53 protein-coding genes and 1 tRNA gene (2 of these 54 cut by a window edge) are annotated in these 57077 nt (G+C 71.4%); 15 read left to right on the top strand and 39 right to left on the bottom strand.

Going from position 1 to position 57077, the window contains the following annotated elements:
- From QJ852_10850 to QJ852_10840, 3 genes are all read right to left on the bottom strand, one after another.
- Positions 1–819, bottom strand: the 5' portion of a protein-coding gene (locus QJ852_10850; GenBank protein WGX98926.1) for an AMP-binding protein. It extends 1005 nt beyond the left edge of the window; 819 of the gene's 1824 nt are visible here — the first part of the coding sequence; the start codon lies at positions 817–819; the stop codon falls past the left edge of the window.
- 81 nt (positions 820–900) lie between these two features.
- Entirely contained in the window at positions 901–1590 is a 690-nt protein-coding gene (locus QJ852_10845; GenBank protein ID WGX98925.1) for an MOSC domain-containing protein, read from the bottom strand.
- A gap of 31 nt (positions 1591–1621) precedes the next feature.
- Positions 1622–2563 carry an aminoglycoside phosphotransferase family protein gene (locus tag QJ852_10840; protein ID WGX98924.1) on the bottom strand — a complete coding sequence of 314 codons (942 nt, stop codon included), beginning with the start codon at positions 2561–2563 and terminating at the stop codon, positions 1622–1624.
- 57 nt (positions 2564–2620) lie between these two features.
- Here QJ852_10840 and QJ852_10835 point away from each other — a divergent pair, with 57 nt between their 5' ends.
- Complete coding sequence (locus QJ852_10835) at positions 2621–3316, top strand: MBL fold metallo-hydrolase (GenBank protein WGX98923.1); 696 nt, start codon at positions 2621–2623, stop codon at positions 3314–3316.
- A gap of 5 nt (positions 3317–3321) precedes the next feature.
- Here the strand turns inward: QJ852_10835 and lepA are convergent, their stop codons facing one another.
- Positions 3322–5193, bottom strand: coding sequence for a translation elongation factor 4 (gene lepA / locus QJ852_10830; GenBank protein WGX98922.1), 1872 nt, complete (start codon positions 5191–5193; stop codon positions 3322–3324).
- Between the two features lie 92 nt (positions 5194–5285).
- On the opposite strand from lepA, the gene QJ852_10825 reads away from it, so the two are divergent.
- Both QJ852_10825 and rpsT read left to right on the top strand, forming a co-directional pair.
- Positions 5286–6218: a phosphotransferase gene (locus QJ852_10825; protein WGX98921.1), complete on the top strand. Its 933-nt coding sequence runs from the start codon at positions 5286–5288 to the stop codon at positions 6216–6218.
- A gap of 163 nt (positions 6219–6381) precedes the next feature.
- Entirely contained in the window at positions 6382–6642 is a 261-nt protein-coding gene (gene rpsT, locus QJ852_10820) for a 30S ribosomal protein S20 (protein ID WGX98920.1), read from the top strand.
- Positions 6643–6763: 121 nt separating this feature from the next.
- Here rpsT and holA read toward each other — a convergent pair whose 3' ends face one another.
- The 7 genes from holA to QJ852_10785 form a co-directional block, all read right to left on the bottom strand.
- Positions 6764–7735, bottom strand: a complete 972-nt coding sequence (holA, locus tag QJ852_10815) for a DNA polymerase III subunit delta (protein ID WGX98919.1) — start codon at positions 7733–7735, stop codon at positions 6764–6766.
- A gap of 59 nt (positions 7736–7794) precedes the next feature.
- Complete coding sequence (locus QJ852_10810) at positions 7795–10179, bottom strand: ComEC/Rec2 family competence protein (protein WGX98918.1); 2385 nt, start codon at positions 10177–10179, stop codon at positions 7795–7797.
- A 5-nt stretch (positions 10180–10184) separates the two neighbouring features.
- Positions 10185–11240 (bottom strand): helix-hairpin-helix domain-containing protein, encoded by a 1056-nt coding sequence (locus tag QJ852_10805; protein WGX98917.1) that lies wholly within the window; start codon positions 11238–11240, stop codon positions 10185–10187.
- 225 nt (positions 11241–11465) lie between these two features.
- Entirely contained in the window at positions 11466–12335 is an 870-nt protein-coding gene (locus QJ852_10800; GenBank protein WGX98916.1) for a DegV family protein, read from the bottom strand.
- Positions 12336–12361: 26 nt separating this feature from the next.
- The gene (gene leuS, locus QJ852_10795; protein WGX98915.1) at positions 12362–14866 is read right to left on the bottom strand and encodes a leucine--tRNA ligase; all 2505 of its coding nucleotides are present in this window, start codon (positions 14864–14866) and stop codon (positions 12362–12364) included.
- Positions 14867–15017: 151 nt separating this feature from the next.
- A complete protein-coding gene (locus QJ852_10790) occupies positions 15018–16799 on the bottom strand; it encodes an ABC transporter ATP-binding protein (GenBank protein ID WGX98914.1) in 1782 nt (593 codons plus the stop codon).
- Complete coding sequence (locus tag QJ852_10785) at positions 16796–18484, bottom strand: ABC transporter ATP-binding protein (protein WGX98913.1); 1689 nt, start codon at positions 18482–18484, stop codon at positions 16796–16798. Before QJ852_10785 ends, QJ852_10790 begins: the two co-directional genes overlap by 4 nt.
- Before the next feature lie 142 nt (positions 18485–18626).
- On the opposite strand from QJ852_10785, the gene QJ852_10780 reads away from it, so the two are divergent.
- On the top strand, positions 18627–19388 hold the full coding sequence (locus QJ852_10780) for a 3-oxoacyl-ACP reductase family protein (GenBank protein WGX98912.1): 762 nt from the start codon (positions 18627–18629) through the stop codon (positions 19386–19388).
- Positions 19389–19480: 92 nt separating this feature from the next.
- Here the strand turns inward: QJ852_10780 and QJ852_10775 are convergent, their stop codons facing one another.
- Positions 19481–21559 carry a PhoX family phosphatase gene (locus QJ852_10775; protein ID WGX98911.1) on the bottom strand — a complete coding sequence of 693 codons (2079 nt, stop codon included), beginning with the start codon at positions 21557–21559 and terminating at the stop codon, positions 19481–19483.
- A 110-nt stretch (positions 21560–21669) separates the two neighbouring features.
- Between QJ852_10775 and chrA the strand changes: the two genes are divergently transcribed.
- Positions 21670–22803, top strand: coding sequence for a chromate efflux transporter (gene chrA, locus QJ852_10770; protein WGX98910.1), 1134 nt, complete (start codon positions 21670–21672; stop codon positions 22801–22803).
- Here the strand turns inward: chrA and QJ852_10765 are convergent.
- The 4 genes from QJ852_10765 to QJ852_10750 form a co-directional block, all read right to left on the bottom strand.
- The gene (locus QJ852_10765) at positions 22788–23249 is read right to left on the bottom strand and encodes a carboxymuconolactone decarboxylase family protein (GenBank protein WGX98909.1); all 462 of its coding nucleotides are present in this window, start codon (positions 23247–23249) and stop codon (positions 22788–22790) included. The two genes, chrA and QJ852_10765, sit on opposite strands and share 16 nt — an antisense overlap.
- Positions 23246–23557, bottom strand: coding sequence for a GNAT family N-acetyltransferase (locus QJ852_10760; protein ID WGX98908.1), 312 nt, complete (start codon positions 23555–23557; stop codon positions 23246–23248). The genes QJ852_10765 and QJ852_10760 overlap by 4 nt, the downstream gene beginning before the upstream one ends.
- 89 nt (positions 23558–23646) lie before the next feature.
- A complete protein-coding gene (katG, locus tag QJ852_10755) occupies positions 23647–25854 on the bottom strand; it encodes a catalase/peroxidase HPI (protein ID WGX98907.1) in 2208 nt (735 codons plus the stop codon).
- 29 nt (positions 25855–25883) lie between these two features.
- Positions 25884–26309, bottom strand: coding sequence for a Fur family transcriptional regulator (locus QJ852_10750; GenBank protein ID WGX98906.1), 426 nt, complete (start codon positions 26307–26309; stop codon positions 25884–25886).
- Positions 26310–26442: 133 nt separating this feature from the next.
- On the opposite strand from QJ852_10750, the gene QJ852_10745 reads away from it, so the two are divergent.
- Positions 26443–26679 carry a hypothetical protein gene (locus QJ852_10745; protein ID WGX98905.1) on the top strand — a complete coding sequence of 79 codons (237 nt, stop codon included), beginning with the start codon at positions 26443–26445 and terminating at the stop codon, positions 26677–26679.
- Between the two features lie 74 nt (positions 26680–26753).
- Here QJ852_10745 and sodN read toward each other — a convergent pair whose 3' ends face one another.
- From sodN to QJ852_10675, 14 genes are all read right to left on the bottom strand, one after another.
- Positions 26754–27149 (bottom strand): superoxide dismutase, Ni, encoded by a 396-nt coding sequence (sodN, locus tag QJ852_10740; protein WGX98904.1) that lies wholly within the window; start codon positions 27147–27149, stop codon positions 26754–26756.
- A gap of 65 nt (positions 27150–27214) precedes the next feature.
- Entirely contained in the window at positions 27215–27745 is a 531-nt protein-coding gene (locus QJ852_10735) for a flavin reductase family protein (GenBank protein ID WGX98903.1), read from the bottom strand.
- 85 nt (positions 27746–27830) lie between these two features.
- Positions 27831–29213 (bottom strand): FAD-dependent oxidoreductase, encoded by a 1383-nt coding sequence (locus QJ852_10730; protein WGX98902.1) that lies wholly within the window; start codon positions 29211–29213, stop codon positions 27831–27833.
- A gap of 39 nt (positions 29214–29252) precedes the next feature.
- Positions 29253–29738 (bottom strand): DUF1877 family protein, encoded by a 486-nt coding sequence (locus QJ852_10725; protein WGX99446.1) that lies wholly within the window; start codon positions 29736–29738, stop codon positions 29253–29255.
- Between the two features lie 79 nt (positions 29739–29817).
- The gene (locus QJ852_10720) at positions 29818–30330 is read right to left on the bottom strand and encodes an Lrp/AsnC family transcriptional regulator (GenBank protein ID WGX98901.1); all 513 of its coding nucleotides are present in this window, start codon (positions 30328–30330) and stop codon (positions 29818–29820) included.
- Between the two features lie 123 nt (positions 30331–30453).
- Positions 30454–31428: a dipeptide ABC transporter ATP-binding protein gene (locus tag QJ852_10715; GenBank protein WGX98900.1), complete on the bottom strand. Its 975-nt coding sequence runs from the start codon at positions 31426–31428 to the stop codon at positions 30454–30456.
- Positions 31425–32435 carry an ABC transporter ATP-binding protein gene (locus QJ852_10710; protein WGX98899.1) on the bottom strand — a complete coding sequence of 337 codons (1011 nt, stop codon included), beginning with the start codon at positions 32433–32435 and terminating at the stop codon, positions 31425–31427. The genes QJ852_10715 and QJ852_10710 overlap by 4 nt, the downstream gene beginning before the upstream one ends.
- A complete protein-coding gene (locus QJ852_10705) occupies positions 32428–33723 on the bottom strand; it encodes an amidohydrolase family protein (protein ID WGX98898.1) in 1296 nt (431 codons plus the stop codon). Before QJ852_10705 ends, QJ852_10710 begins: the two co-directional genes overlap by 8 nt.
- Positions 33723–35300, bottom strand: coding sequence for an ABC transporter substrate-binding protein (locus QJ852_10700; GenBank protein ID WGX98897.1), 1578 nt, complete (start codon positions 35298–35300; stop codon positions 33723–33725). Before QJ852_10700 ends, QJ852_10705 begins: the two co-directional genes overlap by 1 nt.
- 69 nt (positions 35301–35369) lie before the next feature.
- The gene (locus QJ852_10695; GenBank protein WGX98896.1) at positions 35370–36254 is read right to left on the bottom strand and encodes an ABC transporter permease; all 885 of its coding nucleotides are present in this window, start codon (positions 36252–36254) and stop codon (positions 35370–35372) included.
- A gap of 8 nt (positions 36255–36262) precedes the next feature.
- Entirely contained in the window at positions 36263–37192 is a 930-nt protein-coding gene (locus QJ852_10690; GenBank protein ID WGX98895.1) for an ABC transporter permease, read from the bottom strand.
- Complete coding sequence (locus tag QJ852_10685) at positions 37189–38082, bottom strand: carbon-nitrogen hydrolase family protein (protein ID WGX98894.1); 894 nt, start codon at positions 38080–38082, stop codon at positions 37189–37191. Before QJ852_10685 ends, QJ852_10690 begins: the two co-directional genes overlap by 4 nt.
- Positions 38083–38166: 84 nt before the next feature.
- Entirely contained in the window at positions 38167–38952 is a 786-nt protein-coding gene (locus QJ852_10680) for an SDR family oxidoreductase (GenBank protein WGX98893.1), read from the bottom strand.
- Entirely contained in the window at positions 38943–39368 is a 426-nt protein-coding gene (locus QJ852_10675) for a cupin domain-containing protein (GenBank protein WGX98892.1), read from the bottom strand. Before QJ852_10675 ends, QJ852_10680 begins: the two co-directional genes overlap by 10 nt.
- 214 nt (positions 39369–39582) lie before the next feature.
- Here QJ852_10675 and QJ852_10670 point away from each other — a divergent pair, with 214 nt between their 5' ends.
- Positions 39583–40611, top strand: a complete 1029-nt coding sequence (locus QJ852_10670) for a Glu/Leu/Phe/Val dehydrogenase dimerization domain-containing protein (GenBank protein ID WGX98891.1) — start codon at positions 39583–39585, stop codon at positions 40609–40611.
- A 72-nt stretch (positions 40612–40683) separates the two neighbouring features.
- Positions 40684–43032: a DPP IV N-terminal domain-containing protein gene (locus QJ852_10665; protein ID WGX98890.1), complete on the top strand. Its 2349-nt coding sequence runs from the start codon at positions 40684–40686 to the stop codon at positions 43030–43032.
- Between the two features lie 68 nt (positions 43033–43100).
- Here QJ852_10665 and QJ852_10660 read toward each other — a convergent pair whose 3' ends face one another.
- The 6 genes from QJ852_10660 to QJ852_10635 form a co-directional block, all read right to left on the bottom strand.
- Positions 43101–44348, bottom strand: a complete 1248-nt coding sequence (locus QJ852_10660; protein ID WGX98889.1) for an amidohydrolase family protein — start codon at positions 44346–44348, stop codon at positions 43101–43103.
- A 141-nt stretch (positions 44349–44489) separates the two neighbouring features.
- Entirely contained in the window at positions 44490–46052 is a 1563-nt protein-coding gene (ahpF, locus tag QJ852_10655) for an alkyl hydroperoxide reductase subunit F (protein WGX98888.1), read from the bottom strand.
- A complete protein-coding gene (ahpC, locus tag QJ852_10650) occupies positions 46052–46615 on the bottom strand; it encodes an alkyl hydroperoxide reductase subunit C (protein ID WGX98887.1) in 564 nt (187 codons plus the stop codon). Before ahpC ends, ahpF begins: the two co-directional genes overlap by 1 nt.
- 35 nt (positions 46616–46650) lie before the next feature.
- Complete coding sequence (gene glyA / locus QJ852_10645) at positions 46651–47934, bottom strand: serine hydroxymethyltransferase (GenBank protein ID WGX98886.1); 1284 nt, start codon at positions 47932–47934, stop codon at positions 46651–46653.
- 28 nt (positions 47935–47962) lie between these two features.
- A tRNA-Cys gene (locus QJ852_10640) sits at positions 47963–48033 on the bottom strand.
- Between the two features lie 10 nt (positions 48034–48043).
- A complete protein-coding gene (locus QJ852_10635; protein WGX98885.1) occupies positions 48044–49405 on the bottom strand; it encodes an aminotransferase class I/II-fold pyridoxal phosphate-dependent enzyme in 1362 nt (453 codons plus the stop codon).
- A 23-nt stretch (positions 49406–49428) separates the two neighbouring features.
- Between QJ852_10635 and QJ852_10630 the strand changes: the two genes are divergently transcribed.
- Positions 49429–50220, top strand: a complete 792-nt coding sequence (locus QJ852_10630) for a YggS family pyridoxal phosphate-dependent enzyme (protein WGX98884.1) — start codon at positions 49429–49431, stop codon at positions 50218–50220.
- Positions 50221–50404: 184 nt separating this feature from the next.
- A complete protein-coding gene (locus QJ852_10625; GenBank protein ID WGX98883.1) occupies positions 50405–50767 on the top strand; it encodes a hypothetical protein in 363 nt (120 codons plus the stop codon).
- Positions 50768–50778: 11 nt separating this feature from the next.
- Here QJ852_10625 and QJ852_10620 read toward each other — a convergent pair whose 3' ends face one another.
- From QJ852_10620 to QJ852_10610, 3 genes are all read right to left on the bottom strand, one after another.
- Complete coding sequence (locus tag QJ852_10620) at positions 50779–51168, bottom strand: sulfate permease (protein WGX98882.1); 390 nt, start codon at positions 51166–51168, stop codon at positions 50779–50781.
- A 193-nt stretch (positions 51169–51361) separates the two neighbouring features.
- Positions 51362–51934, bottom strand: coding sequence for an ImmA/IrrE family metallo-endopeptidase (locus QJ852_10615; GenBank protein ID WGX98881.1), 573 nt, complete (start codon positions 51932–51934; stop codon positions 51362–51364).
- 3 nt (positions 51935–51937) lie between these two features.
- Entirely contained in the window at positions 51938–52306 is a 369-nt protein-coding gene (locus QJ852_10610; protein WGX98880.1) for a helix-turn-helix domain-containing protein, read from the bottom strand.
- Between the two features lie 307 nt (positions 52307–52613).
- Here QJ852_10610 and QJ852_10605 point away from each other — a divergent pair, with 307 nt between their 5' ends.
- The 5 genes in view from QJ852_10605 to QJ852_10585 are tightly spaced (at most 23 nt apart) and all read left to right on the top strand, a layout consistent with a single transcriptional unit that may run on beyond the window.
- Positions 52614–53579 carry a nucleotidyltransferase domain-containing protein gene (locus QJ852_10605; protein ID WGX98879.1) on the top strand — a complete coding sequence of 322 codons (966 nt, stop codon included), beginning with the start codon at positions 52614–52616 and terminating at the stop codon, positions 53577–53579.
- The gene (locus tag QJ852_10600; protein ID WGX98878.1) at positions 53576–54190 is read left to right on the top strand and encodes a hypothetical protein; all 615 of its coding nucleotides are present in this window, start codon (positions 53576–53578) and stop codon (positions 54188–54190) included. Before QJ852_10605 ends, QJ852_10600 begins: the two co-directional genes overlap by 4 nt.
- Positions 54177–55475, top strand: coding sequence for a ThiF family adenylyltransferase (locus QJ852_10595; GenBank protein WGX98877.1), 1299 nt, complete (start codon positions 54177–54179; stop codon positions 55473–55475). The genes QJ852_10600 and QJ852_10595 overlap by 14 nt, the downstream gene beginning before the upstream one ends.
- Positions 55476–55498: 23 nt before the next feature.
- Positions 55499–56029: a Mov34/MPN/PAD-1 family protein gene (locus tag QJ852_10590; GenBank protein ID WGX98876.1), complete on the top strand. Its 531-nt coding sequence runs from the start codon at positions 55499–55501 to the stop codon at positions 56027–56029.
- Positions 56026–57077, top strand: the 5' portion of a protein-coding gene (locus QJ852_10585; GenBank protein ID WGX98875.1) for an SAVED domain-containing protein. It continues 253 nt past the right edge of the window; 1052 of the gene's 1305 nt are visible here — the first part of the coding sequence; its start codon is at positions 56026–56028; its stop codon lies beyond the right edge, outside the window. The genes QJ852_10590 and QJ852_10585 overlap by 4 nt, the downstream gene beginning before the upstream one ends.

Genomic DNA, 57077 nt, shown 5'->3' with positions numbered 1-57077 from the left:
CACCACGCCCAGGTTGTCGACGATCTTGTCGACCCGGCCGTCGATGGCCGTCGCGAAGCCGCAGGCGAGCTGGGTGGAGAGCAGCACCTTGCCGAAGGAGTGGGCCATCGGCAGCCACAGGAACTGCAGGTCGTCCTCGTGGAGGATGTCCTGGGCCTTGATCGCCTCGCCCTCGAAGACCCAGGTGCGGTGCAGCAGGCGCACGCCCTTGGGCTTGCCGGTCGTGCCCGAGGTGTAGATCAACGTCGCGAGCTGCTCGGGATCGATGGCCTGCACCACGGTGTCGACGGCGTCCGGCTGCTCGGCCAGGTGCGCGTCGCCGAGCTCGGCGAGCTGGTCGAGGGAGATCACCCAGTCGCCGTCGGCCAGGGTGTCGTCGATGCTGATGACCTTCGCGAGCGCGGGCAGCTCGGCGCGGTGGTCGCGCAGCTTGACCAGCTGGGTCTCGTCCTCCGCGAAGACGAACCGGCACTCGGCGTCGCCGACGATGTACGCCGTGTCCTCGCCGCCGGTCGACGGGTACACCGTCGTGGTCGCGCCGCCGGCGCACATCACGGCCAGGTCCGCGAGGATCCACTCGTAGCGGGTGGCCGAGGCGATCCCGACCCGCTGCTCCGGCACGAGGCCGAGGGCGAGCAGGCCGGCGGCCAGCCGGCGCACCCGGTCGCCGGCCTGGCGCCACGTCACCGACTCCCAGGCGTCGCCGCGCGGGAAGCGGAAGGCCTCCCGGTCCGCGCTCTTCTCCACCCGGTCGAGGAACTGCACCGCGCAGTTCTTCGGCATGTGCTCCAGGAAATTGGTGTCGTGGTTGATGGGCATGGCGCTCCCTGCGTCTGCTCGTCCGAGACCGACGTGCCCACGATCCGTGGACCGGTGGATCGTGGACAACTGGGCAGTAACCTAAGCCACAGGCTCCGCGGGGGGTAGGGAACCGGCCGTCCGCTGGACGAATTCTTCGGCTTTCGCACGGACCTTCGGCAGCAGGCCGTCGACCTCGAGCAGGTCGGGCAGCCGGCTCCGGTCGGTGGTGAGGGCGACGAACATGTCCCGGATCGTCCGGCCGTGGCCGGGGCGGTGCGCCACGCCGACCGGGTCGCCCGGTGCGATCACGCCGGTCTCCAGGACCCGCAGATAGGGTCCCGGCCGGGCCACCGCGGCGAACCTCCTGACCCAGGCGCGCGCGTCGTAGCCGCTCTCCCCCATCCAGCCCTTGAAGTCGTTGCACGGGATCCGGACGTAGACCGCCTCGACGAGGATGCCGACGCCCGGCTCGCCGATCTGCAGGCGGGTGCCGATCTCGAGGGCGTTGACGTCGATGCCCTCGGTGGTGAGGTTCTCCCCGAAGTGACCGTCGCGGATCGGCAGTCCGAGCTCCCGCTCCCAGAAGTCGAGGTCCTCGCGGGCGTAGGCGTACACCGCCTGGTCGGGCCCGCCGTGGTGGCGGGTGTCGGAGACCTGGTCGCCCTCGATGCCGAGCGGGTGCACCGCCACCGGGCCGGGGACCGGGCGCTTGTCGATCGAGGTGCGCCCGATACCGGCCCACGCACGCGCGCGCGGCAGGCCGACGCTGATGGTCCGGACGAACGCCATGGCGCGAGATTACCCGCGGCGAGCAGCGGCCTCAGTCCTGGACGGCCTTGGCGACGGTGATGCAGGCCGTGACGTGCTCCCGCTCCTCGGCGTCGAGCGGACGGTGCGCGCGGACGGCGTCCTCGTGCGCCCAGTGCGCGTTGAGCACCGAGCGGACCACCGCCCAGTCACGGGCCCGGGCCTCGTCGAGTCCGGCGGCATCGACCAGGGCGTGGAAGCGCCGGCGGATGCCGTCGCGGACCGATCCGGCCGTCCCCGGTGCGGCGTACTCGTCGAACCGGTCGCGCAGCATCGGCTCCAGCTCGTAGTGCGGGTCGCCGTTGGTCGGCTTCGGGTCGATGACCAGCCAGGCCTCCTCGCCGCCGCGCCGGCCGCGCAGCACATTGCCGTAGTGCAGGTCGCCGTGGATCACCGCCGTCGCCGGCTCCGCGACCAGGTCCCGCCCGAGGGCGAGCGTCTGCTCGACCAGCCGCCGCGGGATCGGCACGTCCTGGGCGTCGCGGGCGAGCCCGTCCAGCCACCGCTCGACGTACGACGCCTGGGATCGCAGCTGCGGCATCGGGGCCACGTGGAGGTCGGCGTACCGGCTCGCGACCACCGCGCAGGCGTCCAGGTCCCAGCTCTCGGTGAGGTCCTCGCGCTCCAGCCGCTCGAGGAGCAGCGCCCGGCGGCCCGGGTCGGCGCGGAGCAGCCGGACCACGCCGTGCCCGCCCCAGCGCTGCAGGGCGAGGTGCTCGTGCTCGGACTCCTCGTCGGGCAGCCCGACCTTGAGGGCCGCGGGTACGCCGTCGGCGGTCGTCACCGGCAGGACGAGGGAGCAGAAGCCATGCCAGCTCGCGCCCTCCGGCGTCAGCTCCCAGTCGTCGAGGACGGACCGGGTGATGGCCGGGAGGCGGTCGAGCCAGGCGGCCCACTCCGGCCCGAGCGCACGCCGGCCGTCGAGGTCGGCGGGGACGGTGACGACGGGAGGCACCCGGACATCCCACCAGAGCGGGACAAGCGGGTCGGTGGGAGCGCTACCGTGCAGGACATGCGGATCGAGGACGTGCGGCGCATCGAGTTCGGCTCCTTCGTTCGCCCCGCCGCGGAGACGGGCACCGGCCGGCCGCGCGTCGAGGCCGTCCACGGGTACGTCGTCCGCACCCCCGTCGGCCCGCTCCTGCTCGACACGGGACTCGGCGACGCCGGCCCGGAGGCCGAGGCGTGGTACCGGCCGCGCCGGCTCCCCCTCGAGGAGGCCCTGGGCGCGGTCGGGCTGGCCACCGGCGACATCGCGGTGGTCGTGAACTGTCATCTGCACTTCGACCACGTGGGCAACAACCCCCGGTTCCCGCGGGTCCCCATCGTGACGCAGCGCGCGGAGCTGGCGACGGCCCGCGAGGTCGTCGACTACACGGTGCCGGAGCTCGTCGACTTCGCGGGTGCCCACTACGACCTGCTCGACGGCGAGGCCGAGATCGCGGCGGGCGTGCACGTCGTACCGACACCGGGGCACGTCGACGGCCACCAGTCGGTCGTGGTCGTGTGCGAGGACGGCAGCGTGGTGCTGGCCGGCCAGGCCCACGACACGGCCTCGGCGTTCTCCGCCGACGTGCTGGCCGCGCGGGCCCGGGCGCTCGGGCACGAGCCCCCGCTGCCCGAGCCGAGCCCGTGGCTGGAGCGGATCCTGGCCTTCGATCCGCGGCGCGTCGTGTTCGCCCACGACGCCGCGGTCTGGGAGCCCTGAGCCGACTACTTCTTGGGCTTGTCGCCCGCCGGGCCGGTGGTGGAGAGCGCGGCGACGAAGGCCTCCTGGGGCACCTCGACCCGGCCGACCATCTTCATCCGCTTCTTGCCCTCCTTCTGCTTCTCGAGCAGCTTGCGCTTGCGGGTGATGTCACCGCCGTAGCACTTGGCGAGGACGTCCTTGCGGATGGCGCGGATGTTCTCCCGCGCGATCACCCGGGCGCCGATGGCAGCCTGGATCGGCACCTCGAACTGCTGCCGGGGGATGAGCTCCTTGAGCTTGCCGGCCATCATCACGCCGTAGGAGTAGGCGGCGTCCTTGTGGACGATCGCGGAGAACGCGTCGACCGGCTCACCCTGGAGCAGGATGTCGACCTTGACCAGATCGGCGGCCTGATCGCCGGAGAACTCGTAGTTGAGCGAGGCGTAGCCCTTGGTCTTGGACTTCAGCTGGTCGAAGAAGTCGAAGGCGATCTCACCCATCGGCAGCACGTAGCGCATCTCGACCCGGTCCTCGGACAGGTAGTCCATGCCCTGCAGGGTGCCTCGCTTCTGCTGGCACAACTCCATGATCGTGCCGATGTAGTCGGCCGGCGCGAGCACCGTGGCGTCGACGATGGGCTCGCGGACCTCGGCGATCTTGCCGTCGGGGTACTCGCTCGGGTTGGTGACCGTGAACTGGGTGCCGTCCTCCATGACGACCTCGTAGACCACGTTGGGCGCGGTCGAGATGAGGTCGAGGTTGAACTCGCGCTCCAGCCGCTCGCGGGTGATCTCCATATGCAGCAGGCCGAGGAAGCCGCAGCGGAAGCCGAAGCCCAGCGCGCCGGAGGTCTCCGGCTCGAAGGTGAGCGCGGCATCGTTGAGCTGGAGCTTCTCCAGCGCATCGCGCAGCGTCGGGTAGTCGTCGCCGTCGATCGGATAGAGCCCCGCGAAGACCATCGGGTTGGGGTGCTCGTAGCCGCCCAGCGGCTCGGCCGCCTGGCGTCCGTTGACGGTGACCGTGTCGCCGACCCGGGACTGGCGCACGTCCTTCACGCCGGTGATCAGGTAGCCGGTCTCGCCGACGCCGAGCTTGGCCGCCTTCATCGGCTCGGGGCTGATCACGCCGACCTCGAGCATCTCGTGCAGCGCGCCGGTCGACATCATCTTGATCTTGTCGCGGTGCGAGAGCTCGCCGTCGACGACCCGGACGTAGGTGACCACGCCGCGGTAGGTGTCGTAGACCGAGTCGAAGATCAGCGCGCGGGCCGGGGCGTCGGCGTCGCCGACCGGGGCCGGAACCGACTTCACGATCTCGTTGAGCAGCGCCTCGACGCCCACGCCGGTCTTGGCCGAGGTGAGCAGCACGTCCTCGGGCTCGCAGCCGACGAGGTTGGCCAGCTCTGCGGCGTACTTCTCGACGTTGGCGCTGGGCAGGTCGATCTTGTTGAGCACCGGGATGATGTGCAGGTCGGCACCCATCGCGAGGTACAGGTTCGCCAGGGTCTGCGCCTCGATGCCCTGCGCGGCGTCGACGAGCAGGATCGCGGCCTCGCACGCCTGCAGCGACCGCGACACCTCGTAGGTGAAGTCGACGTGGCCGGGCGTGTCGATCATGTTGAGGACGTAGGTGCCCGGCTCGGCGCCCGCCGCGTTGTCAGCCGTGACCGTCCACGGCATCCGCACGGCCTGGGACTTGATGGTGATGCCGCGCTCGCGCTCGATGTCCATCCGGTCGAGGTACTGCGCCTTCGCCTCACGCTCGCCCACGACGCCGGTCAGCTGCAGCATCCGGTCGGCGAGCGTCGACTTGCCGTGGTCGATGTGCGCGATGATGCAGAAGTTGCGGATGATCGCGGGGTCGGTGTGACCCGGCTGCGGGGCGGAGGCTGGCATGGTCCCGCCATTGTCCCGGATGCCGCTCCGGTTCGCTAAACCCGGAGCGCACCGTTGGGGGCGCCTCGGGACCGGTCGGCCATGATGGGCGCGTGTTCCCCACCGTCATCCCCCACGGCCGGACCGCCCGCCGCCTGGGCTGGGCGCACCTGCCGCCGCTCGCGCGGCGTGCCGTGGAGCGGCGGCTCGGCTCCCCCGTGGTCGACGCGGTGTCGCAGGACGGCGGGTTCACCCCAGGGTTCGCGTCCGTGCTGACCTGCGCGGACGGAAGCCGGGCGTTCGTGAAGGCGGCGTCGGTCAAGGCGCAGCGGGTGTTCGCCGACGCCTACCGCGAGGAGGCGCGCAAGCTCGCCGCCCTGCCGCCCGGCGTACCGGCCCCGGCGCTGCTGTGGACCGACGAAGTCGCTGACTGGCTGCTGCTCGCCACCGAGTACGTCGACGCCCGGGCGCCGCACCGGCCCTGGCGGGCCGACGACCTCGCCGCCGCCTCCACGATGGCGCTCACGATGGCGGACACCCTGACCCCGGCTCCCGGGGTGGGTCTCGACAGCGCGGTCGCCGAGTTCGCCTCCTGGCCGGCGCTGTGGGACCGGATCGCGCACCCGCGCGCGGGCCAGATCCGCGCGCTCGCCGCGCGGTACGCCGAGGTCGTCGCCGGTGACACGCTCGTCCACACCGACATCCGCGACGACAACATCCTGCTCCGTCCCGACGGCACCGCCCTGCTGTGCGACTGGAACTGGCCGATCGTCGGCGCCGCCTGGCTCGACTCCCTGCTCCTGCTCATCGGGCCGCGGGGCGACGGCCTGGACGTCGAGGCCCACATCGCCGCGCACCCGCTGCTGGCGTCGGTCCCCGCCGAGCATGTCGACGTCTTCCTGGCGCTGATCCTCGGCTACTTCGCCGCGAGCGCCGATCAGCCGGTCCCGCCCACCTCGCCACACCTGCGCGCCGCGCAGGCCTGGCAGCGCGACGTGATCGACCACTGGCTGGCCGAGCGGCGCGGCTGGTCGGACGGACCCTGATTTGGGCGGGATGTCGACCCGCTGTTAGCCTTGCTGGTCGCGTCTCCGCGTTCCCGCCTGCCCGCCCTCCGCTGACGAAGCCGGGGTGGTCAGGAGCACGGCGACCGAGGCGCGCTCCGGACCAGAACCAGCATCCCCCACCTGACACAGAGGCGAGTAGAACGTGGCGAACATCAAGAGCCAGATCAAGCGCAACAAGCAGAACGAGAAGCGTCACGAGCGCAACAAGGCCGTCAAGTCCGGCCTGAAGACCGCGATCCGCAAGTTCCGTGAGGCCGCCGAGGCCGGCGACAAGGACAACGCCGTCGCCCTGGCCCGCGAGGCCGGCAAGAAGCTCGACAAGGCCGCCTCCAAGGGCGTCATCCACAAGAACCAGGCCGCGAACCGCAAGTCGTCGATCGCGAAGCAGGCCGCCTCTCTCTGAGACCACCCTGCTGGCTCCGGTCCGGAGCCGCGTTGAGTTGCCACTTTCTCACCGTTGAGATACGAGAGCGGCGGTCATTGACCGCCGCTCTTTGGCATCTCAACGGTGAGAAAGTGGCAACTCAACGCTGGCGCAGGCCGGTCACGGTGAGCACCAGCCGCTCCAGGGCGTAGGACGCGTCGCTCGCGGCGCCCTTGATGTCGGCGTCGGCCTGGGCGACCGCGCGGATCGCCCGGGCCAGCCCGGCGTCGGTCCAGCCGCGGGCCTGGTCACGCAGCGAGCGGAGCTTCCACGGCGGGACGCCGACCTCGCGGGCCAGGTCGGCGTCGCGCATCCCGCGCGGAGCACTCACCAGCCGGGCCAGACCGCGGGCGCTGCCCGCGAAGGCGGAGGTGATCAGCACGGCCGCGGTCCCGGAGTCGAGCGCCCAGCGCAGCTCCTCCAGGGCTGCCCGGTCGCGCCCGGCGAAGGCGGCGTCGGCCACCGCGAAGGACTTGGCCTCGGCCCGGCCGCCGAAGTAGCGTCGGACCTGCGCCTCGCTGATCCGCTCCCCCGGGAAGTCGTTGGTGAGCTGATGGGCGGCCCCGGCCAGGGAGCGCAGGTCGCGCCCGATCGACTCGATCAGCGCGTCCGCGGCCTCGCGGTCGATCCCGGCACCGAGCCGGCGCACCTCCCCCGCCACGAACCCGGGGTAGTCGGACGCCTTGAGCTCCTCGGACTTGTGCTCGGTGACGGCCGGCAGCTTGCGCAGCTTGGTCAACACGCCGGAGCCCTTCTGGCCGCCCCCGTGGACGAGGACCAGCGCGACGTCCTCGACCGGCGCGGCGGCGTACCCGAGCAGGCCGTCGACCGACTCGTCGGGCAGGTTCTCCAGGCCGCGGACCACGACGCAGCGCACCGCCGAGAACAACGACGGCGCCGCCAGCTCGCCGAGCGTGGCGAGGGTCAGGTCGGCCGCAGCGGTGTCGCCGAACTCGGCCTCGGCGTCGTGCCCCCGGACCGCAGCCTTGACGTCGTCGACGGTGCGCGCGCCGAGGAACTCCTCCTTGCCGGTGACCAGGGTGATCCGACCCAGCACGTCCTCGGCCCGCATGCGCCCACCTTCCCACACCGCTCCGACACGATCCGCGCCACCCGCCCGCGCCGGCGGGCTCAGCGCCGGGTGCGCGTGCGCAGGCCGCCCGCCCCGTCGGCGACCACCGCGAGATCTCCGTCCCGGTCGGTCCGCAGCACCCGAGAACCGGCGTCCTCCAGCGCACGCACCACCGCGGACGCCGGGTGGCCGTAGTCGTTGTCGGCACCGACCGATATCAGCGCCACCTCGCTCCCCAGCCCTACCAGCCAATCGAGGTCCTGGTGCGCGCTGCCATGGTGCGGGACCTTGAGCACGTCGACCTCCAGCCGGCCGGCGAGGGCGGCGACCTCCGCCTGCCCCGGCGGCTCGAGGTCACCGGTGAGCAGCAGCCGCAGACTGGACACCTCGAGGAGGAGGACCACGCTCGCGTCGTTGGCGGTGCTGCCGTCGCCGGGTCCTGCCGCCGCCGGCAGGTCCGGGTGGAGCACCTGCACGAGCGCGGCACCGATGCGCCGGGTGGTGCCGTAGGGCGCCGTCGCCACCGGGACGCCCGCCTCTGCCGCCGCGCGCCGCACCAGTCCGACACCGCCCGGCGGGTCAGCCAGCCCGGTGGTCTCGACACCGTCGACCCGGCGCCCGTCGAGGACACCGGTCAGCCCGTCGACGTGGTCGGCATGGAAGTGGGTCAGCACGACCAGCGGCACCCGCTCGACGCCCAACGTGTCGAGGCAGTCGTCGACCGCCCGCGGATCGGGCCCGGCATCGACCACGATCGCCGCACGCGGGCCGACCGAGACGGCCAGGGCGTCGCCCTGGCCGACATCGCACGCGACGAGCACCCAACCGGGTGGCGGCCAGCCGCCCCGCATGCTCGACCAGAGCCGGCCCGGCACGCCGAGCACGACCAGCAGCAGGAGCACGGCGAGGAGCACGCCCGCCGTGCGGGACCGGAGCAGTCGGGGCAGTCCGACGGCGACCGCCACGCAGATCAGCGCCAGTCCGCCGATCGCGAGCCCACCGCTCCCCCAGCCGACCGCCGCGCCGGGCAGGTCGGCCCCCTGCTCGGCGACGGCGATGATCCAGCCGACGCTCCAGCCGGCCAGGGTGCCGCACAGGCGTGCGGCCCACGGCCAGACGAGACCGACCAGGCCGCCGGCCAGGCCCAGCACCGTGGCCGGCGCCACCGCCGGGCCGGCCAGCAGGTTGGCGCCGATCGCCACCAGGCTCACCTCGCCGGACAGGCCCGCGATCACCGGGGTGCAGGCCAACTGGGCGGCGGTCGGCACCGCAACCGCCTCGGCCAGGCCGCGCGGCAGCCAGCGCGCGAGCGCCTGCGCCAGTGGCGGACCGAGCAGCACGATGCCCGCGGTGGCGAGCACCGACAGCGCGAAACCCGCTGCGACCGCGAGCCCGGGCTGGACCAGCACCAGCCCGGCCACGGCGACCCCGAGGGCGCGCAGCCCGCGCCGACGCCCGTCGGGGCCGAACGCGAACAGCCCCACCGTCCCCATCACCGCTGCCCGGAGCACGCTCGGCTCGGTGCGGGCCAACAGCACGAACCCGACGATCCCCGCGAGACCGACCAGGGTGAGCCAGCGCCGGCGTACGCCGACCGCTCGGGCGAGCAGCAGCAGCGAGCCGACGACGAGGGTCAGGTTGGTGCCGCTCACGGCCGTCAGGTGGGTGAGGCCGGTGGTCCGGAAGTCCTGCTCCACCTCCGCCGGGAGGCCCGCGTCGTCGCCGTCGACGAGGGCGGGCACCAGCCCGGCCTGGTCAGGTGGCCGGTGCGCGACGGAGCGCCGGATCGAAGCCCGGACCGCCGCCGAGGCGCGCCACCAGGGATCGGGTCCGCGGATCCGGACCGGCGCGCGGGCGCCGACCAGGAGCGCCGCCGTCGCGGGGTCCTCGGCGACCGCGAGGCGGCCCTCGGCGAGCACCCGCTCGCCGAGGGCGATCCGACCCCAGGCGGGGTCGCCGATGACGACGACCACCCCGCCGGTACGCAGGTGATGACCGCGCGCGGTCAGCTCGCGCACCCGGAACCGGACCACGACCTGCGGTCCGGAACGGCCCTCGATCAGGCGGGGGTCGGACACGGCCGTGCCGACGAGGTCGACCGTGGCCCGCTCGGACGCGAGATCGCGCAGCGGCGACCCGCGGACCGCGTCGTGCCGCAGCACCGTGCCGGTGACGGCCGCGCCGGCGATGAGCAGGGCGGCCCCCGCCAGGCGCAGGGCACCGCCGGCGCTCGGGGCGCTCGGGCCGGGCCGGGACCTCACGGCGACGGCGAGGACGGCCAGGGCACCGGCGAGGACGAGCAGACCGAGGTAGGCACCCGCATCGAAGCGCTGGGCGGCGATGCCGCCCAGCCACGCCGCGGTGCCGAGGACGGGCATCCGCAGGTCCGGGGCGGTGCGACCGGTCCGCCGGGTCTCCGCGGAGGTGGTCGACGTCGGGGGCACCGCTTTCACACCGTCACGTGCGGAGCGATCTGGGCGAGAGTCTTGTCACCGATGCCATCGATCTCGAGCAGCTCGTCGACGCTGGTGAACCCGCCGCGGGACGCGCGCCAGTCGATGATCGCCTGCGCGGTGACCGGTCCGACCCGGGGCAGGGTCTCGAGCTCGGCCTGGCCGGCGGTGTTGAGGTTGACGAGAGGGCCCGAAGACGCACCGCCCGCCGCCCCGGTGCTCCCCGCGGTCCCGGCGCTTCCGGTGGACGCGGCCGCCGACGCGCCGACCACGACCTGCTCACCGTCGACCAGGACCCGGGCGAGGTTGAGCGGAGTGAGGTCGACGCCCTTGCGGGCGCCACCGGCGGCCGCGACCGCGTCGGTGACCCGCGCCCCGACGCCGAGGACGACGATGCCGGGGCGGCGCACCTTGCCGGCCACGTCGACGGTGACGGTCGCCGCGGGCCCGGCGGCTCCCGCCGCGCCGGCCCCCGCTCCACCAGCCCGCTCCGCACCGGCGGAAGGCGTGGCGGAGGGGACCGCGGAGGGAGCGCCGGCCGGGCCGGTGACAAGCGGTGCGGCCGGCTCGGCGGAGACCGGCGCGAGTGGGCCCGGCCGGTCGCGGAGCACCCACCACGTGGTGAGGGCGAGCCCGAGGGCGACCGCGATGGCGACAACGGCCACCTGGTGCGGACCGAGGCCGGGCAGGCGGGCCGCGACGCGCACCAGCGCGCCCCCTGGCCCCGGCCGTCGGCGGCGGGCCGCGTGCCGCCCGGGCACCGGCAGGGCGGGCGCGCCCCCGGCGCCTCGCTCCGGAGCGACCCCCGCACCCTGCCCGTCACCCGAGACCCGGACCGCCACCCGGGTGTGGTCGGCCCACCACGGCTCGACGGCCTCCGCCCTCGCCGCGCCCGACCCAGCACCCGGCACCGCCGACTCCGGCTCCGCGTCCGTCGCGGAGGCGACAGCCGGACGGGCGACACCCAGGTCGGCCGCGATCAGCGCCAGTCGGCGCGCGGCGGCATCGGCACCGGGTGGATCGGGGCGGGCGGCGGGGCGGCGGACGGGCATGGAGGCACGCTAGGTTCGCGGCCGCCCGCCGGGCCGGACGAAGCCGGCAGCCTGTGGACAGGCACCCGGCGGATTCCGGCCTGGGGAGGAACGAGGTCACCCGGCGTGACGGCTGGGGCTCCTGGGCTCCGAGTGCCCTCAGCGCGGCCGGTAGCGCAGCACATCGGAGGCGAGCACGGGCCCGGGCCTGTGCGCCGCCCTCGATCCGCGACGCGCTCGGCCCCGTCAGGACAACACGGGAGCGACGCAGATCGCGAGCATGCCGGGACCGACATGAGCACCCAGCACCCCACCGAGCTCGACGCAGCGCACCGGCTCTCCGGAGCGGGCGGGGACCAGCCGCTCGCCGACCTGCTCGACCAGCCGCGCCGCCATCGCCTCGGCGCGCTCGGCCGCCGCGAGGTGGGCGACGCAGACCTCGACCTGCTGCTCGCCCGCGGCCTCGACCGCGAGCGCCTCGAGCCGGGCGATCGCCTTGGCCGCGGTCCGTACCTTCGCCTGGGGCGAGATCACGCCGTCGACGATGCCGAGCAGGGGCTTGACCGCGAGCGCACCGCCGAAGACCGCGGCCGCCGCACCGACCCGGCCGCCGCGGCGGAGGTACTCGAGGGTGTCGACGTAGAACAGCGACGTCGCCGCCGCGGCCCGCTGTCGGGCGGCCGCGGCCGCGTCCGCCGCCGTGCCGCCCCCCTCGATCACGTCGAGGGCGGACTCGACGGCGTACCCCGTCGCGACCCCGACCTGCCGGGTGTCGACACAGGTCACCGGGACCGGAGCCTCGCGGGAGGCGACGAGGGCCGACTCGAAGGTGCCGCTGACCTCGGCCGACAGGTGCACCGAGACGATCGCGCTCGCCCCCTCGGCCGCGAGTCGCGCGTAGAGCTCGGCGAACACCGCCGGCGAGGCCCGGGAGGTGCTGACCGCGCGCTTCTCCTTCAGCGCGACGGCGAGCCGCTCCGGGGTGACCTCCTCGGCGCCCTCGTCGTAGACGTCGTCGTCGATGACCACCTGCAGCGGCACCACATGCACCCCGCTGGCCGCGGCCACCTCCGCCGGGACGGTCGAGGTGGAGTCGGTGACCACGACGATCGACATGTCACTGAGGCTATCGCCGGACGGGCTCAGACGACGATGTTGACCAGCTTCGGCGCGCGGACGATCACCTTGCGGACCGCGCGGCCGTCGATGGCCTTGACCACGGCCGGGTCGGCGAGCGCGGCGGCCTCGAGGTCGGCCTCGCTGATGTCGGGCGCGACCTCCAGCCGGCCGCGCACCTTGCCCTGGATCTGGACGACGGCCGTGACGGCGTCGTCGACCAGCAGCTCGGGCTCGACCACGGGCCACGACGCCTGCGCGACCGAGGGCCGGTGGCCCAGCCGCTCCCACATCTCCTCGGCGGTGAACGGCGCCACCATCGACAGCAGGATCGCGACCGTCTCCGTGGCCTCGCGGACCGCGGCGTCCTCGGGGCCGCAGCCGGAGTCGATGGCCTTGCGGGTGGCGTTGACCAGCTCCATGACGCGTGCGACCACGACGTTGAAGCGGTACGACTCGAGCAGCTGCTGCGCCTCGTTGATCGTCTTGTGGGTGACCTTGCGCAGCGCGACGTCACCCCCGGTGACGTCCGCGCCGGGCGCGGAGGTGACGTCGCCCGCCAGCCGCCACGCCCGCTGCAGGAACTTCGCCGAGCCGGTCGGCGAGACGTCGGCCCAGTCGACGTTGTCCTCGGGCGGGCTCGCGAAGACCAGCGTCAGCCGGACGGCGTCGACACCGAACTCCTCGAGTTGTCCCCCCAGACTGACGCCGTTGCCCAGCGACTTGCTCATCTTGCGGCCGTTGTTGATGACCTTGCCCTGCGACAGGTACGCCGAGAAGGGCTCGTCCCAGTCGATCAGCCCCATGTCGCGCAACACCTTCGTGAAGAACCGCGCGTAGAGCAGGTGCAGGACGGCGTGCTCGTCGCCGCCGATGTAGAGGTCGATCGGCCCCCACGCCTTGGCCAGCGCGGGGTCGAACGCCTGCGTGTCGTCATGGGCGGAGAGATAGCGGAAGAAGTACCACGACGAGTCGACGAAGGTGTCCATCGTGTCGGTGTCGCGAGTCGCCGGGCCGCCGCACTGCGGGCAGGAGACGTCGACCCACTCGGTGGCCGCGCCCAGCGGGGAGGTGCCCTTGGGCTTGAGGTCGGCGCCGCGCAGCTCGGGCAGCTCGACGGGCAGCTGGTCGTCGGGGACGGCCACCTCGCCGCAGCTGGGGCAGTGGATGATCGGGATGGGCGCGCCCCAGTAGCGCTGGCGCGACAGCAGCCAGTCGCGCAGGCGGAAGTTGACCGTACCGTCGCCGGCCCCGATCTCGGTCAGGTGCGCGATGGTGGCGCTCTTGGCCTCGGCGACCGACAGGCCGTTGATGTCGAGCGCGCAGGTGACGCCGGGCGCGGGCGAGTTGATCGCCGGACCCTCGCCGTTGAACGCCTCGCCCTCCCAGTCGGCCGGCGGCTGCGTGGTGCGCACGATCGGCAGGCCGAACGTGGTGGCGAACTCCCAGTCGCGCTGGTCGCCGCCGGGCACGCCCATGACCGCGCCGGTGCCGTAGTCGGCCAGGACGTAGTCGGTCGCCCAGATCGGCAGCTTCTCGCCGGTCAGCGGGTTGGTCGCGTGGACGCCCAGGAAGACGCCGGTCTTGGGCCGGTCGGTGGCCAGCCGGTCGATGTCGCTGGCCTTGCGGATCTCGTCGCGGTAGGCCTCGAAGTCGGCGCGGTGCTCGTCGGTGACCAGTTCCTCGGCCAGCTTGGCGTCGACCGCGACCACCATGAACGTCGTACCGAACAGGGTGTCGGGCCGGGTCGTGAAGACGGTGACCGGGTCGTGGGCCTTCGCCCCGTCATCGGACACCGCGAAGGTGACGTGGGCGCCCTCGGAGCGGCCGATCCAATTCCGCTGGGCGTTGACGACCTTGCCGATCCACGAGCCCTGCAGCTCGTCCAGGCAGTCGTACAGCTCCTGGGCGTACTGCGTGGTCTTGAAGTACCACTGGGTCAGCTCGCGCTTGGTCACCACCGCGCCGCAGCGCTCGCAGGTGCCGTCGGCCAGCACCTGCTCGTTGGCCAGGACGGTCTGGTCGTTGGGGCACCAGTTGACCGGCGAGTTCTTGCGGTAAGCCAGGCCACGCTCCCGGAACTTCAGGAACAGCCACTGGGTCCACCGGTAGTACTCGGGGTCCGAGGTGTGCAGCCGACGCGACCAGTCGAAGCTGACGCCGTAGCGCTTCATCGAGGAGTACTGCGTCTCGATGTTGGCATAGGTGTACGTCGCCGGGTGCTCGTCGTTCTTGATGGCGGCGTTCTCGGCGGGCAGCCCGAAGGAGTCCCAGCCCATCGGGTTGAGGACCTCGTAGCCGCGCAGCCGCCAATAGCGGGCGATCACGTCGTGGATGGCGAAGACCTCGGCGTGGCCCATGTGCAGGTCGCCGCTCGGGTAGGGGAACATCGTCAGCGCGTAGCGCTTCTCCCGCTCACCCGAGACGACCGCCGCGTCGTCGGCCCGGAACGGGTCGAGCTCCTCCCAGACAGGGAGCCACTTGTCCTCGACGGCGTGGACGTCGTAGTGGACCTCGTTCTCGCTGCTCATCTCAACTCTCTCGTCTCGGTCCCGCATCCCTTGTCGCGCAGACCACGCTCCGGACATGGAAAAGCCCCTCGACAGGGAGGGGCCGCCGCGTCGACCGGTCTGGTCGCCGACGCGGCTAGGTAAGGAGCAGGATCATCCGCACGCCCTCATGCTACTCCTCCGCCGACCCCCTCGCCCACGCCGCCCACAGCCGCGCGTAGACGCCCCCGGCGGCCGCCAGCTCCTGCGGCGTGCCGAGCTCGACCAGCCTGCCGTCCTCCATGACGGCGATCCGGTCGCACCGCGCCGCCTGGCTGAGCCGGTGCGCGACGACGATCGTCGTGCGCCCGGCGGTGGCCCGCTCGATCGCCTCCTCCAGCTGGCGCGCACCGGCGCTCCCGGCCTCGGCCGTCGCCTCGTCGAGGACGACCACCGGCGGGTCGGCCAGCACCAGCCGGGCGAGGGCGACCTCCTGGGCCTGCAGCGCGGTGAGCGGGTGTCCGCCGGCGCCGATCGGGGTGGCCATGCCCTCGGGCAGTGCGTCGACCCAGCTCCGCGCACCGACCAGGTCGAGCGCTGCAGTGAGCTCGTCGTCGCCCGCCGCGGGGGCGGCCAGGAGCAGGTCGTCGCGCAGGCTGCCCCGGAAGAGGTGGACGTCCTGGGTCACCAGCGCGGCCGTGTGCCGCAGCACCTCGGGCGCCAGCTCGGCGGTGGTCGCGCCGCCCAGCCAGACCGTCCCGTCGGTCGGCAGCCGCAGCCCGGTCACGAGTGCGCCGAGCGTGCTCTTGCCGGCACCGCTCGCGCCCACGACCGCCAGCCGCTCCCCCGGCGCGATCACCAGGGAGAGGTCATGAAGGACCGGATGGTCGGGGTGGTAGCCGAACCCGACGCCCTTGAAGGTCACCGACCGGTCGGCGACCGCGACGTCGCCGGGTGGCACGGTCCGCCGCGGCACCTCCAGGACACCGACGAGGCGGCCCAGCCCCGCCGCGGCGGACTGCACGTCCTCCAGCAGCGCCAGCACGATGTTGATCGGGTTGAAGAGCCGGATGAACATGAGCGCCGCCGCGGTCGCCGCACCCGCCGTGACCGCGTCGCGCGCCACCAGCCAGCCGCCCACGGCGAGGATGGCGCCGGTGCCGACGTACTCGGCGAGGTTGAGGCGCTGGAAGAAGACCGTCCGCATCCGCACCGCCTCCAGGCGCAGCCCCCGGGTGGTCAGCGCCCGGCTCCGGACGGTGGCCCGGTGTCGCTCGCCGAGTCCGAGCGCGCGCACCGTCCCGCTGGCCTGGACCGACTCAAGGAGCTGCTGCACCTCGGCCCCCTCGGCACGGGACAGCGAGCGGTAGGTGGGGCCCGCGAGGCGCAGGTAGCCCCGCGTGGCCCAGACCTGGATCGGTACGGCGAGCAGCGCGGCCAGCGCGAAGCGGTAGTCGACCACGGCCAGGCCGACCAGGCTCAAGACGAGCGTGATCGCGGCGCCGCCGAAGCGGCTGAGGACCGCTCGGACGACCTCGGCGAGCGCCCGCACGTCCTGGCTGACCCGGGCGAGCAGGTCGCCGGTGCCGGAGTCCTCCACGACGCCGTACTCCAGGTGCAGGGCGTGGTCGAGCACCTCCTCCCGCAGCTCGGCGACCGCGGGCTCGCCGACGCGGGCGATGAGCAGCTCGGCCACGAGGCCCGCCACGCCCGCGAGCGCGGCCAGGGCCACCAGGACGACGACGGGCCCGGCGACGGAGCCGCCGTCGGCCCCCGGCGCGAGCACCTCGTCGACGACTCGGCCGATCACGACCGGCACGGCGATGCCGGCGGCCGCGGCGACGACCATCATCAGGAGGGCGCCTGCCGCGAGCCCGGCGCGTGGGCGCAGGATCCGGCGCAGCGTGCGGAGGGTGGCGCGGCCGGAGGCGACTCCGATCAGGGCGGTCGCAGGCTGGCTCGTCGGCGTCGTCATCGCAGCACCGCCGTCGCGTAGCCGGTGTCGGCGAGGAGTGCGTGGTGGGTGTCCGCGGGCAGGCCGTCGGTGAGCCACACCACCTCGTCGCAGGCGTCGAGGAGCACCGGGCTGGTGGTGAGGACGACGGTCGTCAGTCCCTCCCGCAGGCCGGTCAGGCGCTCGGCGACGAGCGCCTCGGTGACCGAGTCGACCGCACTGGTCGGCTCGTGCAGGACCAGGGTCGGGGCCTGGAGGGCGAGCGCGCGGGCGAGGCCGACGCGTTGGCGCTGGCCGCCGGAGAGCAGGTGGCCGCCCTCCCCCACCTCGGCGTCGAGGCCGCCCGGCAGTACGGCGACGACGTCGGTGACCGCGGCGGCGTCGAGTGCCGCCGCCACCAGCACCGGGTCCCGTCCGGCGCCGTCGACGTTGGCGGCGAGGGTGCCGGTGAACAGCCGCACGTCGTGCGGGGCGACGACCAGCGCGGCCCGCAGGGCGGCGGGATCGGCCGCACTCAACGGCAGGTCCCCCAGCCGGGCCAGGTCGCCGTCGGGGCGGGGCTCGCCGGTCAGCGCGGCGGCGAGGCGCTCGAGCTGCTCCGGGCTGCCGACGACGCCGGTGGCGGCACCGGCCCGCAGCCGCAGCTGCTGGCCGGGCAGGCCGACCACGGCACCGTCCACGGTGACCGTCTGCGGGTCGGACGGCACCTCCGCGTCGCCGTACGCCGGCGGGGTGCTCTGCAGCACCCCCGCGACTCGGGCCGCGGCGGCGCGTACGGTCGCCAGCTCGGCGAAGGTGTAGGCCACCATCTGCAGCGGCCCCGCGAGGAACTGGGCCAGGCCCAGCGCCGCGACGAGGGCACCGAGACTCAGTTGCCCGTCGAGGGCCAGCGCGCCGGCGACGGCGACAGTGGCCGCGACGAGGAGGGCCGGGGCGAGGGCGGCGAGCGACTCGAAGCCCGCGTTCGCGCGGGCACTGCGCAGGGAGGCGACGAGGGCGCGACCGCTCACCAGCCGGAAGCGCCGGCTCGCGGCGTCCTCGGCGGAGAGGCCCTTGAGCACCCGCAGACCGGTGAGCAGGTCGGACGCCGCGTCGGCGGCCTCAGCGCCGGCGCGGCGGTCCGCGATGATCCGGCGCTCCAGGACCGCGGAGACCCGGTGCAGCAGCAGCGCGACCAGGATCACCCCCACCACGACGACGGCACCGACGACGAGGTGGATCCGGAGCAGGGCGACGACGGCGACGACCATGCCGGCCAGCCCGGCCGCGAACATCTGCAGCACTCCCGAGGTCTCGGCGACCGCCCGGACGTCGGACGAGGCCACCTCGGCGAGCCCGCCGGAGCCGGCCTCGTGGGCCCCGACGCCACGTACGTCGAGCAGGTGGGCCGCGACCCGGCCGCGCAGGGCCACCTCGGCATCGGCGACCACCCGGGTCGCGGTGCGGTCGAAGCAGAGGTAGGAGAAGGACAGCAGCGCGAAGGTCGCCGCGAGTACGACCAGCCACAGCACGAGGGCCTGGTCGTCCCGGGCGCTGACGCCGCGGTCGAGGGCCAGGCCCACGACGACCGGGACGAGGGCCTCGCCCGTCTGGTGCCCGATCGCGCAGACGGTGGCGAGCGTGACCCGCCACGGCTGGGCGGTGACCGCGTCACGCAGCAGCCCGCGAGAGCCGTCGGGTGCCGGTTGCTGCGCGTGCCGTGTCATCGGATCTCCTTGCGGTCCTGGCCACCGGGGCCACGCCGGCGACGCCGGGTGCTCAGGTGAGGCACACCTTAGTAACCCGGCTCGCGGCCGCCCGCGCGGGTCCACATCCCGGCCCGCCGCCATGACCCACTACCGTGCGGACATGACCGTTACCGACCTCTTCCGCCTCGACGGCAAGGTCGCCGTCGTGACCGGCGCCAGCTCCGGCCTGGGCGTCGACTTCGCCAAGGCGCTCGCCGAGGCCGGCGCCGACGTCGCCCTCGGCGCCCGGCGCGTCGACCGTCTCGCCGACACCGCAGCCCTCGTCGAGGCCGCCGGCCGCCGCGCCGTCAGTGTGGCGACCGACGTCGCCGACCCCGCGTCCTGTCAGGCCCTCGTCGACGCAGCCGTCGCCGAGCTCGGCCGGGTGGACATCCTGGTCAACAACGCAGGGGTCGGCACCGCCGTACCCGCGACGCGCGAGACGCCGGACGAGTTCCGGCAGGTCATCGACATCAACCTCAACGGCAGCTACTGGATGGCCCAGGCCTGCGGTCGGGTGATGGCACCGGGCTCGAGCATCATCAACATCTCCTCGGTCCTCGGCATCACCACGGCCGGCCTCCCCCAGGCCGCGTACGCCGCGTCCAAGGCCGGTGTCATCGGCCTGACCCGCGACCTCGCGCAGCAGTGGACGGGACGCAAAGGCATCCGGGTCAACGCGATCGCGCCGGGCTTCTTCGCCTCCGAGATGACCGACAGCTATCCGCCGGGCTATCTCGACGCGCAGAAGCAGCGGATCCCCGCCGGCCGCAAGGGCGACGCCCGCGAGCTGGCCGCGACCGTGGTCTTCCTCGCCTCCGACGCGGCCGGCTACGTCACCGGCCAGACCCTCGCCGTCGACGGCGGGCTCACCATCACCTGATCGACCCGTCGCATCTGAACGCGCTGGAGGCGCCGACCCGGCGCGTTTGAACGCGCCGGGTCGGCGCCTCTGAGACGTTCAGATGCGACGGGTCAGCGGGCCTTGAAGGCGACGACCACCGACGGACGCGGGAAGGCGTCGGTGTGCGGCCAGGTGCTGGCCTGGTTTTCGAAGGTGGCACCGTCGATCTCGCCCGGGTGCTGCACCGCCACGAAGAGCGAGCGGTCGTCGTCGGCGATCAGCGGGCCACAGGCCTCGGCTCCCTTGGGCACCGTGCAGAACTGCTGCACCTGGCCGCGGTTCGGCCCCGCGACCGGCACCCGGAAGACACCGTCGTTGCTGCCCAGCACGTTGCCGTCGGTGGAGATCCACAGGTTGCCGGCACTGTCGAAGGCGACATTGTCCGGGCAGCTGATGGGACTGACCTTCGACTTGTCGAAGCCGCCGAACCAGGTCTCGGGCGCCGCCGGGTCCCCGCACACGAGGAACAGGTCCCAGGTGAAGGTGGTCGCCGCGTGGTCGCCGCCGTCGGGGGTCATCTCGAGGACGTAGCCGTTGCGGTTGCCGCTGGCGTCGGTCAGCGGTGCGCCGATGCTGGCCCGGACCTGCGAGGCGGCCAGCGGGTTCGCCTCGTCGACCGGCATCGCGGCGTTGCCGCGGTTGGAGTTGTTGGTGAGGGCCGCGTAGACCTTGCCGTTGACCGGGTTCGGCTCGACGTCCTCGGGACGGTCCATCTTGGTCGGGGCGACCTTGTCCGCGGCGAGGCGGGTGAAGAGCAGGACGTCGGCGACCGACATGCCGGGCACGAACGACCGGGTGTCGCTGGCCAGCGGGATCCAGGTTCCGGTGCCGTCGAACCGGCCGTCCTCGGTGCCGTCGCCGACCAGCCGGGCGACGTACAGGGTGCCGGTCGTGAGCAGGGCGAGGTTGTTCGCCCGTGCCGCCCGGGTGCCCCGGCCGTCGTACCTGCCGGCGGAGACGAACTTGTAGAGGTAGTCACCGCGCTCGTCGTCGCCCAGGTAGGCCACGGCCCGGCCGTCGGCGGCGAGGGCGATGTTCGCGCCCTCGTGCTTGAAGCGGCCCAGCATCGTGTGCTTGCGCGGCGTGGAGGTCGGGTCGTACGGGTCGACCTCCACGATCCAGCCGAAGCGGTGGGGCTCGTGCGGCTCCTTGGAGAGGTCGAAGCGCGGGTCCACGCTCGCCCAGCCCTTGCCGGAGCCGTTGATGCCGTACCGCGCGTACGAGGCGGCGTAGCGGGAGTCGAGCCCGGCGCCCTTGTCGAAGTACTGGTTGAAGTTCTCCTCACCGGAGAGGACCGTGCCCCACGGCGTGGTGCCGCCGGCACAGTTGTTGAGCGTGCCGAGCACCTTCCTGCCGGTCGGGTCGGCGCTGGTGCGCACCCGCGGGTCGCCGGCGACGGGGCCGGTGAGCTCGAAGACCGTGGCGTCGTGGAGGCGCCGGTTCTGCCGGGAGTGCCCGAGCCCGGCGCGCTTCCAGGAGCCGGCCGGCTTGTGCCGGCGCAGCTTGACGACCGACATGCCGTGGCTGGCGATCGCGATCCGCTTGATGTCGTCGGCGGAGTAGGCGCCGGTCGGGAACATCAGGTTCTCGTCGGTGTACTCGTGGTTGACCACCAGCAGCGCCTCGTCGTCGTCCAGCGGCAGGAGCCCGACGTAGTCGCAGTTGTAGCCGAACTGACGGCGCGCGGCGGTGACGGACTGGGCGTGCGGGTCGAACTCGGGTGCACCCTTGACCACCGGGTCGCCCCACCGGATGACGACGTCGTGGTCGAAGCCCTTCGCGGTGACGAAGGCGTCGCGCTTGTTGGGCTCGACGGGCGCGAAGGCGGCCTGGCCGAGTGAACCGTGCCCGGTCGGCGCCCCGGGCCGCCGCGGAGCCTGCGTGGCGGCGGCGGCGAGGCCGCCCGACTGGACGACCCCACCGACGACGAGGGCACCGGCGGTGATGCTGCCGCCGCGCAGGAAGCTGCGACGGCCGACGGCCTTCGCGATCTCGTCCCTGACGTGGACGTGGTCGGTCGGGTTGGGCTCCGGGCGGTCGCAGGCGTTGCCGCAGCGGAAGAAGCAGGTCATGTGGGAGCGCGAACCGTGCCGGGTGCCCTCGGGCGCGATGGCGATCAACGGTCGGTTCTCGGGACGCACAGAGGTCATGGCGGTAGGCGACCAGAGCCCGGTGAACACCGCCCGACCCGTCGGTGACGCACCAGTGAAGGCCGCGCGCCCCGTGCGTCGGGGTGGATCGGAACCGGCATCATGACGCCATGGCCCCTCTCCGGGCGGGATCGACCTCCGAGGTGGCGACCGTCTTCCTGCGACTCGGACTGATCGCCTTCGGCGGTCCGGCCGCCCACATCGCGCTGATGCGCGAGGAGCTGGTCCGCCGGCGCGGCTGGGTGAGCGACCAGCGCTTCGCCGACCTGATGGGCGCCACGAACCTGATCCCCGGGCCCAACTCGACCGAGCTCGCGATCCACCTCGGCCACGACCGGGCCCGCTGGCGCGGACTCGTGGCCGCAGGAGTGTGCTTCATCCTGCCGGCGGCGCTCATCGTCGGCGTGCTGGCCTGGGCCTACGTGGAGTACGGCGAGACGCCCGCCGTCGAGTCCGTGCTGTACGGCGTGGTGCCGGTGGTCGTCGCGATCGTGGCCTGGGCGCTGGTCGGCCTGGCCCGGACGGTCCTCGCCTCCCGCTGGCTGGCGCTGCTCGCCGGCGCCGCGCTGGCGGCGTACCTGCTGGGCGCGCCGGAGCTCGCCGTCCTCTTCGGGGGCGCCGCCATCGCCGCCGTGGCGCACGCCGCCCGCGCCCTCGCGCGCCGCGGCGACCACGCACTGCTCGGGCTCCCCCTGCTCGCGGTGGCGGTGACCCCGGACGGACGGCTTCCCGAGCTGTTCTGGACGATGCTCAAGATCGGAGCGGTGCTCTACGGCAGCGGGTACGTGCTGATCGCGTTCCTGGAGGGCGACTTCGTCGACCGCCTCGGCTGGGTCACCCAGCAGCAGCTCCTCGACGCGGTGTCCATCGGCCAGGTCACGCCGGGGCCGGTGTTCACCACCGCGACCTTCCTCGGGTACGTCGTCGCGGGCCTGCCGGGCGCCGTCGTCGCGACCGTCGCGATCTTCCTGCCGTCGTTCGTGTTCGTCGGCCTGCTCACCCGGCTGACCGACTGGCTGCGCTCCCGGGCCTGGACGGCGGCGCTCCTCGACGGCCTCAACGCCACCGCCCTCGCACTGATGGCGGGCGTGTCCCTGCAGCTGGGCCGCACCGGCCTGGTCGACGTGCTCACCGTCGCCCTGGCGCTCGGCACGCTGGTGCTGCTGTGGCGCACCCGGCTCAACAGCGCCTGGTTCATCGCGGCCGGGGCGGCCGTGGGGGTGCTCCGCTATCTCACCGGGTGATGGCTGGTCATCGAGATCCTGTTGAAGGTGTTCATCGTGAGCGCCACCCACGCGACCGCGGCGAAGGCGTCGTCGCCGAGGACCGTACGGCTCTCCTCCTCGGTACGACGGCGCTGCTCCGCGTCGGGCAGCAGGGTGACCGACTCCGCGAGGGCGAGCGCCGCCCGCTCCTGCACGGTGAACAGGCCGGTCTCCGACCACGCCGGCAGCAGGGCGAGACGTCGTTCCGACTCCCCCGCCCGCACCGCCCGGCGCTGGTGCAGGTCGAGGCAGAAGGCGCAGCCGTTGAGCTGGGAGACCCGCATGTTGACCAGCTCGACGAGGAGCCGGTCGAGGCCGGCCGCCTCCGCAGCGACGCCGGCCTCGCGGGCGAGGTCGGTCGCGGCGGCGTACGCCGCGGGGACGGCCTTGTCGAGGTAGAGCGGGGCGGTCTCGGGTCGGCTCATGCCACCGGGTCGTTGATGTCGTCGTACTCGGGGTGCTTGGTGAGCCACTTCGCGACATAGGGGCAGTGCGCGATGATCCGCTTGCCCTGGGCCCGCACGTCGGCCAGCGCCGCGGCCACGAGCTCGCCGGCGAGCCCCCGGCCGCCGTACGCGTCGTCGACCTCGGTGTGCACGAAGTCGACGTGCACGTCGTCGGGCAGGCGGTACCGCGTGAAGCCCGCCAGCGTCTCGCCGTCGCGGATCTCGTAGCGGTGCTTGTCGGGGGCGTGGACGTAGGTGATGGCGCTGTTGTCCGGAGCGTCGCTCATGCGTCCATCCTGCCGGTCGGCCGGTGAAAAGACACGGAGGCCGCCCCCGTGGGGACGGCCTCCGTGCGGTGCCTCAGCGGGTCACGCGGTCAGCGCAGGTCCCAGCGGTCGGCGTCCATGACCTTGGTCCAGGCGGCGACGAAGTCGCGGACGAACTTCTCCTTGGCGTCGTCGCTGGCGTAGACCTCGGCGAGGGCGCGCAGCTCGGAGTTCGAGCCGAACACCAGGTCGTTGCGGCTGCCGGTCCAGGTGCGACCGTCGGCGGTGGTGCCGGCGAAGACCTCCTCCGAGGCGTCGGTGGCGGTCCACGTGGTGTCGAGCTCGAGCAGGTTGACGAAGAAGTCGTTCGTCAGCGTGCCCGGGGCATCGGTGAAGACACCCAGGTCCGAGCCGTCCCAGTTCGTGCCGAGCACCCGGAGACCGCCGACGAGGACGGTGAGCTCCGGCGCGCTGAGGCCGAGCAGGTTGGCCCGGTCGACGAGCGCGAACTCGCTGGGGTACTTGCTCGACTTCGGCAGGTAGTTGCGGAAGCCGTCGGCCTTGGGCTCGAGGTAGCCGAACGACTCGACGTCGGTCTGCTCCTGGGTGGCGTCGCCACGGCCCGTGGTGGTGGTGACCGTGACGTTCACGCCCGCCGCGGCGGCGGCCCGCTCGACGCCGACGGAGCCGGCGATCACGATCGTGTCGGCCAGCGAGGCGTCGTGGGCGGTGGCGATCTCCTGCAGCGTCGTCAGGACCGGCGCGAGCTCGGCCGGACGGTTGATCGCCCAGGAGCGCTGCGGCTCCAGCGCGATGCGGGCACCGTTGGCGCCGCCCCGCTTGTCGGAGCCGCGGTACGTCGACGCGGAGGCCCACGCCGTCGACACCAGCTGCGCCACGGTGAGGTCGACGTCGGCGATCGCCTTCTTCAGGTCGGCGACCTGGGTGTCGGTGAGCGCGGTGCCGGCGGGGATCGGGTCCTGCCAGACGAAGTCCTCGGCCGGGACGTCGGCCCCGAGGTAGCGCGACTTCGGGCCCATGTCGCGGTGGGTCAGCTTGAACCAGGCGCGGGCGTAGGCGTCGGTGAAGGCGTTCTGGTCGTCCTTGAACCGGCGCGAGATGGCTGCCATCTCGGGGTCCTCGCGCAGGGCGATGTCGGAGGTCAGCATGCGCGGCTCGCGCTTCCCGTCGCCGAACGACTCGGGGACCATGTCGGACCCGGCGCCGTTCTTGGGCCGCCACTGCTGGGCACCGGCCGGCGACTCGAAGAGCTCCCACTCGTAGCCGAACAGGATGTGGAAGAACTCGTTGTCCCAGCGGGTCGGGTGGTAGGTCCAGGTGACCTCCAGGCCCGAGGTGATGGCGTCGATGCCCTTGCCCGAGGCGTGCGAGGACTTCCAGCCCAGGCCCTGCTCCTCGATCGGCGCGGCCTCCGGCTCGGGGCCGACGGCCTCGGCCGGGCCGTTGCCGTGGGTCTTGCCGAAGGTGTGGCCACCGGCGATGAGCGCGACGGTCTCCTCGACCGTCATGCCCATCCGACCGAAGGTCTCCTTGATGTCGACGGCCGACGCCAGGGGGTCGGGGTTCCCGTTGGGGCCCTCGGGGTTGACGTAGATGAGGCCCATCTGGACCGCGGCGAGCGGGTCCTCGAGGTCGCGCTCACCGGTGTAGCGCTCGTCCTCGAGCCACTCGGCCTCCGGACCCCAGTAGATGTCGTCGTCCGGCTCCCAGACGTCGGAGCGACCGCCGCCGAAGCCGAAGATCGGCAGGCCCATGTCCTCCTGCGCCACGTTGCCGGCGAGGATCATCAGGTCGCCCCACGACAGCGACTTGCCGTACTTCTTCTTGACCGGCCAGAGCAGGCGCCGGGCCTTGTCGAGGTTGCCGTTGTCGGGCCAGGAGTTGGTCGGCGCGAAGCGCTGCTGACCGTGTCCGGCACCACCCCGGCCGTCGGTGGCGCGGTAGGTGCCGGCGGCATGCCACGCCATCCGGACGAAGAGCGGGCCGTAGTGGCCGAAGTCGGCCGGCCAGAAGTCCTTGGAGTCGGTGAGCACGGCCTTGACGTCGGCCTTGACCTCGTCGAGGTCGAGCGCCAGGAAGGCGGCCTTGTAGTCGAAGTCGCCGCCGAAGGGGTCGGCCACGGCCGGGTTCTTCGCGAGGATCTTCAGGTTCAGCCTGTTGGGCCACCACTGCTGGTTGGCCGAGCCCTGGGTGGGGTGGGTCAGACCGTGCATGACCGGGCACTTGCCGGCCGCCTGCTGCGCGTCCTGCGGCTCCTCCGTCACGAGGGGCTCGGTGTGCTGGTTGTTGTCGGGCATTCGGGAACCTTTCCGGGGACCTGTCGTACCTACTGGGGGCGGGATGTGCAGTCGGGGCAGAGGCCCCAATAGATGACCTCGGCCTCGTCGATCACGAAGCCGTGGGAGTCGGAGGCGGTCAGGCACGGCACGTGGCCGACCGCGCAGTCCACGTCGGCGATCTCGCCGCACGAGCGGCAGACGACGTGGTGGTGGTTGTCGCCGGTGCGCGTCTCGTAGCGCGCGACCGAGCCCGCGGGCTTGATGCTGCGCACGAGACCGGCGTGGGTCAGCGTGTGCAGCGAGTCGTACACCGCCTGGTGGGACACCTCGGGCAGCAGCGCGCGCGCCGCCGCGATGATCGACTCGGTGTCCGCGTGGGGATGCGCGTGCACCGCCTCCAGGACGGCGAGCCGGGGCCGGGTGACCCGGAGCGCGACCTCTCGCAGCTGCTGCTGGAAGTCGGGCGCGGACATGACTCCAGCATGCCATCTTTCTTGAACCAGTCAAGATCAACAGCGGGTGTGTCGCCGTCCGATCGAGATCGTCTGCCGGGTCAGGTGCCCGGGCCGCCCGACTAGGGCGACGGCGACCGGGTACCACCCCGCCATGGACATGTCACCTGCCTGGCTGATCATCGGCGTGGTCGTCGCCGCGTTCATCGTCCTGGGCCTGGTCTGGGCGTTCGTCGCCGACCGACGGCGCAACGAGGACGTCGCTCACGACCCGGAGCGGGTCGACCCGACCGCCGATCGGACCGACCACACACCGCCCCTCGATCCGGGCGACCCGGACGGGGATCGCCTCCACGTCGACCCTCGCCATCGGCGCCCGGGCGACCTCTGACCACCTCCCGACAAGACACGGCCGGCTCCCGCCATCGGCGGGGCCGGCCGTGTGTCGTCGGGGAGCGTGGCCGCTCAGGCCTTCTTGGTGGCCCAGAAGATCTCGGCGATCTCGTCGATCTTGGCGAGGAGCTCGTCGGCCTTGGCCAGGTCGAGGGTGCCCTTGGTGCCGGTGGCGCCGGCGAGCTTGGTGGCCTCGTTGACCAGGGTGTGGAGCTGGGGGTGGGCCTCGAAGTGCGGGGGCTTGAAGTAGTCGGTCCACAGCACCCAGAGGTGGTGCTTGACGAGCTCGGAGCGCTGCTCCTTGATCAGGATGGCGCGGGTGCGGAAGTCGGGGTCGTCGCTGTCGAGGGCCTTGGCGATGACGGCCTTGACGGACTCGGCCTCGATCCGGGCCTGGGCGGGGTCGTAGACGCCGCAGGGCAGGTCGCAGTGGGCGGAGACCTCGACAGTCGGGGCGAACAGACGCATGGGTGAGTGGTTCCTCTCGGTGGGTACGGGCGTGCGGCGGGTGTGCCGCGGAGGGAGAGGCGGGCTCAACCCTCGACCGCGCGCAGGGCGCGGCGGATCTCGGGGAGCGGCGCGGGCGCCCAGTAGTCGCGGTCGTGGTGGACCAGCGGCGCCGCCGCGGGACCCTCGTCGATCCGGTCGACCTCGAGCAGCACCAACCACGAGCCACCCGCCGGGATGACGTGCGCGGGGCGGCCGTGGAAGGCCGCGACGGCGTCGGGAAGCACCAGCCCGCGCTCGTCCCGGGTCCAGCCCTGAGCCTCGGTGAAACGCTCGGCCCGCCGGTCGGCGAACGCCCGCGCGAGGTCGGCCTGGGAGTCGGCCAACAGGAACACGGAGAGGGTGTCGCGGCCGACGAGCTGCGGGCCGACGGTGCTGGCGCGGGCGAGCGAGAAGGACAGCAGCGGTGGACTGGCGCTGACCGACGCGACACTGGACACCGTGGCTCCGACCGGGCCCTCCGCGGTCTCTCCGACCACGATCGCGACCCCCGCGGCATGGCGCCGGAAGCCGGCCTTGAACCGATCTGCCAACGAATGCGAGGCGGCGTGCGTCATCGACTCTCCCTTCACACGAAGGGAGCATAGAACCTCAAGCGCACTTGAGGTCCAGTCGACATGACGCACCTCACATGTCGAAGTCTCAGCCGCGCCCGCTGATCCGGTCCCCCACCCGGGCGATCCACGACGTACGGCGCGCACCCCGTGCCTCCTGCCGGTCCGCGAGCCCGTAGGCCCGGTAGAGACCGTGGATGCCCAGCCAGCGCAACGGCTCGGGCTCCCAGGTCCGGGCCCGCTGGTCCACCCAGGGCAGGGTGGTGCGCTCGGTCCGCTCCCCCGCGACCAGGTCGGCGAGGGTGCGGCCGGCGAGGTTCGTGGCGGTGACTCCCGTGCCGACGTAGCCGCCTGCCCAGCCGAGGCCGCTCGCGGCGTCGTACCCGACGGTCGCCCGCCAGTTGCGCGGGACTCCGAGCACGCCGCTCCACGCGTGGGCGACACCGAGGTCGCGCAACTGGGGGAACCACGCGCACAGGACGTCACGCAGGTGCTGGACGGTGCGGTCCGGGATGTCGCCGTCGAGGTCGGTGCGCGACGCGAAGCGGTAGGGGTGGCCGCGGCCGCCGATGGCGATCCGGCCGTCGGCGGTGCGCTGGGCGTAGGAGTAGACGTGGGCGAAGTCCTCGAGCGTGTCGTGGTGCTGCCAGCCGATGGCCGCCCAGGCGTCGGCGGGCAGCGGGTCGGTGACGATCATCGAGGAGTTCATCGGCACCCAGGTGCGCCGCTCGCCGGCTAGCCGGGCGGTGAACCCCTCGGTCGCCCGGATCACGTGGCGCGCGCGGAGGGTGCCACGGTCGGTCTCCACCCGACCGGGCGCGATCATGCGGACCGTGGTTCCCTCGTGGATCCGGACGCCGCGCTCGCGCACGGTGTCGGCCAGGCCGCGGGCGAGACGGGCCGGGTGGATCCGCGCGCAGTGCGGCTCCCACAGCGCCACCCGCGTGCCGGCCACCCGGATCCGGGCGTCCGCCTCGTCGGCGTCCAGCAGCCGCGCCTCCGTCTCCGGCCACCGCTCCGCGGTCGCTGCGGCCGCGTGGGCCCGGGTCGCCTGCGCCGCGTTGCGGGCGACCAGCAGCGTGCCGCCGCGGCGCACCTCGGCATCGATGCCGTGCCGCTCCGCGACTCCGATCACCTCGTCGACGGCGTCGTTCATGGCGAGCTGGAAGCGTGCGACCTCGGCCCGCGGGTGGGTGCGGGCGTAGCCGTCCAGCCCGCCGGTCACCGACGCCGAGAGCCATCCGCCGTTGCGCCCGGACGCGCCGTACCCGGCGAACTGCTGCTCGACCACGCGGATGTCGAGGTCGGGCCGCAGCTCGCGGAGGTAGTACGCCGTCCACAGCCCGGTGTAGCCCGCGCCGACCACGACGACGTCGACCTCCTCGTCGCCGGCGAGCAGGTCCCGCGGCTCGGGCAGGCCGAGGTCGGCCCACCAGTACGACACACCGCCGGTCCTGCGCGCACTGGTCACCGGGCGAGCCTAGTAGCCCGTCGCAGCCAAACCGCGGGCTCAGAGGATGCTCACCACCACGTGCTGCCCGCCGGCCAGGGCGGCACGGTGCACCTCGAGGAGGACGCCGAACGCCTCGGCGAGCTCGGCACGCAGGGCAGCGGGATCGCCCGACCAGATCCGCGGATAGACGTCCGCCGCGGTAAAGGAATCGAAACGCGCATCCGCCAGCGCCGCAGGGAGATCGACGGCCTCCAGGGCCGCCACCACCACCGACAGCTCGTCGTGCTCCGTGCAGCCGACATAGTCCTCCGCCTCGAAGACGTGCACGCCGACCACGGCATCACTCAGCGGGTCCCCGGCGATCGGCGTGCCCGCGGACGCCCCGGTCAGCAGGAAGTGCAGGCCGTCCCACAGCTTGTCGAGGTAGACCGTGGGCGCTCCCCCGGCCTCCAACGCCTCCAGGGCGGCCCCCAGCTCCTCCGGAGCCGAGGCCACCAGGCGGTCCAGGGTCGCCTCGTCGACCAGCGTGTACGCCGCCTGCATGCCCACGGCGTCGAGGGTACGAGACGATCCCGGCCGCATCGACGGACGGGAGAACCAAGGAACGGGGACGACCCGCCCCTCACTCCTCGTGGTCGCGCTGGAGCACTCCGATCATGCCCTGGAGGAAGTCCTTCGGCTTGGTCTCCGCCAGGCTCACCAGGGTCTCGACCCGGGTCACTCCCGGGATCTCCCAGATCGCCTCCAGCAGGACCTTCCGCAGGTGCGTCGAGTCCCGGACCCGGAGCCGCGCCAGCAGGTCCATCGAACCGGTGACGACCAGCACCTGCTCCACCTCGCTGATCTCGTGCAGCGCCCGGAGCACCGAGGCCTGGTTGGAGGCGGCGATGATCGAGGCGTAGACCTGCATCGGGAAGCCCAGGGCGCCCCAGTCGACATCGGCGCGGTAGCCCCGGATCACGCCCTCCCGCTCGAGGCGGGCGATGCGCTCCCCGACGGTCGGCGCGGAGATGCTGAGCTCCCGGGCGATCTTGCGCTGGCTGGCCCGGGCGTCGCTGACGAGCAGGCTGAGCAGCCGCAGGTCGGTGGCGTCGAGGTCGGCCTTCTGGGAGTCACCGAGCACGAACTCGCTCATGTCGTTCTGCTCTCGGTCCGCCGCAGACTCGGGACGTGCCATCTCCGCATCTCCTTCAACTCGTGCCGGGCTGCGCACACGGCCGCACCGGTCCGCGGTCGAGTATGCACGGACCGGTCGGCCTCACGCGTCAACAAGGTGACACGCGGCCCAGTGGCCCGGCCGCACCTCGCGAAGGGCCGGCTCTTCACTCGCACACACATCCTGCGCCTTCCAGCATCGGGTTCGGAACCTGCACCCGCTGGGCGGGGCAAGCGGGGTCGGCAGATCGCCGGACAGGACGATCCGCTCACGGCCTCCCGCGGCAGCGCCACCGGCGGACGGGATCGCCGAGAGGAGAGCCTGGGTGTAGGGCATCAGCGGCTCGGCGTACAGGTCCTCGGCGTCGGCCAGCTCGACCAGCTTCCCGAGGTACATCACACCGACGCGGTCGCTCACGTGCTCGACGACCGCGAGGTCGTGTGAGATGAACAGGTACGCCAGGCCCAGCTCCTGCTGCAGCTCGCGCATGAGGTTGAGCACCTGGGCCTGGACCGAGACGTCGAGGGCCGAGACGGCCTCGTCTGCGATGACCAGGTCGGGATTCATCACCAGCGCCCGGGCGATCCCGATCCGCTGCCGCTGCCCGCCGCTGAACTGATGCGGGTATCGCCGGGCGAGGTCCCGGCGCAGGCCGACCCGTTCCAACGCCTCGGCGACCCGCTCCGCGCGCTCGGCCCGCCCGACCCGTTGGACGGCCAGTCCCTCGCCGACGATCCGCTCCACGCGCATCCGCGGGTCGAGCGAGCTCAGCGGGTCCTGGAAGATCATCTGCACCCGGCCGCGGGTACGCCGCAGGGCGCTCCCGCTCAGCTGCGAGATCTCCTGGCCGGCCAGCGTGACGGAGCCTGACGTGGCCCGCTCCAGGTTCATGATCGTCCGGCCCAGCGTGCTCTTCCCGCAGCCGGACTCCCCGACCAGCCCCAGGGTCCGGCCCGCCGGGATGTCGAAGGACACGCCGTCGACGGCCTGCACGACGGCCTGAACCCGGCCACCGGGACCCTTGACCGGGAAGTGCGTGTGCAGGTCACGGACCTCGAGCAACGAGGACTCGGTCATCGGTCCCCTCCTGTCGTGGACGTCGTGGCCGGTGCGGGATCGACGTGCAGCCAGCACGCGACCGATCGGCCGCCGGGGAAGCGGATCATCGGCGGGCGCTCCTCGCACCGCGCGGTGGCGTGGTCGCACCGATTGGCGAAGGGACAGCCGGGCGGCATGGCGTCCGGTGGCGGGACCGCGCCCCGGATCGTCGCGAGGGTGTCGGTCCGGTTCCCGATCGTGGGGACGGATCCGAGCAGTCCGATCGTGTAGGGATGCAGGGGCTCGGCCAGGAGCAGGGCGACCGGCGCCTGCTCCATGACCCGCCCGCCGTACATGACGACGACCTCGTCGCAGACCTCCGCCACCACGCCGATGTCGTGCGTGATCATCACGATGGCCGTGCCGATCCGGGAGCGCAGCTCCTTGACCAGGTCGAGGAACTGCGCCTGCACCGTCACGTCCAGGGCGGTCGTCGGTTCGTCGAGCACCAGCAGGCTCGGGTCGTTGGCGAGCGCGATCGCGAGCACCACGCGCTGCCGCATCCCGCCGCTGAGCCGGTGCGGGTACTCCTGGAAGCGCTGCTCGGGCGAGGGGATGCCCAGCTGCCGGAGCAGCTCGACGGCCCGCCCCGCAGCCTCCTCCTTGCTCACCCGCTGGTGCGCACGGATCGCCTCGACGATCTGCGGGCCGACCCGCTGGACGGGATTGAGGGCGGTCATCGGATCCTGCAGGACCAGTCCGATGTCCTTGCCCCGGCGGCGGCGCATGGCCTTCGTCGACGCACTGGTGATGTCCTCACCCTGGAACCGCACCGTGCCGCCGGCGACCCGGCCCGGGGCAGGGATCATCCCGATCACCGACATCGCGGTGACGCTCTTGCCCGAGCCGGACTCCCCCACGAGGCCCACGCTCGCGCCGGCGCCGACGGAGAAGCTCACTCCGTCGACGACGGTGACCCGGCGCTCGCCCGCGGGGAACTCCGCGGACAGATCGGTCACCTCCAGCACGGGCACGGCGTCAGCCATCGCTGTCCTCCGGCAGTCGGGCCGGGGCGGCCCCGCCGTCATGGCGGTGGAGCCGGCCGGCCTGCATCACCATCGTCGGCTCACGCAGCCGCCGCAGGTCGGCGAGCGGGTCGCCGGCCACGGCGACGAGATCCGCCGCCAGTCCCGGGACCACGCTTCCGGCCCGGTCCGCGAACCCGAGCACCTCGGCCGCGAGTCCCGTCGACGCATGGATCGCCTCGACGCCGGACATGCCGCCCTCGGTCATCAGCCACAGCTCGTCCGGCAGGCTGTCGAAGTCCGTGAAGCGCCAGCCGGCGTCGGTCCCCGAGATGAAGGCGATGCCGAGTGCGCGCATCTTGGCGAACTGCTCGAGCGTGTCGCCCAGCATCCGCTCCCAGCGGTCGCGCTGGATGCGCTGCTCCTGGTCGGGCTCGTCGAGCGCGTCGACCGAGCGCACGACGTCGTACCCGACGACGAGGGTCGAGGTGACCGGGATGCCCGCCGCGGCGAGCTGCTCGGCGACCTGCGGGGAGTACTCCTGGTGCTCGAAGTCCACCAGGAACAGGCCGTGCTCGATCCCGTCGACCCCGGCGGCGATCGCGTCCTCGAGCGACTCGGCACAGACGGTGTGCGTGGTGACCTTGAGCTCGAGCCGGTGGGCCTCCTCGGCGATCGCCGTCAGCTCGGCGCGGGTGAAGGCCGGCCGGTGGACCAGCGTCCCCCTGGTGCCGCCGCCCGAGCCGATCACCTTGATCCAGTCGGCCCCGGCCTTGTTCAGCTCCCGCACCGCGCGGCGCAGGTCCTGCTCACCGTCGACCTCGCCGCCGAGCGGGTGGCCGTGGCCGCCGGTGATCGTCAGCGGGTGCCCGCTCACCAGCAGCCGCGGAGCGACCCCCCGCCCGAGGTCGGCGGCCCGCCGCAGGTCGAAGACCGTCGACCCGCGCGATCCGACGTCGCGCAGGGTCGTGATCCCAGCGTCCAGAGCCGTCCGAGCACCGTGCGCGGCGGCCGCGACGAAGACCCCGTCCGACTCGCGGGACCAGGTCTCGAACTCGCTCCCGTCGGCCGGGAGGTTGAGGTGCACGTGGGCGTCCGTCAGCCCCGGCAGCAGGGTGTGTCCGGCCAGGTCGAGCTGCCGGGCGTGCGGTACGTCGAGACCCTCGGGCAGCGCCCCCTGGTGAACGGCCGTGATCCGACCTCCTTCGACGAGGACCACAGGATCCTCGATCACCGGCCCTCCGGTGCCGTCGACGAGCCGGTCGGCTCGCACCACCCACGAGGTCTGCTCGTCCGGGGTGTAGGCCATCAGGACACCCCCGCGAAGTGCAGGTACCCGCCACCGGAGATGACCAGGCCGTCGACGCCCTTGTCCATCAGGATCAGGTCCTGATCGGGACGCACGGGCAGGAGCAGGCCGAGGTCGAGGATCCGCTTCTGCGCGTCGAGGTAGAGGCTCTTGCGCTCCTCCAGGTCGCTGGTGGCCGCCGCGTCCTCCAGCAGGGTGTCGAGTTGCTCGTCGGCGACCTTGCTCCAGTTGAAGAAGGCACCGCTGACGAACCACTGGTCGAGCAGCACCGGATCGAGCGCGGCGAAGGAGGACGGCGTCAGGTTGTTCCTGCCCTCGTCGCCGGCTTCGAGGTACGCCGCCCGGCCCTGCAGCTCGATCTCGGCGGCGATGCCGCCGTCACGCAGCTGGGCCTGGATGGCCTCGGCGATGTTCACGTACTGCGGGACGTCGGAGAACGTGCCGATCGTCAGCGTGAGCGGCTTGCCGTCCTTGGTCCAGGCGTCGCCGTCCCGGGTCCATCCGGCGCCCTCCAACAGCTCGGCGGCCTTGTCCGGATCGTGCGGGAACTGGCTCTCCAGCGACTCGTCGTAGCCGAAGGTCCCCGGCTGGAGAACCGTGTTGCTCGGCTCGAAGGCACCCGACTCGGCCAGGTCGACCACTGCCTGCCGGTCGACGGTGTAGAGGATCGCCTGTCGGACGGCGACATCGTCCGTCGGGAACAGCGACGTGTTGATGGAGCTGAAGAAGCCCAGCCCGGGAGAATCCCGCTCGACCACGTCATAGCCGCTTCGCAGCGACTTGAAGAGCGCTCCGGGAATCCGCTGAGCCGCCTGGACCTGACCGGCCTGCAGGGCGGCGACCCGCGCCTGCGGGTTCGGGGCGGTCTTGAACTCGATCCGCTCCGGGCCCTTCTCGCCGAAGCCGGCCGCCTCGGGCGCCCAGTCGTACTTGTCGTAGGCCTTCAGCACCACGCTCTCGTCGGCGGTGGCACTCTCCAGCTCGTACGGTCCGGTGCCGGCCATCTCGGTGGACATCGCCGCGCCGTGCTCCGCGATCGCCGCGGGCGACTGGATGCCCAGGTACGGCGAGCTGAGGCTGGCGAGGAGCGGGACGTAGGGCTCGTCGCAGCTCAACCGGAGCACGAACTCCGACTCCGCCGTGGCCGTGGTGCACGTGCCGAGCTGCTGGATCGCGGCCGTCGACTTCGTCGCCGGGTCGGTGATGTAGTCGATGTTCTGAACGACGGCGTCGGCGTTGAACGGCGTGCCGTCGTGGAAGGTCACATCCTCACGCAGGGTGAAGGTGTAGCTCAGCCCATCGGGAGCGACCTCCCACTCCGTGGCGAGCCACGGGGTCACCTCGAAGTCCGGGGTCAGCCAGACGAGTCGGTCGAAGATGTTCGCGACGATGTTCGCGGTGTTCGCCGAACTCGTCACGGCCGGGTTGAGGGGTGAAGGACTGTCGGCCCACGCGATCGAGAGGGTCGTGAGGTCGCCGTCCTCGGACGAGGACGACGAGCCGCCGCAGCCGGCCGCTGCGACGGCCAGGAGGCCGATCCCCGCGGTCGCGGCGAGTCGATGGCGCTTGGTGAACATGGAAACTCCCAACATGTTGTTGTGGCGGCTTCGGCGACGTGCGAGGCGATCGCCGGGCCGTTGTTCGGGTCAGTGCCGAGAGAGGGCGGGGTCGAGCGCGTCGCGCAGGCCGTCACCGATGAGGTTGACCGCGACGACGTAGGTGGCGAGGAAGACGCCGGGGAAGACGGTGAGCCACCAGGCGAAGGAGATGTAGTCCTGTCCGCCGCTGAGCAGGACGCCCCACTCGGGACTCGGCGGGGACACCCCCATCCCGAGGAAGCCGAGGGCCGCGATCCACAGGGCCGCGAACCCGGTCCAGGTCGTGGTCATCACCAGGATCCCCGAGCGCACGTTGGGCAGCACGTGGGTCCACGCGATCCGTGCCCGGCTCGCACCGAGGGCGATCGCGGCGTCGACGTACGGGCGCTGGCGGATCTCCACCGTCGCTCCCTCGACCATGCGGGCGTAGGCCGGGACCGCCACCAACGCGATGGCGAGGACGCCGTTGCGCAGGCCGGGGCCGAGCACCGCGCCTGCCGCGAGAGCGAGCAGGATCCCCGGGAAGGCCAGGAGCAGGTCCACGATCCGCATCAGGACGAATCCGACGGGACCGCCGTACAGGCCGGCGACGACGCCCATCGTCGTGCCGACGATCCCACCCAGGACCACGATCACCACGCTGGCGGCAATGGTCGTGCGACCGCCGTACGCCACTCGGGACAGGAGGTCGCGGCCGAAGGAGTCGGTGCCGAACGGATGCTCGCCCGAAGGAGCGAGGAAGGTGGACGTGGGGTTGCTCCGCTCCGGGTCCGCGAGCCCGAAGAGCGGGGCGAGCAAGACGAACAACACGACGCCCAGGAGCAGGAGCAGCCCGAGCGACAGGCTGCGGTGCGCGACCAGGGCACGCAGGCGCTGCGACCGGTGGGTCGGCACCGAGCGCGTTGTGTCCGTGGGCGACGACTGGCTCTTCATCGGTGACCTCATCGCTTTCCTCGCAGGACGCGGGGGTCGACGACCGGGTAGAGCAGGTCGACGACCAGGTTGATCAGCGCGTAGAGGAGACAGGTGAGCAGCACGACCGCCTGGACGACGAGGTAGTCGCGCGCCAGGATCGAGTCGACCAGGAGGCGCCCGAGTCCCGGACGCGAGAAGACGATCTCGATCATCACGGCTCCGGAGAGCACGCTGCCGACCTGCAGGCCGGTGATGGTGAGGACGGGGAGGATCGCGTTGCGCGCCGTGTGCCGCGCCAGCACCTGCCACTCGCTGATGCCCTTCGCGCGCGCCGTGACCACGAAGTTCTGGCGGTGGGCCTCGATCATGCTGGATCTGACGAACCGGCCGATGTAGCCGATGCCGGCCAGTCCCAGCGTGATGCCGGGGAGGATCGCGCCGGCGAAGCTGGTCCCGCCGAGGACGTCGAAGATCGGGATCTTCACCGCGAAGAGAAGCAACAGGAGCAGCCCCAGCCAGAACGACGGGATCGACAGGAGCAACACCGACGACGCCATGAGGACCGTGTCGAGGAGCGAGCCCCGGCGCAGCGCCGCGATGGTGCCGACCACGATTCCTCCGACCAACGAGACCAGCATCGCGATCGCCGTGATCTGGAGGGTGGGCACGGCATTCGCCACGATCAGCTCGGAGACCGGCTTCTGCTGGCTGAACGAGCGTCCGAAGTCGCCCTGGAAGATCTGCCCGATCCACCGGAAGTACTGCACCGGCGCCGGATCGTCGAGCCCGAGCTCGTCACGGATGCCGGCAAGCATCTCGGTGTCTCCACCGCTGGCTCCCAGCAGCACGCGCGCGGGATCGCCGGGGATCAGCCGGATCATCGCGAAGACGACGACCGAGACCCCGACGAGGAGGCCCGCCACCGCGGCGAGCCGGCGCAGCGCGTAGGAGATCATCGCTCGGCCCGGTAGTGGTCCTGGGCCGACACGAGCGCGTAGTGCTCGGGCCGCCGGTCCTGCAGGAGGTTGAGCCCGAAGAAGCCGGCCGTCCGCGCCCGGAGGATCTCCTCACCCAGATCGGCCGTGTAGGAGATGACACCCTCCTCGTCGGCCAACTCCGCGACGACCGTGCCGAAGGGATCCACGATCTGGCTGTGCCCCCAGTACTGGAGCTTCTCCTCGACCTGGCACTGATTGGACACCAGCAACCACGACTGGTTGAAGAAGGCGTTCGCGCGGGCGGCCAGGTCCATGGCGGCGCCGTGGTAGTCGTCGTCGCGATCACGACCGCGCATCGGCCATGCCGTGGACATCAGCAGCACGGTCGCCCCCTGCAGGGCGAACACCCGGGCGAGCTCGGGGAAGGCCAGGTCGTAGCAGATCATGCTGGCACCGGTGGCGAAGCCGAGGTCGAAGACCGGAGTGCGCTCCCCGGACCCGAAGTACACCGACTCTGCCGGGTTGTGGACCTTGCGGTACGCACCAACGACCCCCTCCGGGCCGACCAGTGCCGTGCTGTTGAAGACGAGGTTGCCGTGCAGGGCCCGTTCGGCGAGACCGAACTGCACCAGCATCCCGTGCTGGGCCGCGCGCTCCTGGACGGCCAGGGTGCTCGGGCCCGGGATCGGCTCCGACTCGTGGAAGTAGTAGCGCTTCTGCTCGGCGACGCGCTCGTCGCCGAGCCCGAAGGAGAAGTCCGCGAAGCCCTGGAGACACATCTCCGGAAGCACCAGGACGTCGGCGCGCTGGTCGGCGGCCTCGTCCACGAGGCGGAGGATCGTTCGCAGATTGGTGGCCTTGTCGCGGGTCACCACCATGTTGGCGACCGCCAACGTCGTCTCAGCCATGGGTCTCTCCCCGTCCGGTCGTACCGGGGGCGGACATCGGAGCCCGCCCTCCGGAGCCGATGGGCCGGCACGGACGCGCCCGCGTCACGCCGACCGCCCCATGCCGCCGGCGACGTCGATAGTCGCGCCGGTGATGTAGGAGGCCCGTTCCCCCGCGAGGAAGGCGACCATGCCCGCGACCTCCGCGGCGGTCCCGAACCGACCCAGGGGGATCTGGTCATGGGCCAACTGTCCGAGGAACTCGTCCCGATCCGTGCCGGGCGCCTTGCGCTGCCACAGCGAGTCCCACTGAGGCGTCGAGATGAGCCCGACGTTCACCGCGTTCACCAAGATGCCGTGGGCCCCGTACTCCTGGGCGAGGACCTTGGTCAGGTTGTGGCACGCCGCGCGCGTCACCGAGCTCGCCAGGAAGGAGGCGTCGGGATTGCGCGCGTACACCGCACCGATGTTGATCACGCGGGCCGCCGGGGACTTCCGCAGGTGCGCAAGCGCCTCGCGGGTCACGTTGATCTGGGCGAACAGCTTGATCTCGATGTCACGTTGCCACTGCTCATTGGTGAGCTCGGCGAAGGATCCGGGCGTCGCCCCGCCGGCGTTGTTGACCACGATGTCCAGGGCGCCGTAGGCGTCGACCGCATCGGCGACCAGGGTGCGCACCTGGACCGGGTCGGTCACGTCGCAGGCCGCGGCCCGCACCCGCCCGCCGCCGATCCCGGCCAGGCGGTCCACCGCGGCGTCGAGGTCTCCGGCGGTCCGCGCGCAGATGGTGACGTGGGCCCCCTCCTGCAACAGCTCCTGGGCCACGGCGAAGCCGATGCCCTTGGTGCCGCCGGTGACCAGGGCGCACCGGCCGTCGAGCCCTAGCCGCACAGCTGGGAGGACGGGGCGATCGCCGCGTCGGCCTGCGCGACGAGGGTCTGGCGCGGCGGGTTGAAGAAGTCGACCTGGACGCACGGCACGTCGAGCGTGTGCGCGCCATGGGGCACCCACGGCGGCACGACGGCGACGTCGCCGGGGCGCATCACACGGGTGTGCTCGTTGAGCTGGAAGTGCAGCTCCCCCTCGAGCACCAGCACGACCTGCTCCTCCTCGTGCGTGTGGAGCGGGGCCTCGGAGTGCGGCGCGTAGGTGACGAAGTTCAGCAGCGTGTCGGTGCCGATGACGGGCTGGAAGGACAGCCCCGGGAGGATCTCGACGGGCGTGATCGCGGTGCGATCGACATACCGACCGGTCCCCGTCGGGGTGCCGCTCGCCGCGGTCGCGAAGTGGGTGGCGGGGTCGTTCATCGGTGGTGCTCCTCAAGCGTCACGAAAGGTTCACGGTGATGCAGCGACTATCAACTGCATGGCGCCAGACGCTTTCATACTGTCGTACGACAGTCAACAGGTTGATCTGATTTACATCCGGTCAATCCTTCCCCTAGTCTCCTTACGGATGCGACTCCCCCGCGTTTCCGGAGCTCGCTCCTTCTTCCCGAACCCCTCTCGTGAAAGGACCCCCGTGAGCGACCACCAGGCGTTGGCACTCGAGACCAGCGAGCAGCTCGTGACCTGCAGGGACACCGCGACCGGCCTCCGGGCCGTGATCGCGATCGACGACACCACGCTCGGGCCCGGCCTCGGCGGTATCAGGTACCGGCCCTATCGCGACATGTGGGCCGCCGCGGAGGAGGCGCAGCGACTGGCGTCCGCGATGACCCTGAAGAACGCGATGGCGGGCGTCCCGTTCGGCGGGGCGAAGTCCGTGATCCTGCACGACGGCACACCCCCGCGCGGCCGGGACGCGCTCTTCGAGCAGTTCGGCAGATTCATCGCCCGGCTCGGCGGCACCTACGTCCCCGGGGTCGACATGGGCACCAGCCCGCACGACCTGCAGACCGTCGGATCGGCCGGGACCGAGGTGTCCTGCACCGATGTCGATCCTTCGCCCTGGACCGCGCTCGGCGTCTACCACTCCATCGCCGCCGCCGTCGGCCAACACCTCGGTGCCGAGGGTGTCGCGGGCATCCGGGTCCTGGTGCAGGGCGTGGGTCACGTGGGCGGACGCCTCGCGGAGCTGCTGAGCGAGGCTGGAGCCGTCGTGACGGTGAGCGACGTCGACGCGGCGCGGGCGGCCTCGCTCGCCCAGCGGCTCGGCGCTGCTTCCGTCGCTCCGGATCAGGTCCTCGGCACGCCTGCCGACGTCTTCGCACCGTGCGCCACCGCCCGGGTGATCACCCACGAGAACATCGCGACGCTGCCGGTGCAGATCGTGGCCGGCGGCGCCAACGACACCCTCGAGGACGACCGGTGCGCCGACGAGCTCCACGCCCGGGGGATCCTCTACGTTCCCGACTTCGTCGCCAACGGAGGTGGCGTCATCCACGTCCAGGCGATGCGGGAGGGATGGGACGAGGCGCGGACGACCGAAGCGATCGCCCGGATCGGCGATCGCGTCACCCACCTCATCCAGCGCGGCCGAGCAGAGGGGACGACGCCGCTCGCGGCGGCCCTGGCGACGGCCCGCGACATCGTCGCCGCCGCCCGGTAGGGCCGCGCACGCGACGAACCGACCCCACGTCGACACCGCACCCCGCGGACAGGGACAGGAGATTCAGAAGTAGTGACACGCACACCACCGGAGGTGTCCGCCGAGGACTACGCGCGTGCGGCGAAGGTGCTCGACTCGAGCCTCGCTGACGCCGTCCTGAACGGGCACGTCACGGCTCGATGGCTGGACTCGAACCGCTTCTGGTACGAACGCGACGGCGCGGACGGCCCGGAGCTCGCCGTGGTCGATATCGCGCAACGTCACCGAGCGGCCCCGCTGGACGGCGCGCGGCTCGCGGAGGCCCTCCGCGGTTCGCCCGCCGCGGCTGCCGTGCGCAACGGAACCGCACGTGTCGAGCAGGTCGAGGAGATCGGTGACGCTCTGCTGGTCACGCTGACCACTCCCGACGGCAGCCGGGTGAGGAGCGATCTCTCCGACTACGAGTCCACATCGATGCCCGCGCCGGCCCCGAGTGCGGCGATCACCGCGCCGAGCGGCGAGCACGCGGCCTTCGTACGAGAGGCCGACCTCTGGCTGCGGCGACCAGGCGATGGTGACGAGCGCGCGTTGACGAGCGACGGCGAGCGTCACTTCGCCTACGGCAAGCTGCCGGACCACTCGCAGTCGGTGCTGATGCGCGCGGCCGAGACGCCCATGCCTCCCGTCGGCGTGGAGTGGGCGCCCGACAGCAAGCACCTGTTCGGCACCCGTTGGGACGAGCGAGCGGTACCCATCTACCCGTACGTCGAATCGGTGCCTCGCGACGGGACCTTCCGGCCGAAGCTGCACCCCCTCCGCCTGGCACTGCTCGGCGATCCCGACCAGCCCCAGCAGGAGATCTTCTCGATCGACGCGTCGACCGGCGAGAAGCGCACGATCGACATCGGCCGCGGTTGGACCATGGATACGACGAGTCTCGGCTGGTCCGCGGACGCTCGCACGACCTACCGGATCGCCCACACCGAGGGCTGGCGCTCGATGGCGCTCGTCGAGATCGACGTGGCGGCCGGCACCTCGCGGCGGGTCATCGAAGAGGCCGCCGCGACGAGCAGCGTCCTGCCCCACACCATCCTCTTCAGCCCACCGAACGTGCGGGTCCTTCAGGAGAGCGGCGAGGTCGTCTGGTTCTCGGAGCGAGACGGATGGGGGCATCTCTATCTCTATGACCTGGCCAGCGGGGCACTCAAGCGGCAGCTCACGCACGGCGACTGGCTGGTTCGCGATCTGATCGAGGTCGACGGCCGCAGGCGGCGCGTCTTCTTCACAGCGTGCGGACGCGAGGAAGGTCGCGATCCGTACTACCGGCACCTCTACCGCGTCTCCCTGGACGGCAGCGACCCGCTCCTCCTGACGCCCGAGGACGCCGAGCACGAGATCCCCTCGCCCCTGCCCACGCTGTTGCCCGCGGCACCGGGACGACAGGCGTTCTCGCCCGACCGCGACTACTTCATCGACACCTATTCGACTGTCTCGGAACCACCGGTCAGTGTCGTCCGGTCGAGCGAGGACGGCAGCGTCGTCATGAGACTCGAAACGGCCGACGCATCCGCCGCCTACGCAGCCGGGTGGCGCCCGCCCACGCGGGTCCACGCGAAGGGCGCCGACGGCGAGACCGACGTCTATGCCGTGGTCTACTTCCCCACGGACTTCGACGGCACCTCCGAGTATCCCGTGATCGATGCCACCTACGGCGGGCCGTGGACCCTCAACGCGCCACGGAGCTTCGTCGACGCGCTGTCCACCTTCAATCCCGTGTCCCGCGCCAGTCTGGCCGCACTCGGTTTCGTCGTCGTCACCATCGACGCTCGCGGCACACGTGGCCGGTCCCGCGCCTTCACGAACGTCGGCTACGGGAACTTCGTCGATCCCGGCCTCGCCGATCACGTCGCGGTGATCCAGCAGATCGCCGCGCGCCACGGCGGGCTCGACCTCGACCGCGTGGGGATCTACGGCCACTCCTTCGGCGGCTACGTGTCCGCCCGCGCGATGTTGTCACGCCCGGAGTTCTTCAAGGTGTGCGTCTCGTCGGCAGGGCCGCACAACTATCAGGGCTTCTACGCCATGGAGCACCTGCTGGGACTGCCCGCCTACGGCGACGGCCGCGTTCGTCCGAGCCCCCAGTCGGTCCCGGACAACTACCGAGCGCTGGACAACGCTCCACTGGCGGCCAGGCTGCGCGGGCGCCTGATGCTCGCGTACGGCGACCTCGACGAGAGTGCCATGCCGGCCGTCACCCTGCAGCTGGCCGACGCGCTGATCGGCGCGAACAAGAGCTTCGACCTGCTCTATCTCCCCAGTCGCACCCACGACTTCTTCCGCACCGACTTCTACTTCATCCGGCGGATGTGGGACTACTTCGTGGAGCATCTGCTCGGTGCGACACCACCGGCGGACTTCGACCTCGTCGCCGCCATCCGGTAGGAACACCAGCACCAGCACGCAGGCGCCGAGCCGTCCGAGGGACGGCTCGGCGCCTGCGGCGTTCCGGGTCAGAGCTCGTTCTTGACCATCCGGCCGTCCTTCATGATGACCCTCAGGTTCTCCTCGGGGCGGGTGAGCACGCGGATGTCGGAGAGCGGGTCGCCGTCAACGACCAGAAGGTCGGCGCGGGCGCCCGGGGCCACCACGCCGAGCTCCCCGCTGCGCCCCAGCAGCTCCGCCCCGACGACCGTGGCGGAGCGGAGGATCGCCGCCGCCGGCTGAACCTCCGAGCGGAGCACGAACTCCTCGAGCTGGGCATCGTGCATGTCTGCGAACAGGTCGGTGCCGTAGGCGATCTTGAGGTCCGAGCGGTGCGCGAGCTCGAGGGCCCCGATCGCCCGGTCGAGCACGTCGGTCAGCTTGGCGCCGACGTCACCGTGCAGGTGTCCCTGCTCCCCGGCCCGCGCCAGCGCGTGGTACGTGACCATCGTCGGCACGTAGAACGCGTCGTACCGGTGGAACAGCGGGATGCTGCTCTCGTCCATCAGGTTGCCGTGCTCGATGGTGCGCACCCCGCACTCGAGACCGCGGTTGATGGCCCGGGAGGTGTAGGCGTGGCCGGCGACATAGATGTTGGCGGCCGTCGCCTCCTCGACCATGGCCCGCAGCTCCTCGAGCGAGAACTGCGTGGAGTCGACCCGGTCGGACGGCGAGTCGACCGCGCCGCTCAGATAGGCCTTGACGTGGTGCGCTCCACGGCGGACCTCCTCGCGGACCGCACGGCGCACCTCGCTCACGCCGTCGCAGATCACGCCGATCGCCGGCGTGTAGTAGTTGGCGTCGTACACCTGGCGCGACGGAGATCGCCAGTCCCCCGCACCTCCCGTCTGGGTCAGCTGCTTGCCGCCGTAGAAGATCCGCGGCCCCGGGAAGTAGCCCTCCTCGACGGCGCGCGCGAGGCCGAGATCGCCGCCGCCGACGTCGCGGATGCTGGTGAAGCCGCGCCCGAGCATGCCCTCGAGGGCGCGCGCGGCGCGGGCGGCGACGTAGGTCGGCGACCACTCGGCCATCCCCGTCACGTCCATGTCCACGACGGCCGGGTGCGTGTGGCAGTCGATGAGGCCCGGCATCAGCGTCCGCCCGCGGACGTCGACCACCGTCGCGCCCTCCGGGACGGCGGTGCCGGAGGCGTCGACGTCGGCGATCCGGCCCTGCTCGACGACCACCGCCCGGTCCGGGATCAGCTCTCCCGCGACGGTGTCGAGGATCGTGGCGTTCGTGAAGATTGTCGTGTGGATGTCACACCTCCTGGTCATCGGCGACGGCGTGCGGCGTGCGTGCCACCTGCTCGCGCACAACGCACAGACTACTGTCATTTGATGACCAGATGGGAACTTTCTTCTTACACATGGTGGCCGAGTCGGCCTGATCGCCTATCAGTCGAGCGTCCGACGGGCTCAGGCTGAGCGGATCAGGTGGTCGAAGGCCGACAGCGCCGCCGTCGCCCCGTCACCGGCGGAGGTGACGATCTGCTTGTACGGCGCCACGGTGCAGTCCCCCGCCGCGAACACGCCGACCACGTCGGTGCGACCGCGGTGGTCGACCAGCACCTCGCCGCGCTCGTTGCGCCCGACGACACCGGCCAGCCACTCCGTGGCCGGCAGCAGGCCGATCTGGACGAACACCCCGTCCACCGGCACCTCGCGCACGCTGCCGTCGTCGCGGCGCGCGTAGCGCAGGCCGGTGACCCGGCGGCCGTCGCCGAGCACCTCCTCCGTCGCGACACCGGTGACGACCTCGACCGTGGGCAGCCCGCGCAGGGAGCGCTGCAGCACCTCGTCGGCGCGGAGCGCGTCGTCCCACTCGAGCAGCGTGACGTGGGCGGCCAGGCCCGCCAGGTCGATCGCGGCCTCCACCCCGGAGTTGCCGCCCCCGACGACGGCCACCCGCTTGCCGCGGAACAACGGCCCGTCGCAGTGCGGGCAGAAGGTGACGCCGCGATTGCGGTACTCCTCCTCCCCCGGCACCCCGAGCGTGCGCCAGCGCGCACCGGTCGCGATCACGACGGTGCGCGAGGCGAGGGTCGCGCCATTGCTCAGCTCGACGGCGATCGGGTCGCCCGTGACGGCGGGGGGCCGAACCGCCGTCGCCCGGTGCGTGGCGACCACGTCGACGTCGTGCTCACGGACGTGGCGCTCCAGGGCCGCCCCCAGCTGCGTCCCCTCGGTCCGCGGCACGGACGGGAAGTTCTCGATGCCGGCGGTGTCGAGAACCTGACCGCCGAGCCGCTCCGCGAGCAACCCGGTGCGGATGCCCTTGCGGGCGGCGTACATCGCCGCGGTCACGCCCGCCGGGCCGCCACCGACCACCAGCACGTCGTACGGCGCGCGGCCGGTGAGGTCCGCGACGTCGTCCTCCCCCGCCGGCCCGTCGAGGAGGGCGAGGATCTCCGACAGCCCCATCCTCCCCTGGCCGAAGGGCTCGCCGTCGAGGAAGACCGACGGCACGCTCAGCACCCCGCGCTCCTCGATCTCGGCGGCGAAGGAGCTGCCCTCGATGGCGGTGTGCGTGACGTCCGGGTGCAGTGCGGCCAGGGTGTTGAGGGCCTGCACGACGTCCGGGCAGCTCTGGCAGGTCACCGAGAAGTAGGTCTCGAAGTGCAGCGGCCCACTCAGCGCGCGTGCCCGGGTCAGGACGTCGTCCTCCTCCTTCGGCGGGTGCCCGCCGACGTGCAGGATCGCCAGCACGAGGGAGCCGAGCTCGTGGCCGAGGGGCAGGCCGGCGAAGCGGACGCCGGTGTCCTCGCCCGGTCGCGTGACCAGGAAGGAGGGGACCCGTCGGCCCGGCTCGGGATCCGCGCGCACGGCGCTGACCAGCGGGCTCGCTGCGGCGAGCTCGCCCAGCAGCTCCCAGGTGCGTCGGGACGCCGCGCCATCGTCCAGGCCGGCGACCAGCTCGACCGGCGTCCGCAGCCGCTGGAGGTGCGTGCCGATCTGGGCGAGCAGCGCGGGGTCGAGCATCAGATCCTCCCGACCAGCTCGAGCGACGGGGTGAGGGTGTCGGCACCGTCGTCCCACCGGGCGGGGCAGACCTCGCCCGGGTGGGCGGTGATGTACTGCGCCGCCCTGACCTTGCGCAGCAGCTCGGCCGCGTCACGGCCGATGCCCGCGTCATGGACCTCGACGGTGCGGATGGTGCCCTCGGGATCGATGACGAAGGTGCCGCGCAGCGCCTGCCCGTCCTCCTCGACGAGCACGTCGAAGGCACGGGAGAGCCGGAGGGTGGGATCGGCCAGCAGCGGGTAGCGGACTTTGCCGACGGCGGCGGACGTCGCGTGCCAGGCCTTGTGCGCGAAGTGGCTGTCGGTCGAGGCGCCGTAGACCTCGACGCCGAGCGCACGGAACTCGTCGTACCGGTCGGCGAGGTCCTCGAGCTCGGTCGGGCAGACGAAGGTGAAGTCGCCGGGGTAGAAGACGAGCACGCTCCACTGCCCGCGGAGGTCGTCGTCGGTGACCTCGAGGAAGGCGCCGTCCTGGTAGGCGTGGACGCGGAACGGCGGGACGGTGGTGTTGACGAGGGACATGCGGTTCTCCGGGGGTCGTGGGTGTTCGGGAAGGCTCAGGCGGCGTCGTAGAGCGGGTGCTCGGCGACGAGCCGGTCGACACGGGTGCGCAGGACGTCGGGGTCGGCGCCGAGGAGCGCTCGGGCGACGATGTCGGCGATCTCGGTGAACGCCGCGTCGTCGAAGCCGCGCGCGGCGAGCGCCGGCGTGCCGAGGCGTAGCCCCGACGCCACCGTGGCCGGGCGCGGGTCGAAGGGGACGACATTGCGGTTGGTGGTGATGCCGAGGTCGCCGAGACGGCGCTCGGCGTCGAGCCCGGACAGGGCGGCGTCGCGCAGGTCGAGCAGCACCAGGTGGACGTCGGTGCCGCCGGTGAGCACCGAGATCCCGGCCGCGGCCAGGTCGGGCGCGGTGAGCCGCTCGGCGACGATCCGAGCGCCGCGCAGCACACGCTCCTGGCGCTCGCGGAACTCCGGCGTGCCGGCGAGCAGCAGCGCCGTCGCCTTGGCCGCGATGACGTGCATGAGCGGGCCGCCCTGCTGGCCGGGGAAGATCGCCGCGTCGACCTTGCGGGCCAGGTCCGCACCGCACAGGATCAGCCCGCCGCGCGGTCCGCCGAGGGTCTTGTGCGTGGTCGTGGTGACGACGTCGGCGTACGCCACCGGGTCGGGGTGCAGCCCGGTCGCGACGAGTCCGGCGACATGGGCCATGTCGGCCCACAGGACAGCCCCGATCTCGTCGGCGATCGACCGGAACGCGGCGTAGTCGAGGTGGCGCGGGTACGCCGACCAGCCCGCGATGAGCACCCGGGGTCGCTCGGCGAGCGCGCGCTCCCGGACCTGCTCCATGTCGAGCCGGTACGACGCGGGGTCGACGCCGTAGGAGCGCGCGGCGTAGAGCTTGCCGGAGAAGTTGGCCGGCATGCCGTGGGTCAGATGGCCGCCGTGCGAGAGCTCTTGGCCGAGCAGCACGTCGCCGGGCCGGGCCACCGCGGCGAGCACTGCGGCGTTGGCCTGCGCGCCGGAGTGCGGCTGCACGTTGACGTGGGCGGCCCCGAAGAGCGCCCGCGCGCGCTCGATGGCGAGGTTCTCGGCCACGTCGACGTGCTCGCAGCCGCCGTAGTAGCGCCGGTCGGGGTAGCCCTCGGCGTACTTGTTGGTGAGCACCGATCCCTGCGCCTGGAGGACGGCGCGAGGCGCGACGTTCTCGCTGGCGATCATCTCCAGTCCGGCGCGCTGGCGGCGCAGCTCGGCGTCCAGCACATCGGCGATGGCGGGGTCGAGCTCGCCGAGGTCGGCGGTGAGCACGCGGGTGGTGGGGCGGGGTTCGGCGATGGTCATGGTGTCCTCTCCGGGCAGGGGGATGTCGAGGTGGAGGCAGGAGTCGAACCTGCGTGCACGGTGCTGCGGACCGCGGCCTCGCCACTCGGCCACTCCACCGGGGTGACGCTCAGGCCGTCGGGCCCGTCGTCGGGCGGCCGGCCACCGCCTCCGCGACATCGGCCACGAGCCGGTCGGCCGCGTCGGCGTCGAGGTCGTGGACGGTCAGCCGCAGGTGCCGGGCGGCGCTCCCGGCCGTGCCGAGCGCGAAGTCGCCTCCGGTCCGGGCCAGCCAGCCGCGCCGCATCAGGCGCCGCCCGACCCGGGCCGCGTCGCCTTGGACGTCGACCCACACGTTGAGGCCGTCGCCCGCCCGGGCGGCGATGCCGTGCCCCGCGAGCGCGGCGACGAAGGCGGTGTTGCGCTCGGCGTAGTGCGCGGCAGCGGCGGCCACCTGGCGGCCGGCGGCGGGGTCGAGGAGCAGCGTGCGCGCCAGGCGCTGGAGCAGGTGGCTGACCCACGTCGTCCCGGGGCTGATCCGGGTGGCCAGCCGGCGGGCCGTCTCCGGGTCGGAGGCGACGAAGGCGAGGCGCAGGTCGGGGCCGAGGAACTTCGAGACGGAGCGCACCAGCGCCCAGCGGGCATGCTCCGGGCCGATGATGCTGTGATAGCCGGTCGTGGCGAGCCGGGAGTAGTGGTCGTCCTCGATCACCAGCACATAGGGGTGCTCGGCGAGGACGGCGCGCAGGTCGGCGGCGCGGGCCGCGCTCAGGCTCGCCCCCGTCGGGTTGTGGGCGCGCGGGGTGCACACGACCGCGCGTACGCCGGCGCGCAGCGCCGCGCGCAGGCCGAGGACGGTCATCCCCTCCTCGTCGATCGGCACCGGCACGGTGCGGTAGCCGGCCAGGCGCACGGTGTGGATGCTGGCCAGGAAGCACGGGTCCTCCAGCGCGACCGCATCGCCCTGGGTGAGCGCCTGGGCGAGGAGCCGCTCAACGGCGTCGACCGCGCCGTGGGTGAGGGTCAGCCGGAAGTCGCGCGGGTGGTCGACCGCGATCCACCGGGTCGCCCACTCGGCGAGCTCGGGATCGATCACCGGCTCGCCGTACAGCGTGGGCGGCCGGGATGCCGCAGCGAGGCCGGCGGACAGATCGGGCAGCAGGTCGGCCGCGGGGTTGCCGTGCCCGACGTCGCGCAGCACCGTGTCGCGGGCGAAGCCCTCCTCGGCACTCTCCTGGGGCTCGGCGACGGTGGTGCCGGCGCGGCCGTGGGTCTGGGCGACGCCGGCCTGGACGAGCTGACGGTACGCCGCGACCACGGTGTTGCGGTTGACGCCGAGGACCTCGGCGAGCTGGCGCACCGGCGGCAGCGGGGCGCCCGGAGCGAGGACGCCACTGTCGACGTGGTCCCGGACGCTCGCCGCGATCTCGCCCGCGGTGGCACCGGTGATCGGGGCGCTGGGCCGGCCTCCGAGGTCCCTCTGTTTTGGCATAGGTCAACGCTAACATATGACCTATGCCAGAGATTTCGAGCCCCTCCCCGCTCTCAGCGGACTACCCGACCGCCCACACGGTCGCCGACGTCGAGCACAACCTCGCCGCCGTCCGCGGACGCATCGACGCGGCGGCGCGACGCGCCGGACGCGACCCCGCCGAGGTCCGGCTGCTGCCCGTCAGCAAGACCGTCCCCGAGGAGCGGGTCCGGCTCGCCGTCGCCGCCGGCGTGACACTCCTCGGCGAGAACAAGGTGCAGGAGGCCCTGCGCAAGCACCGCGCGCTCGCCGACCTACCCGTGGCATGGTCGGTGATCGGCCACCTCCAGTCGAACAAGGCCCGGGACGTCGCCGCGTTCGCGGCCGAGTTCCAGGCCCTCGACCGGCTCAAGGTCGCCGAGGCCCTCGACCGACGGCTCGAGACGGCCGGGCGCACGCTCGACGTACACGTCCAGGTCAACACCTCGGCCGAGGATTCCAAGTTCGGGATGCCGCCCGAGGAGCTGCCTGCGTTCCTCGCCGCACTCCCCCGCTTTCCCCGCCTCCGGGTGCGCGGGCTGATGACCCTGGCCGTCTTCACCACCGACACCGCCCGGGTCAGGGCCTGCTTCCGGCTGCTACGCACGCTGCGCGACCGGGCCCGGGAGACCGACCCGGCCCTGATCGGCCCCGGCGAGCTGTCGATGGGCATGTCCGGCGACTACGAGGTCGCCGTCGAGGAGGGGGCCGGCTGCGTCCGTGTGGGTCAGGCGATCTTCGGCGCCCGCTCGACCCCCGACCACTACTACTGGCCCGAGGGATCCACGGGAGGCTGACCAGCGGTCTCCGCGGGCGGTGGACGGAGCGCAGAAGGCCGGATCCTCGCGGATCCGGCCTTCTGTCTGTCTCTCGGTGGACCTCCGTAGCAGCTTCTCAAACCCCCGGAAGCCGCTCGGATCGCTGATTTCCCGTGTGCTACGGGGTTCTCGGGCTCGTCGGCCGCGCGCTCGGGATGCTCGGATGACCGATGAGCGCGGTCCCGTGCGTGGGAAATCGCGTCAGTCTCAAACCCGTTTAAGCGTCTCGAATCGAGCCGAGCTGATCGCCGGGTACGCCGATGGTGTGCCCGTGCGGGAGCTGGCGGCGCGGTTCAACGTGCACCGCGGCACTGTGCGGGAGATAGCTCGGCAGGCGGGCTTGGCAGCGCGTCGACCGGAGTTGCCGGACGCGATCCGACAGGACGCCGCTCATCTCTATGCGGGTGGGATGACGCTCGCTCAGGTCGCCGCGCGACACGCAGTCAGCAACGAGGCCGTGCGGTCGGCGGTGATCGCGTGCGGTGGGACGATCCGTGCTGGCGGTCGTCGCCGGCCAGGTGCCTGAGTTCTCACACCTCACCGGATACCTATCGCGTTCACCACGGCACGCTCTTCGGCGTCGTCTGCTTCGGCGGGCGAGTTGGCGCGCTCGCGACGGGCGGTGACGGACTCGCGGACACGGGCGCGGATTAGGAGCACAGCGCTGACCGGCCCGATCCAGAGCATCTTGAGCATGTTCCAGATTGCCCACAGCACTATGAGGTGGAACCATCCGGGGGCGCCGTCCTCGATGAGTTGGACACAGACGTTCGCAATCAGGACGTACGGGATCGCCAGAAGCATCGCGGGGATACCCCACTTCAAACCACGGCGGGTGCGGATCGCATCCAGCAGGATGTTGGTGGGCATGTAGCGTCGCAGGAAGTAGCGGGTGTGGACGCTGACGGCCCAGATCAGACGGATCATGGTCTTTCCTCTCCATCGCACAGTGCATCTGGTGAGGCAGTGCGTTGAAGAGTGACCCAGGGGTCTGCCGCGAGCGGCGCGCTACAGAGGAGAAATCCGCCTCAACGCCGAGTCTACGCCCGGGCCGGACAGGACGGAAGGGACGGGCGAACTCGCTCCGAGCACGGGTCGATCGCCGGTAGCTGGATCGCGGTTATCGGTAGGAGCTGGGTGTGTTGGCCCATTTGGCGCGAGCGCGTTCCATGACCTTGCGAGCGCCGCTGTGATTCATCCTCCAGCGGGCGACGGCGAAGCTGACGTCGTAGGCATCTGCTGCCTCCTCGTCGGTGGCGTTCGCTCGGGCGAGCCGGAATGCTCCGTCGTTGGGAATCAACATCTCCCCTGAGAGCCAGTCGGCTTCGGCTTCTTGGTCGCCGCCGAGCCCGCACTTCCGCTCGTCGGAAAGAGAGACGCCGAACTTGTGCTCCAGGACGACGTGGGCGAGTTCGTGGCACATGGTGGTGCGACGACGGGTCAGGGGCTGAGCGTCGTTCTCCAGGATGACCACGCCACTCCCGTTCGGGATCAGCGCCCCGGACAGTGCGCTTCCGTCCGCTCGCAGGAAGTGGTCGCGCGCCACACCATCGAGGTCGCTGAGTTGGACGACGGGGATGCCGTACTCAGACGCGAAGGCGTAGGGGTCGAACGGCGCATGGGCGTCGAGGCCGATCTCGGCCCGTAGCTCCAGCGCGAGACTCTTCGCCTCGGTCTTGAATCCTCGACGCACGAGTCATCCCTGGGCCCGTGCACGTTCGATGGTCGCGCCGATGACTTGTTGCAGGTACTTGACGTCGGTCTCGCTGAGGTCCTTCCGGGCGCGCAGGAGCGGTGCGAGCTGGGCCATGAGGTCGGGTTCGCGGTCGTCGTTGGCGTCACGTTCTCCCTCGTGCTCGAAGAAGTCCTCGGCCGGAAGGCGGAGCCAGGCGATGATCGTGGCGAAGCCGTCGGTGTCCGGCTTGAGGCCGTTGCCGAGCCGGGAGAGCAAAGAAGGGCTCACGCCGATCTCGCCAGCTAGCGCTCGCCAGGAGAGTTGGCGCTCTTGACGCGCGGCGTCTAGGGCGGAGTAGAGCGCGGCCGTGTTGATCGTGGTCTTGGCCATGCAACCAGTGTGTCACATCTGCGACAGCACGTCGCGTCCGACACGGAGTGTGTTAGAATTGAAACGCAGCATCGAGTCTAGAACGCTGAGGAGGTGAGGAGCATGGCAGGCAAGCGAGGGCGCAGCGCGGTCACGGGTCGGTTCGTGAAGCAGTCCACGGTGAGGCGTCACCCGAAGACCACGACCAACGAGACCACCGGCAAGCGCGGCAAGAAGAAGTAGCAACGAGCCGCACCCTGCTCGACGCAGCAATGTCGGTGGCAGTAACTACGGTGATCGAACAGACGAACCAACCAGGAGAACGACTATGAGCGTGACGGACGCCTTCAGGACCTTTCAGAACGTCGTGAACGCTGACATCACACACGTCCGCGAAGCGCGCGCTCGCCGCGATCTCTTCAAGGGCGCCTTCGGCACCGAGGACGATGTGGAGGAAGTCCTAGCGTCCGGATCGCTCGCGCGAGGGACACACAAGGACCCGATCCATGACGTCGATGTGATCGTCGTCTTCGATCAGGACGAACATCCTGAGTGGGGATCACTGGGAGGCTCCGCTGCGGACGCTCTCGATCACACCCGCGAGCGTGTCAACACTTTGCTCGGAGCGACTAACGGCACACACGACCAGGCGGTCCGACTGGCCCGGTGGCGCAACCATGCCGTCAAGTGCTTCCTGGATGACCCCGATGATCCTGACGCTTTCACGGTTGATGCCATGCCAGCACTTCGCCGCGATGGGCGGCTCCTCATTCCTGAAGCGCTCTCAGAAGACTGGGTCGCTTGCGACCCCGAGTTCCTAATCGCCGAGGTCGCGGATAGGCACGCACAGTGGAACAAGTTCGCTGGCACTGTTCGGATGCTCAAGTGGTGGGCTGCCGAGCAAGACACCAAGATCAAGTCTCTCGTCATGGAGGTCCTCGCGCTCGACTTCCTGCCGACGGACGTCAACCAGCCCGCTGCGATCAAGCAGTTCTTCGTGAGCGCCTGCTACCACATTGAGGGCGGGAACGAAGTCGCCGATCCTGCTGGGCTCTGTGGACCGATTCAGCCTGATATCGACTACGGCGAGTTCGCCGACGCTCTGCGGTCCGCACGAGACAACGCCATCAAGGCGTTCCAGGCACAGGCGAACAATGACACTGCGGCTGCGATCAAGCACTGGGGTGAGGTGTTTGGGGACGACTTCCCGAAGCCTCCTGCCCCCACTGGCAACCCGGCGCCTGCGGTCGTGCCCGCTGCGCCCCGGCCGGTGAAGGACACTCCGCAGGGATGACTCACGCAACAGTGCCGGATCGCGGCACGGGCATCACGGCGCTCAACCCCGTGCTCTGGACTGAGCGTGAACCTGTGCGATTGGCGCGCGATCAGAATGAGGTCCAGGCGTTCGCGCCGTTGCTCGAATACCAGAGTCCAGCAGACGACGGCTTGCCGCACGGCGGATGGCTCGGCGTCCTCCCCCGCTGGCCTTTCGAGCGGCCACAGCCCGAAGCTCTCGATGAGCTGCTTGGGGACCAGGAACTGCGAGTGCTCGTCATCTACTCCGCGGCCCACCCGATGGTTCCGCCGACCATCTACTCCCTTGATCCGGAGCCGTCGATCTGGGAACAGACACAGTCGGCATGGCACGTAGCTCCAGGAGGATCGCTCTGTCTGCTCCAGAGCGATGGCGGCTGGCAGCCCGAGGCCAGCCTCACCGAGCTTCTGGCGAAGGCGGCGGGCTGGCGGATCGAGTACGCCCTCATGAAGGCTGGAGTCATCAATGAGATGTCGGTCAATGGCATCGTCTCTGACCCCTCGCACGACCACCTGATTGACCGAGCGATTCAGCGAGCAGCTCCAACACCGGACCCGACCGGGGCGGGAGACACAAATGTCTCCTCGTAACCCCTACATCGTGATGCCCAGAGACGCGGTCACCAAGATCGCAGGCTCCGACCTGTCGGGCGGATCGCTGGTGCTCCGCCGCGTTCCCGCGGACGATATGTACGTCGTCCAGACCGTGGAAACCGGCAAAGACATCCGTCTTCCAGCCGAAGTCCCACGCGAGTACGCCGCGCTTCGTTCAGGTGACCCCCACCATGCGGCTCAGTGGATCAGGGTGGCACCGAACGACGCCCATCTTCACCATCTCTTCTTGTCCAGACGCCCCGATATCTCCATAGGGTTCAAAGAATTCAGGGAGCTGGTGCCGGGCGTTGCCGACCCCGGCAACAACCTTGGCGTGGTCGTCACTCACGACTCCGATCTTCCACCGGAGCTGGTGGAGGCCGGTGCCTCGGAGTTTGCGGGCTGGGCTGTCCGGCGCAGCGGTGTGGAACCGCTCGCTATCGAGATCGAGCCAGAAGTTCTTGGCCTGGCACAGTTGGCTGGCAAGTGGCCGATCGAGCAGCTCGCCGCCAACAGCATCATGGTCGTGGGCTGCGGCAGCATCGGGAGCGCCGCAGCAGAGGCGCTCGCAGGATACGGACTCGGACATGTGGAACTTGTCGACCCGGACCGATTCCTCTGGCACAACATGCTCCGCCACACTCTCGGCGCCGAAAGCGTCGGTCGGTTCAAGGTGGCGGCCATGAAAGATCACCTCGCCCAGCACTGGCCGCAACAGACAGTGGTTGCCCACCGACGCGACGTGGTTGCCGAGGCCCACTACATCCGGCCCATCGTCGACCGCGTCGATCTGGTGCTCTGTGCCGCAGACGGTATTGCTCCCAGGCGTGTCGTCAGCCACCTCTCCAGGCGCGCACGGAAGCCGGCGATCTTGGCGTGCGTGCTCGACAATGGCTCGATCGGAGAAGTCATCAGGCTGCGACCAACACCCCGGTTCGGATGTCTCCTCTGTCTACGGCAGCAGCTTGCAGATCAGGGAGCGATGGACGCTGAGGCGGATCAGGAGTTGGATTACGGCACCGGGCGCATCCACCAGCCGATGACGGCTGTGCCACCTGATCTCCGATACGTCGGCACGTTCGCCGCAAAAGTAGCGATCGCGACACTGCTGGAGTCGCTTCACGGTGACCACACCCAGCAGGTTCCCGGGGAACACGCCATCATCGGTCTCCGACCAGCAGGTGACCTCGCAGCCCCTTTCGACCTCAGCCAAGCCGGCGATGTTCAGTGGTCGTCCATCCCCAGACCCCGTGCATCGTGCCCGACCTGCTCGCCAGGATGACAGGTCGAAGGGAGCTGCCTCCGGTGACGATCACTGACGTCGCACTCAGCGCGATCGCGCGCGAGGCGTTGCGGTCCGCCGATGGACTCGAAACTGGCGGCATCCTGCTCGGGAAGGACGCGACTGAAGGGATCGACATCCGACATGCCGGCGGACCTGGACCCAACGCCACCCGCGGCGAACGCACCTTCATGCGAGACCTCGACCATGCCCGGCGTCTCGCGGACTACGCCTGGTCGGAGGACCGTAGCCAGTGGATTGGCGAATGGCACACCCACCCGAGCGGAGGACTCTCCCCGAGCGAGGTTGATCTCCACTCCTACATGCGCCATCTGCACGACCCCGAACTGGGGTTCGACAAGTTCGTCGCGATCATCGCTGGATTCGATTCATCGGCACGAGTGGTTGTTGCAATTTGGCTCGTAGAACGGGACCGCATCTTGCCAGTGGTACCCGAGAGGCTTCCTACGGCGCCTGCTGTAAACAGCCCGCACGCCAGTGACGCGGTGAGGCACGCCACCTTCGTAACTGAAGAACACAAGGAGACGCCATGACATCCGATTCCGCCGCCCCTGACCCGGCAGACCCCGTCTTCATCTCGTACCGCCAGAAAGACGGTACTGGTGTTGCTGGGGAGCTCGCCTGGCTCCTCCGGGCCGCCGGCATCCCTGTCTGGCGGGACCGAGACGATCTGCCGCCAGGCGACACCGAGGCCCGACTCAAGCAAGCGATAGCGGCCGGCATCTCCGGCGGCGTTCTCGTGACGACACCGGACGTGGTGAACAGCAGAGTCGTGAAGACGCTGGAAGCACCCCGACTCCTTGAGCTACACCGCGACCACGAAGTGTTTGCACTCGGCATCATCAACTCGGTGAAAAAAGACGACGGCGGAACAGATTACGACGCTCCTGACCGGCTCCTAGAGATTCGTCCCGGCACCTTGAGCGGTGTAGATCAGCAATCCGCCGAGCGCGATGGCCTGCTGGCATTGATCCGCGGTTTGGTCTGGCACCGGATCGCGTCTCTTCGCAAGCGAATCGAGGCAACCGACCAGACGTTCCACCTGAGCCTCCAGACCAGGAATACCCCACAGGTCTATGACCGAACCGGTGACGAACTGGACATCCGGCTCAGGCCCTCCGCTCACGAACGGCTTCCGAGCGCCGATGGGCTCCGAGATCTCAAGCACACCATCGGTCTCCTCCCCGATGCCGTGACCCGTTCCGGGGCACATCGCCTACGTGTTGCTGGAGGGGCTCATCTCTCAGTGGCCTTCGCGGTCGGGGCGGGCTTACCTTCGTCTCGAATCGGACACATGGACGTGATCGACCAACAGGGCACCACCTGGGCGAGCGATGGCGAAGCGCGGTTCATCACGCAACCGCAAGTGCAAATCGCAGATCAAGGCGGCGATCCATCTGCAATCACGACCGGCCGCCCCTCCGTAGCCGTGTATGTCGATCTCCTGCCCCAACGCAGCGACACCGCCTTCACCCGCTATATCGAAGATCATAGGCCGATTCTCGCGGCCTGGCGTCATATCACAAGTGCGAGCGGCACACTCCTCGACCCCGCTGATGCAGGCCTGATCGCCGCTGATGT

Source organism: Nocardioides sp. L-11A (assembly GCA_029961745.1).
Lineage (GTDB): Bacteria > Actinomycetota > Actinomycetes > Propionibacteriales > Nocardioidaceae > Nocardioides.
The sequence above is the reverse complement of the archived record's forward strand: the minus strand, read 5'-3'. Positions and strand labels throughout refer to the sequence as shown.

Coding starts and splice junctions, on each gene's coding strand:
- QJ852_10785 (WGX98913.1), bottom strand. CDS start 18,484: ATGACACGGCACGCGCAGCAACCGGCACCCGACGGCTCTCGCGGGCTG.
- QJ852_10690 (WGX98895.1), bottom strand. CDS start 37,192: ATGATCTCCTACGCGCTGCGCCGGCTCGCCGCGGTGGCGGGCCTCCTC.
- QJ852_10845 (WGX98925.1), bottom strand. CDS start 1,590: ATGGCGTTCGTCCGGACCATCAGCGTCGGCCTGCCGCGCGCGCGTGCG.
- holA (WGX98919.1), bottom strand. CDS start 7,735: ATGCGGGCCGAGGACGTGCTGGGTCGGATCACCCTGGTCACCGGCAAG.
- katG (WGX98907.1), bottom strand. CDS start 25,854: ATGCCCGACAACAACCAGCACACCGAGCCCCTCGTGACGGAGGAGCCG.
- QJ852_10625 (WGX98883.1), top strand. CDS start 50,405: ATGACCGATGAGCGCGGTCCCGTGCGTGGGAAATCGCGTCAGTCTCAA.
- QJ852_10685 (WGX98894.1), bottom strand. CDS start 38,082: ATGGCTGAGACGACGTTGGCGGTCGCCAACATGGTGGTGACCCGCGAC.
- QJ852_10750 (WGX98906.1), bottom strand. CDS start 26,309: ATGTCCGCGCCCGACTTCCAGCAGCAGCTGCGAGAGGTCGCGCTCCGG.
- QJ852_10705 (WGX98898.1), bottom strand. CDS start 33,723: ATGGCCTACACCCCGGACGAGCAGACCTCGTGGGTGGTGCGAGCCGAC.
- QJ852_10765 (WGX98909.1), bottom strand. CDS start 23,249: ATGAGCCGACCCGAGACCGCCCCGCTCTACCTCGACAAGGCCGTCCCC.
- leuS (WGX98915.1), bottom strand. CDS start 14,866: ATGAGCAGCGAGAACGAGGTCCACTACGACGTCCACGCCGTCGAGGAC.
- QJ852_10610 (WGX98880.1), bottom strand. CDS start 52,306: ATGGCCAAGACCACGATCAACACGGCCGCGCTCTACTCCGCCCTAGAC.
- QJ852_10635 (WGX98885.1), bottom strand. CDS start 49,405: ATGCCAAAACAGAGGGACCTCGGAGGCCGGCCCAGCGCCCCGATCACC.
- QJ852_10745 (WGX98905.1), top strand. CDS start 26,443: ATGGACATGTCACCTGCCTGGCTGATCATCGGCGTGGTCGTCGCCGCG.
- QJ852_10835 (WGX98923.1), top strand. CDS start 2,621: ATGCGGATCGAGGACGTGCGGCGCATCGAGTTCGGCTCCTTCGTTCGC.
- ahpF (WGX98888.1), bottom strand. CDS start 46,052: ATGCTCGACCCCGCGCTGCTCGCCCAGATCGGCACGCACCTCCAGCGG.
- QJ852_10605 (WGX98879.1), top strand. CDS start 52,614: ATGAGCGTGACGGACGCCTTCAGGACCTTTCAGAACGTCGTGAACGCT.
- QJ852_10790 (WGX98914.1), bottom strand. CDS start 16,799: ATGACGACGCCGACGAGCCAGCCTGCGACCGCCCTGATCGGAGTCGCC.
- QJ852_10710 (WGX98899.1), bottom strand. CDS start 32,435: ATGGCTGACGCCGTGCCCGTGCTGGAGGTGACCGATCTGTCCGCGGAG.
- QJ852_10695 (WGX98896.1), bottom strand. CDS start 36,254: ATGAAGAGCCAGTCGTCGCCCACGGACACAACGCGCTCGGTGCCGACC.
- QJ852_10620 (WGX98882.1), bottom strand. CDS start 51,168: ATGATCCGTCTGATCTGGGCCGTCAGCGTCCACACCCGCTACTTCCTG.
- QJ852_10595 (WGX98877.1), top strand. CDS start 54,177: ATGTCTCCTCGTAACCCCTACATCGTGATGCCCAGAGACGCGGTCACC.
- QJ852_10780 (WGX98912.1), top strand. CDS start 18,627: ATGACCGTTACCGACCTCTTCCGCCTCGACGGCAAGGTCGCCGTCGTG.
- QJ852_10775 (WGX98911.1), bottom strand. CDS start 21,559: ATGACCTCTGTGCGTCCCGAGAACCGACCGTTGATCGCCATCGCGCCC.
- ahpC (WGX98887.1), bottom strand. CDS start 46,615: ATGTCCCTCGTCAACACCACCGTCCCGCCGTTCCGCGTCCACGCCTAC.
- chrA (WGX98910.1), top strand. CDS start 21,670: ATGGCCCCTCTCCGGGCGGGATCGACCTCCGAGGTGGCGACCGTCTTC.
- QJ852_10675 (WGX98892.1), bottom strand. CDS start 39,368: ATGAACGACCCCGCCACCCACTTCGCGACCGCGGCGAGCGGCACCCCG.
- QJ852_10800 (WGX98916.1), bottom strand. CDS start 12,335: ATGTCGATCGTCGTGGTCACCGACTCCACCTCGACCGTCCCGGCGGAG.
- QJ852_10660 (WGX98889.1), bottom strand. CDS start 44,348: ATGACCAGGAGGTGTGACATCCACACGACAATCTTCACGAACGCCACG.
- QJ852_10720 (WGX98901.1), bottom strand. CDS start 30,330: ATGAGCGAGTTCGTGCTCGGTGACTCCCAGAAGGCCGACCTCGACGCC.
- QJ852_10735 (WGX98903.1), bottom strand. CDS start 27,745: ATGACGCACGCCGCCTCGCATTCGTTGGCAGATCGGTTCAAGGCCGGC.
- QJ852_10805 (WGX98917.1), bottom strand. CDS start 11,240: ATGCCCGTCCGCCGCCCCGCCGCCCGCCCCGATCCACCCGGTGCCGAT.
- QJ852_10715 (WGX98900.1), bottom strand. CDS start 31,428: ATGACCGAGTCCTCGTTGCTCGAGGTCCGTGACCTGCACACGCACTTC.
- lepA (WGX98922.1), bottom strand. CDS start 5,193: ATGCCAGCCTCCGCCCCGCAGCCGGGTCACACCGACCCCGCGATCATC.
- QJ852_10760 (WGX98908.1), bottom strand. CDS start 23,557: ATGAGCGACGCTCCGGACAACAGCGCCATCACCTACGTCCACGCCCCC.
- sodN (WGX98904.1), bottom strand. CDS start 27,149: ATGCGTCTGTTCGCCCCGACTGTCGAGGTCTCCGCCCACTGCGACCTG.
- QJ852_10600 (WGX98878.1), top strand. CDS start 53,576: ATGACTCACGCAACAGTGCCGGATCGCGGCACGGGCATCACGGCGCTC.
- QJ852_10630 (WGX98884.1), top strand. CDS start 49,429: ATGCCAGAGATTTCGAGCCCCTCCCCGCTCTCAGCGGACTACCCGACC.
- glyA (WGX98886.1), bottom strand. CDS start 47,934: ATGACCATCGCCGAACCCCGCCCCACCACCCGCGTGCTCACCGCCGAC.
- QJ852_10725 (WGX99446.1), bottom strand. CDS start 29,738: ATGCAGGCGGCGTACACGCTGGTCGACGAGGCGACCCTGGACCGCCTG.
- QJ852_10700 (WGX98897.1), bottom strand. CDS start 35,300: ATGTTCACCAAGCGCCATCGACTCGCCGCGACCGCGGGGATCGGCCTC.